We start from the raw sequence: 57671 nt of genomic DNA on the forward strand, positions 1-57671 counted from the left end.
CTGCGCTCCGTCGACCGGCCCGTCTACGACACCCTCATGGCCGACCAGCTCGACACCGCCCTCGAACAACAGGGCAAGGGCGACCTCGGATCCCTCCTCGCCGGCGCCGACACCTGGACCGTCGCCGGGTCGAAGGTCCGGTAGGCGATGCTGCGTCCGGTGCCGCGGCCCGCCGGGCTGTTCGACCAGGTGGTGGCCCGGCTGCGGCAGCAGATCACCTCGCAGGTCTGGCCGGTGGGCTCCCGTATTCCGACCGAGCCGGAACTGGTCCGGCAGCTCGGGGTGGCCCGCAACACCGTCCGAGAGGCCGTGCGGGCGCTCGCCCACAACGGACTCCTGGACATCCGCCACGGTTCCGGCACCTATGTGGTGGCGACCAGTGAGCTGGAGGGGGTGATGCGACGCCGCTTCGCCGCCGTCGGGGAACGTGATCTCGTCGACGTACGCGATGCCCTGGAGGTGGCGGCGGCGAGGCTGGCCGCGCTGCGCCGAACGGAGGAGGACCTGCGGCGCATGAACGGGCTGCTGGACGGCGGCCCCGCCTTTCACCGGGCCCTGGTGGCCGCCTCCCACAACGAGGCGCTGATCACGCTGCATTCGGACCTCACCGAGTTGCTGCCGTCCGGCGAGGACCGGGCCGGCTGCTCCTCGGCCGATCACGCCCGGCTGATCGCCGCCGTTCACGCCTCGGCTCCGCGGGCGGCCGCGACGGAGGCGGTGTCCCACGTCCCGGCGTGGCACGTGGGCACCTGATCGGTCAGAACGGCATCTCGAAGTGGACCGTGGCCACCCCCGGGCCGTGTTCGCCGGTGGTCCGGGCGTCGAAGATCTCCTTGGCCATGCCGCGCCAGAACGCCTCCGCGCCCTCGACGTCCACATTGGTGTGCAGATAGAGGCAGTCGTAGCCGGGGGTGCCGGCGACGAAGTCGCGGGCCGCGTTCACCAGGGTGCGCGCCAGGCCCCGGCGCCGGTGCTCCGGGCGGACGTAGACGCGGACGAGCTGGGCGGTGGTGCCGGACGGATAGCGTTCGGCCAGCCAGCGGGGGTGCGGCGGGTGGGCCGGTCCCCGGGAGTGGACGGCGGTGGTGGCGACCACCTCGCCGTCGTGGACGGCCACCAGCAGGGTGTGCCGGGGATCGTCGAGGTAGGTGCCCTTGAGGTCCGTCACATCACGGTGCCAGCGGGGCACATAGCCGTATCCGAACTCCTTGTAGAACGTGTCGAGCATGACGGCCCGGGCACCGTCGACGTCCGCCGGTGTCGCGGGACGCACGGTGTAACCGGCGGGCGTGTTCCGACTCATCGTGGGGTCCTCTCGTATCGGGGACCTCACAGTACCTGACAATGAAAATGATTACCGATATCGTGTCGACCGGTCGCGGCCCTGTCGTCAGGGCGGCGTCGTACGCGACGACACGAAAAGGGGAGCCGTGGCTCATCTGCTGGTGGTCGAGAGCTGGGTCGGTTCGATGAGCAGGCTGCTGCCACGGGCGATCCGGGAGGGCGGACACGAGTTCACGTTCCTCACCCGCGACCTGCATCACTACCTGCGGTCCGCGCCCGAGGGTGTGGCGCACCCGCTGCTCGGGGCACGCAATGTGATCACCGCCGACACCAATGACACCGAGGCCCTGCTGCCCCGGGTGCGGCGGCTGCACGAGGTGCTGGGCTTCGACGGCGTGCTCACGTCGTGCGACTACTACCTGCCCACGGTGGCGCGCACGGCCGCCGCGCTGGGGCTGCCAGGACCGGCTCCGGAGGCGGTCGGGCACGCCTGCCGCAAGGACGCCACCCGTCGGGTCCTGGCCGAGGCGGGAGTGGCCGGGCCCCGCTTCGCGGTCCACGAGGAGTGGGCCGAACTCGCCCGTGCGGCACGGGAGATCGGCTATCCGCTGGTGGCCAAGCCCGTCGACCTGTGCGCCGGCATGTTCGTGCGCCGGGTGGACGACGAGGAGCAGCTCGCCGCCGCCGTCGGGGCGCTGGCCGACTTCCCGGTCAACGCGCGCGGGCAGCGCCGGGTACCCGCCGTTCTGCTGGAGGAACTGCTGGACGGTCCGGAGGTGAGTGTCGAGACCGTGTCGCACGCGGGCGCGGTGCACGTGATCGGGGTGACGGACAAGAGCGTCGGCGGGGCACCCGCGTTCATCGAGACGGGCCACATGTTCCCGGCCGCGCTGTCGGCGGCGGACGCCGACGCCGCCGAGCAGACCGCGCTCGGCGCGCTCAAGGCCCTCGGGCTGACGGACGGCGTGGTGGCGCACACCGAGATCAAGCTGACGTCGGCCGGTCCGCGCGTGGTCGAGGTGAACCCTCGCCCCGCCGGGAACCGCATCACCGAACTGGTACGGCATGTCACCGGCATCGACCTCGCCGCCGCCTTCGTCGACGTGTCCCTGGGCCGCGCCCCCGACCTGCGGCGCACGGACACCGGGCTGCGCAGCGCCGCCGTCGGCTTTCTGGTGCCGGAGGCGACGGGCACGCTGGAGACGCTGGACGGTGAGCGGGTGCGGACCGCGCCGGACGTCCTCGAGGCGCAGTTCGCCGAGCCGGGACGGCAGGTGAGGGCGGCCGGCAGCAACAACGAGTACCTGGGCCATGTGATGGCGGCCGACCCGGCGGGGACCGGCGCCCGCGCCCGGGTCGAGGCCCTGCTCGGCGAGGTGCGGTCCGGGCTGGTGATCCGATGAGCCCCGCCGCCCCCGCGTCCGCCCGCACGGCGACGACGTACGACGAACTGCTCACCCTCGCCCGTGCCGGTGAACTCGGCCCGGATCCGGCCGGGTTGCGGATCTCCGTGGCCTTCACCACCCGGCAGGCCGTACGGCACGAGGGGCGCGGCACCGGGTACCGCAACGAGGTGCTCAGTCTGCGCCTCGCCGAGGCCGTCGGCAGTTGCGCGGTCGAGCCCGGCACGCTGCCCGACGGCGCGGTGGAGGACTGCGCCGGCGCGGACGTGGCCCGGCTGCTGGAGCATCCGACGCCGCCGGTGCGGGTCGCCGCGCTGGACGCGTATCTGATGCACGTCACCCCGCACACCCCCAAGAACGGGGCGCGGCCCCTCACGCTGCCGTCCGGGACGTCGCTGGAGAAGTCCCGGGTCCGGGCCGAGGCCGTCGCCGGGCTGCTCGTCCTGCCGCCCGGGGCGACGGTGCTCGTGGTCGGCGTGGTGAACTCCCTTCTCGAAGCGCTGCGTTCGCGCGGTCTGGGCTATGTCCCGTGCGATCTCAAGGGCGGGGTCACCGAATGGGGCGAGCCGGTCGTCACCGACGCCCTCGGCGCCGCCGGCCGGTGCGACGCGCTGCTCGTGTCCGGGATGACGCTGGGCAACGGCACCTTCGAGCCGCTGCGGGAGCACGCGCTGCGGCAGGGCAAGCAGCTGGTGATGTTCGCCCAGACCGGGAGCGCCGTACTCCCCCGCCTCCTGGGGCACGGGGTGAGCGCCGTGTGCGCGGAGCCGTACCCCTTCTTCTGGCTGGACGGCGGCCCCGGCACCCTGCACCGCTACCGCGTCGACTGTCCGGGAGGCACCCGGTGACCACCGCCGCCGTACGCTCCGCCGCCCGTCCGGAACTGCTCACCCTGCTCGGCCGTACCCCCGTGGTACGGATCACCGCCGGACTGCCGGGACCGCACCCCGGTTTCTGGGCCAAGCTCGAGGGACTCTCCGCGGGCGGGATGAAGGCGCGGGCCGCCGTGTCGATGCTGATGGGCGCCCGTGAGCGCGGCGAGCTGCGGCCCGGAGCCCCGGTGGTGGAGTCCACCTCGGGCACCCTCGGTATCGGGCTCGCCTTCGCCGGACAGGCGCTCGGGCATCCCGTCGTGCTGGTCGGTGACAGTGAACTGGAGCCGACGATGCGGCAGTTACTGCGCTCCTACGGGGTGCGGCTGGAGATCGTGGACCGGCCCGAGCCGCAGGGCGGCTGGCAGGCCGCCCGTCTGGCCCGGCTGCGCGATCTGCTGGCCGTACTGCCGGACGCGTACTGGCCGGACCAGTACAACAACCCGGACAACACAGCCGGTTACGCCTCCCTGGCCGCCGAGCTCGCCGCCCAGCTCGACCATGTGGACGTGCTGGTGTGCAGTGTGGGCACCGGCGGGCACAGTGCCGGTGTCATCGGACCACTGCGCAGGCACTGGCCCCGACTCCGCCTGATCGGCGTGGACTCCACCGGCTCCACCATCTTCGGCCAGCCCGCCCGGCCCCGGCTGATGCGCGGCCTCGGCAGCAGCATCCATCCGCGCAATGTCGCCTACGACGCCTTCGACGAGGTGCACTGGCTCGGTCCCGCCGAGGCCGTGGACAGCTGTCGCCGGCTGGCACGGGGCAGTTTCGTCAGCGGCGGCTGGAGCACCGGCGCGGTCGCCCGGGTCGCCGCCTGGGCGGCCCGCGTCCATCCGGGCGCGGTCGTCGCCACCGTCTTCCCCGACGGGCCGCACCGCTATCTCTCCACCGTCTACGACGACGACTTCACCACCGCCCACGGCGTCGACCCGGCCACCGCGGCCACCCGCCCGGTGCAGCTGCCGCACCCGTACGCGGCCGAGGCCACCGGCTGGGCCCGGTGCACGCGCGTCACCGATCCGCTCACCCGTCCGGAGGAGGGACGGTGAGGACCGGTCTGCGCACCGTGCGCCTCGAACTGACCGAGCCGCTGCGGATCTCCCGCTCGACGATGTCCGCCCGCGAGGCGGTGTGGCTGAGCGTCGAGCACGACGGCGTGACCGGTCACGGCGAGGCCGTCAGCAGCGTCTACTACGGCCTCGACGCCGCCGCTCTGGGCCGTCGTCTCACCGACGCGGGTGCGGACTTGGCCCGCTTCCCCGACCCGGAGGCCGCCCTGGACGCCCTGCGCACGGGCGAGCTGGCCGCCGGGGACACTCCCCCGGCGGTGACCGCCGCCGTGGACGCGGCTCTGCTGGATCTCGTCGGCAAGCGTGCGGACCGCCCCGTCCACCGGCTTCTGGGCGCCGCCGTCGCGCCGGTCGTGGCCACCGCGCGCACGATCGGCATCGTCTCCCCCGCCCACGCGGCGGCGCAGGCGCGCGGTCTCGCGGCGAGCGGATTCGAGATGCTCAAGGTGAAGGCGGGGGCGGCCGATCCCGAGGAGGACGTCGAGCGCGTACGGGCCGTCCGCGCCGCCGCGCCGGACGCCCGGCTGCTCCTGGACCCCAACGGCGCCTGGACCACGGCGCAGGCGACGTCACTGCTCCCCCGGTTCGCCGAGCTCGGCGTCGAGGCCGTCGAGCAGCCCCTCGCCCCGGGCGACCCGGAGGCCCTGGCGGCGCTGGCCGCACGCTCGCCGCTGCCGGTCGTCGCCGACGAGGACGCCGTGAGCCTGGACGACGTACGCCGGCTGGCCGGGCGGGTGCACGGCGTCAACGTCAAGCTCGCCAAGTGCGGCGGGGTGCACGCGGCCCTGCGCATCGCGGAGGCGGCCGCCGGCAGCGGCACGGAGCTGATGCTGGGCTGCCTGACCGCCAGCAGCCTGGGTCTCGCGCCGGCCGTGCATCTCGCCGACCGGGCCCGCTGGGCCGACCTGGACGGGCATCTGCTGCTCGCCCGCGACCCGTGGACCGGGATCGGCGGCCAGGACGGCCGCGTGAGGACGAGCCGACTGCCCGGACTGGGCGTCGTACCGCGGGAGGGCGACCGTGCGGACCTGGCATGAGATACGCCGCTTCCCGCCCGCCGTACAGCTGCTGCTGGTCAACCAGCTCGGCGTCAACACGGGCTTCTATCTCCTCGTCCCCTATCTCGCCACGCATCTCACGGAGAACCTGGGGATGTCGGCGGCCGTCGTCGGCGTCGTCCTCGGGGTCAGGAACCTCAGCCAGCAGGGCCTGTTCGTCATCGGCGGTTCCGCCTCCGACCGGCTCGGGGCGCGCGGCGTCATCATCGCCGGATGCGCCCTGCGCACCGCCGGGTTCGCGCTGTTCGCGCTCGGCGACGGCCTGGGCGTGCTGCTCGGGGCGTCCGTTCTCAGCGGGTTCGCGGGGGCGCTGTTCAATCCCGCCGTACGCGCCTATCTCGCGCGGGAGGCCGAGGACCGCAGGGTGGAGGCGTTCGCCCTGTTCAACGTGTTCGCCACCACGGGCTCGCTGATCGGGCCGCTGCTGGGCAGCGCGCTGCTGCTGGTGGACTTCCGTACGTCGGCGCTGACCGCCGCCGGGATCTTCGCGGTGCTGACCGTCGCACAGGCCCTGGTGCTGCCCGCCCGGAAGGCCGAGCCGAGCGCGGGCGGTGTCCTCGCCGACTGGCGGGAGGTGCTCGGCAACCGCGCGTTCCTGGCCTTCGCGCTCGCCATGTCCGGCCTGTTCACCCTGGAGAGCCAGCTGTATCTGCTGCTGCCGGACGGTGCGCGTCACGCCACCGGCTGGGACGGCGCCGCCGGACTCGTCTTCGTGGTCGGCGCGGTCACCGGTCTGCTGTTCCAGCTGCGCCTCACCCGCGCGCTCAGACAGCGGGGGGACAGGGCCCTTTGGACGGCGGTGGGGCTGGGCCTGATGGCGGCCGCCTTCCTGCCGCCCGCCCTGGTCGCCGGGGCGTCCGGCAGCCCGGACGGTGCGGCCGACGCGGTACTGCGGCTGCTGCCCGTGCTGGCGGGGGCCCTGCTGCTGCACCTCGGGGTGATGGTCGCCCAGCCGTTCGTGATGGACCTGGTCCCCGCCTTCGGCCGCCCCGGACTGACCGGCACCAGTTTCGGCGTCTTCTACATGATCTCGGGCGTCGTGGCGGCGGCCGGCAACGCCGGCGTCGGCTGGGCCATGGACACCGGGCGGGACGGCGGCGCCGCGTGGCTGCCGTGGGCGTGCTGTGCGCTGGCCGGGCTCGCCTCCGCACTCGGCGTCGTACGGCTGCGCCGCCTGGGCTCGCTGCCCGCACCGCCGCACTCCGCCGTCCCCACGGCCGTACGAGGAAGGACCCCGGCATGAGCGGCAACCTGCTCACCGACAACCCGGCGCTGTACGAGGCCCGGTTCCCCGACCCGGCCCGGCTGGCCGGGCGCTGGACGGAGGACTATCTGCGGCGGCACGGCGCGGGACGGCGCGTGCTGGACCTGGGCTGCGGCACCGGCCGTGACGCCGCGTGGCTGCACGACGCGGGCCGCGAGGTGACCGGCGCGGACCTCTCCCAGGCCATGCTCGCCCACGCCCGCGACCAGCACCCCGGACCCGGGTACGTCCGTGCCGATCTGCACGGATTCGACCTGGGGCAGGGGGTGTTCGACGCGGTGGTGTGCCTGGACAGCGCCCTGCTGTACTGCCACACCAACGACCAGCTCGACGGCTTCCTGTCGTCCTGCCGCCGTGCCCTGGTGCCGGGCGGGCTGCTCGTCGCGGAGATGCGCAACGGCGCGTACTTCCTCGGCCGTACCGACCTGCTCGACACGCCCCGGAGCAACGAGTTCGTCTGGCAGGGCACCGTCCACCGGTCCGTCACCACCCTCACGGTGGACCGTACGGAGCAACTTCTGCGCCGCAGGCGCGTGTGGACCACCGACGACGGGTCGTCGCCGCCCGTCGAGCAGCGGTCCGCGTGGCGGCTGCTGTTCCCGCAGGAGCTGCGCCATCTGCTGGCCGCGCACGGCCTCGAGGTCCTGGAACTCCACGACGGACCGGGGCCGCGCACCGAACCCCCATGGCACGAGGGCCTGCTCCCCGGCCGCACCACCGATGCCGACCGGCTGCACCTCGTGGCCCGTCTCGAATCCGAGGAATCCTGATGCACGACGATACGACCCGTTCCCTCTCCTTCTCCGCCCTGCGCCGGCGCGGCTTCCTCGCCGCGACCGGGGTGGGCGCGCTCACCCTGGCCGGCTGCGGCGGCTCCGGTTCCGGTTCCGACGACGGTGCCGGTGACGGTGCGCCGAAGAAGGGCGGGCGGCTGCGCGCCGCGTTCGCGGGCGGTGGCGCGAGCGAGACCCTCGATCCGCACCTCGCCAACCTGTTCGCCGACGCCGCCCGCGCCAAGGCCCTGTTCGACAAGCTCGCCGACTACGGCGCCGATCTGTCCGCCGTACCCCGCCTCGCCGCGAAGTGGGAGTCCAACACGGCGCTGGACCGCTGGCAGGTCACCCTGCGCGAGGCCGCCTTCCACGACGGCAGACCGGTCACCGCGAAGGACGTCCTCTACAGCTACCGCCGGATAGCCGACCCGAAGCAGGCGTTCCGCGCCAAGGCGTCCCTGGAGCCCATCGACCTCGACGCCAGCCGCGCCACCGGCGAACGCTCGGTCGAGTTCGTGCTCAAGCGGCCCACGGCCGAGTTCCCCAACATCCTGGCGGCGTTCGGCGCGTACATCGTGCCCGACGGCGCGACCGAGTTCGACAAGGCGCCGGTCGGTTCGGGGCCGTTCCGCTTCGTGTCGTTCGCGCCGGGCCGTTCCGCGGTGTTCCGCCGCTACGACGACCACTGGGAGGGCGCCCCGCACCTCGACGAGATCGAGTTCCTCGTGGCGAACGAGGAGTCGGCGCGGGTGAACGCGCTGCTCGGCGGGCAGATCGAGTACGCCCACGAGCTCAACCCCACCACCGCGCGCGCCCACGAGGACAAGGGGCAGATCGAGATCGTGCGGCTGCGGGGCAGTGCCATGCAGGCCTTCTGCATGAAGACCGACCGGCCGCCGTTCGACGACCCGCGGGTGCGCCAGGCGCTCTTCCTCATCGCCGACCGCCAGGAACTCGTCGACGGCGCGCTGTCCGGCGCGGGCGAGGTCGGCAACGACCTGTTCGGCAAGGGCTACCAGTACTACGCCGACGGCCTCCCCCAGCGCGAACAGGACCTCGGCAAGGCCCGCGCGCTGCTGAAGCAGGCCGGTGCCGAGGATCTGCGGGTCACCCTGGACACCTCCGCCGTCGCCGCCGGATTCACCGAGGCCGCCGGGATCTTCCGCGACCAGGCGAAGAAGGCCGGGGTCACGGTCGAGGTGCGGATGGGCAGCAAGGACTCCTACTGGAGCGACATCCTCGACCAGGGCACCCTGTGCTGCTACCGCTCGGGCGCCATGCCCATCGAGGCGCACATCTCCCAGCGGCTGCTCACCGACTCCTCCACCAACGCCACCCGGTGGCGGCACAAGGACTTCGACGCGCAGTACCAGCAGGCCCAGTCCACCCGCGACCCGGCCGAGCGCGCCGCCGTCTACGAGCGGATGCAGCGCCGGCTGTACTCCGAGGGCGGCTTCCTCGTCTGGGGGTTCGCGGACTGGATCATCGGAACCGGCCGTCAGGTCAAGGGGGTTGAGACCGACGCGCCCGCCAACACGCTCGACTGGGCGCGCTTCGACAAGGTGTGGCTCGCGTGAGCGGACCACGCTCCTTCGTCGCCCGGCGGCTGCTGCTCGGCGTCGCGCAGACCGTGGCCGTGGTGCTGCTGGTCTTCGCGCTCACCGAGGCGCTGCCGGGCGACGCCGCGGTCGCCCTCGCCGGGGACCAGCCCGACCCGGCCCGGATCGCGGCCATCCGGGAGGCGATGAAACTCGACCGGCCGGCCTGGGAACGGCTCGCCGACTGGACGGCCGGGCTGCTCCACGGCGACCTCGGCACCTCCCTGGTGTCCGGCCGTCCGGTGAGCCTGTACCTCGCCGACGCCTTCGGCCCCACCCTGCTGCTGGCGTCGCTGACCGTGCTGCTCCTGGTGCCGGCCGGGTTCGGGCTCGGGGTGCTGGCCGCCCGGCACGCGGGCCGGCCGGTGGACCGGCTGATCAGCTCCGTCACGCTCGCGGTGTACGCGGTCCCCGAGTTCGCCCTCGGGGTGCTGCTGGTGACGGTGTTCGCGCTGCGGCTCGGCTGGCTGCCGCCGACCGCCGTCGGCTACGGCACCGATCTGGCCGCCCATCCGGCCGCGCTGGTGCTGCCCGTGCTGGTGCTGCTGTCACGGCCGGTGTGCTCGCTGGTGCGGCTGGTGCGCGCCGGCATGATCGACGCGCTCGCCTCCCCGTACGTGGCGCAGGCCCGGCGGTACGGCGTGTCCGGCGCCCGGATCAGGTACACGCACGCGCTGCCCAACGCGCTGGCGCCCGCCGCCCAGCAACTCGCCCGGACCGTCGACTGGCTGCTGTGCGGGGTCGTCGTCGTGGAGGCCCTGTTCGTGATCCCGGGGCTCGGCACCGTACTGCTGGGCGCCGTGGCGGAACGCGATGTGCCGGTGGTGCAGGGGCTGGCGGTGGTGTTCGGTGTGGTGACCGTCGTACTGAACCTCGGTGCCGATCTGGTGGCGCACCGGCTGGCTCCGCGGGCGGGGGTGGCCGCGTGAGCCGGCTTCGTACGGGCCGCTTCGCCCTCGGTGTCACCGTCGTCGCCGTACCGCTGCTTCTCGCCCTCCTCGGGCCGGTGTTCGCGGGCGGACCGGGGCCGCGGGCCACGTCGTTCACACTGGGCGGGGGGCACTGGCTCGGCACCGACTTCGTAGGCCGGGACGTGTGGCGGCAGGTCCTGCACGGCGGGCGGCCGGTGGTGCTGACCGCGCTCGCCGCGACCGCCCTGGCCTATCTGGTGGCCCTCCCGGTCGGTCTCGTCAGTGCCCTCACCCGGCACCGCCGCCTGGAGGACCTGCTGATGCGGCCCCTGGACGTGCTGCTGGCCGTCCCGTCGCTGCTGCTGATCCTGCTGGCGGCCACGGTGTTCGAGCCGGACGCCGTCGGGCTGGCGCTGCTGGTCGCGCTGGCCCAGGTGCCGGACGCGGCGCGTCTGGTGCGGGCCGCGGCCGCGGAGGCCGCCGCCCGGCCCGCGGTGGAGGCGCTGCGCATGCAGGGCGAGACATGGTGGCGGATCGCCGTCGGCTATGTCGGCCGCTCCATGTTGCGCACCCTGGCCGCCGACGCCGGCACCCGGCTGACCGGCGTGCTCTACCTGGTCGCCACGGCCGCCTTCCTGGGTGTCGGTGTGGCGCCGGACGCCGCCGACTGGGCGGTCATGGTCGACCGCAACCGCACCGGACTGTTCGTGCAGCCGTGGGCGGTGGTCGTCCCCGCCGTGCTGATCGTCGCGCTGACGACGGGGACGAATCTGCTTTTCGACGCCGCGCTGGACAAGGGCGGCAGACGGACCGGGAAGGAAGCACGTCCGTGAACCACGAGCACACGGTGGCGGAGATCCGCGACCTGCGCGTGCGGGTCGACGGCCGGTTGATCGTCGACGGTGTGAACCTGCGGGTGCCGCCCGGCAGGGTCACGGCGCTGATCGGCGCGTCCGGCAGCGGCAAGACCACCACCGGGCTCGCCCTGCTCGGCGAGTACCCGGCGGGCGCCGAAGTCACCGGCGAGGTACGCGTGGAGGGCGGCGGCCCGGTCGGCTACGTCCCCCAGCATCCTGCGGCGGCGCTGAACCCGGCCCGCCGGGTGTCGGCGCTGCTGACGGACATCGCGCGGGCGCGGGTGCGTCATCTGCCTGTGCGCCGGCGCCGGTTGGCGGCGCGGGAACGCGTGCTGGAGGCCATGTCCGAGGCCCAGCTCCCCTCCGCCGCGGAGCTTCTGCGACGCTACCCGCACCAGCTCTCCGGCGGCCAGCAGCAACGCGTCGTCCTCGCCCAGGCGTTGCTGCTCGGCGCGCGGGTCGTCGTGGCGGACGAACCCACCACGGGCCAGGACGCGCTGACGAAGAGCCGTATCGTCGAGCAGCTCACGGCGGTCAGGGCGCGGGGCATCGCGGTGGTGCTGCTCAGCCACGACCTGGACGTGGTGCGGGCACTCGCCGACGAGGTGGTGGTACTGAGGGCGGGCCGGGTCGTCGAATCGGGCCCGGCCCAGCGGCTCCTGCTCGCCCCCCAGCATGCGTGGACCCGCGAACTACTGTCGGTTGAACCGGAGTTGCCCCTTGCTGAGGCACCGACCACCGAACAGCCCGTACTCCGCATCCGTGCCCTGACCGCCCGCCACCGGGACGGCTCACGCGCCGCCACCGTCGTACTGCGCACGCCCGAACTCGACCTGTTTCCGGGGCAGTCGCTCGCCGTCGTGGGCCGTTCCGGCAGCGGGAAGACCACCCTGGCCCGCTGCGTCGCCGGACTGCACCGGGACCACGACGGAGAGGTGCTGCTGGACGGCGCCCCGCTGCCGCGCAGTCTGCGCGACCGCGACCGCGGCCAACTGGCGGCCGTGCAGTACGTCTTCCAGGACGCGCACGCCGCCTTCGACGAACACCGTCCCGTCGTACACCAGGTCGCCCGCACCGCCGTACGGCTGCGCGGCACCGACGAGGACACGGCGCTCCGGGAGGCGCTGACCACGCTGGCCGGCCTCGGCCTCCCGGAGGAACTGGCCCGCCGGCACCCCGGCCGGCTCTCCGGCGGCGAACTCCAGCGCGCCGCCCTCGCCCGCGCGCTGCTCGCCCGCCCCCGCGTCCTCGTCTGCGACGAGATCACCTCGGGCCTCGACCCGGTCACCCGGCGGGGCATCCTCGACGTGCTCACCGGGCTGGTCCGCGGCCGCGACGGGCTGTCCCTGGTGCTCATCACCCACGACCTGGACACGGCGTCCCTGGCCCACCGCATCGCCGTACTCGACGCCGGCGAGCTCGTCGAACAGGGCCCGGCCCCACAGATCCTGACCACGCCGGCCCACCCCGTCACCGCGTCCCTGGTGGCGCGGACTCGGGCGGGCGGGACGACCGCGTGACACACACGAGCAGCTCTGTCACGAACCGGTCGAACGCTGTTCGGCCAGGGCTGAGTCGGCGGACCCCGGCCGACAGTTCCCTCTCGTCCTCTGTTCCTCGGTGCCGCACGGGTTGATCATGAGGTGATGACCACAACACCGTGGAGGTGCTGAATGACAGTCTCGATCCGGCCCGCCGCGCCTGAGGAAGCGAGCTCCTTATCTGATCTAGCGCTCCGCTCGAAGGCTCACTGGGGGTATGACGCGGAATTTCTTGAGTCATGTCGGGAGGAACTCACCCTCACGGATGCCGAACTGGACATTCGTCGCACGACTGTTGCCGAGCGAGACGGCAGCGTTGTGGGATTCACGACCTTGGAGGGTGAGCCGCCGCAGGGCGTCCTGGGCATGATGTTCGTCGACCCGGACGCGATCGGACAGGGCATCGGGCGTCTGTTGTTCAGCCATGCTGTGGAGACTGCGCGAGCGTCGGGATTCACCCGGTTCACCATTGACGCGGACCCGAACGCTGAGCCCTTTTACCAGGCCATGGGGGGCATCCTTGCCAGCCGGGTTCCCTCCGGGTCGATTCCTGGCCGCACCCTCGCCCAGTACCTGCTCGAGGTTTCGCGCTGATGGCAGCCTTCCGTCCCATCGGGCTGAGGTCCCCGGCGGGTGGGCCTGCGAGTCATGGGCGCGATGAGTGCCCAGGCCAGATGTGCTTCAGAGTGTTGCGGGAGACGCTCGGGCCTTGAACACCGTGGTCGCTCCTCTGGAGGCACCTGAGACACGTGGCCGCCCATCACGCTCACACCGCACGCGACCGAACCGGTACTTCGACGTACCCGGGCTCGCTGTACGGGTCGTGTACGGGCTTGTACTGGTCCGGTCGCGTGTCCTGGGACCGGCGAGCCGGGTTGGTAGGGACAACTCGCGGATCTGGGGATGTGGTGTCAATGGCGGCCCGCCAACAGAAGAAGCCGTGCAACGGCGGCGACGACAAGCCGGCGATCTGGGCCGGTTACGGCAAACTGGTCAGGCTCTTCCGGGACAGGGCGGGGCTCACACAGCAGGCACTGGCCGATGCCGTGCAGTACTCGTACGAGCAGGTCGCCTCCATCGAACAGGGCCGCCGCCCGGCGAAGGCGGCGTTCACGGAGGCGGCGGAGAGGGTGCTGGGGGCGGGTGGGGTGCTGGCCACGCTCCAGGACGAGGTGGAACGGGCGAAACTGCCGACCTTCTTTCAGGACTTCGCGCTCATCGAGACGGAGGCGGTCAGCCGGTTCTCCTACGACCCGTTGCTGGTTCCGGGGCTGCTTCAGACGGAGGCGTACGCGCGGGAGCTGTTCGCAGGGCACTGCCCGCAGCTCAGCGAGGAGACGGCCGAACAGCATGTGGAGGCGCGGCTCAACCGGCAGAAGCTGCTGACGCGGGTGCCAATGGCGGAGCTGAGCTTCGTCATCGGCGAGGCGGCACTGCGGAATCCGCTGGGGAGCGCGGACGTGATGCGTGAGCAACTTCAACACCTGCTCCAGCAAGGGAGGTTGCGCAACGTGGAGGTGCAGGTCATGCCCACGGTTCGGGGTTTCCATCCGGGGCTGAACGGGCCGATGGTCGTGCTGGAGACGCTGGAGCACAGGCAGGTGGGGTACTTCGAGTCACAGGGAGTCGGTCTGGTGATCTCCCATGCCGCAAAGGTAAGTTCGCTCGGGCTTCGGTATGGCAAGCTGCGGTCGCAGGCCCTCAACACCGAGGAGTCGGCGCGACTCATCGAGCGCATCGCAGGAGAGCTATGACCACCGCATACGCAGGCGTCACCACACAACTGTGCTGGCGGAAAAGCAGCTACAGCGGGTCCGACGGAGGGGATTGCGTCGAGGTCGCCCCGGCCTTCTCGACCGTCTACGTCCGGGACTCCAAGAATCGCGCCCTGCCCTCGATCACCGTGAGTGCGGAGCGGTGGACCGCGTTCGTCGGGTTCGCCGCCGGCCGGTAGGCGGCGGGCCGACGTCACCCCTTCCCGCCGGCGAGGCCGGCCACGGGAGCCGGCCTCCGCCAGGTCGTCGTGAGGGGATCAGTGGCCGACCGAGAACGTGGCGTCGGCTCGGTCCGTGGTGGTGGTGACCGGGTCGACGCGCAGGGCGTAGTCGGAGTGGCGGATGTAGCGGTCCGGGTAGTTGTGGGAGCGGAAGGAGGACCAGGAGCCGTCGGCCAGACCGGCCACCCGTTGGAAGGTGGCGTCCTGGGCGAACGCGCTGGTGCCGTCGTTCGGGTCGAGGCGGAGCGCGTAGTCCCAGTGCCGCAGATGGCGGGTGGGGAAGTTGACCGACTGGAACGAGACGCCGGAGGAGTCCGCCAGGCCGGGGACGAGCTTCCACTGGGAGTCGGTGTACGGGTCGAAGGGGTAGGTGTCGATCCGGGCGAGGTAGTTGGCGTGGCGGACGTAACGGTCGGGGAAGTTGTACGACTTCAGCCGGTTCCAGGCGGGGGCGCCCCAGCGGGCGAGCAGGTTGGTGTACTCGGCGGCGGTGATCGGGGCGATGGTGCAGTGCTTGGCGTTGACCGGGTGGGTGTAGAGCTTCTGGTCGACCGGGGTCCAGGTGCCGGCGGCGAGGTTGGTGGTCTGCCAGGCGTAGAAGACGCCGTTGGGCGTGTAGGTGTCGCCCCACAGGTACCAGGTGTTGGAGGTCAGGGACTTCACGAGCGTCGGCGCCTCCGTGCCGCCGTGCGCGACCGACGTGCTGAACGGTGTGAAGCTGCCCGGGTTCAGTGAGGTGGAACGGGCGCCGACCAGGCCGCCGGTGCTGCTGCTCTTGAAGTAGAGGTAGTTGACGCCGCCCACGCCGACGGCCATGTCGCCGTCGATGATGTCGTAGCCGGGGTCGAAGAACACCTGCGGTGCGGAGACCGTCGTGAAGTCGCTGGTGTAGTTGACCATCAGGACGCTGTGACCGCTGCTGTTCACCGAGGAGTAGATGATCCCGTACTGGCCCCGGCTCGCGTCCCAGAAGGCCTCCGGGGCCCAGCTGTGGGTGACCATGTCGTGCAGGTGGGGGCGGCGGTAGTTGGTGAAGGAGCGCAGGTCGGCGGAGTCCCAGACGTGGATCGTCTGGCTGTTGTAACCCCAGTCGGTGCCTTTGAGGTCGGTGGCGATGACGATGAAGCCGCCCTCGCGCTTGCGCAGGATGAACGGGTCGCGCAGTCCGCCGGCCCCGGCGGTGGGGGTGACGACGGGGTTGTTCTGGTTGAGCGGCGTCCAGTTGAGGGAGTCCGTGCTGACGGCCAGGTGGAGGCCGTAGTCGGTGCCGAGGCCGCTCGGCGACTCGGTGAAGTAGCCCATGACGTAGGCGGAGTCGGCGGCTCGGGCGGACCGGGCGCCGAGGGACAGATCGGCGGCCAGGGCCGCCGTCGTGGCGGCGGCGGCACCGAGGATCAGTCTGCGGGAGGGCATGGCCTGGCTGTGCGGGCGTGCGCTCATCGGCTCTCCAGGTGGGTGCGGGGCACATGACCGGTGTTCGATATTTCAAACGCAGTTCGATAAGCCGGTCAGAACCTAGAGCTGTTGACCGAGACCCGTCAACACCCTCGGCGTGCCCCGCCATGCGGTCTCTCAGCGCGGGGAGGCGTGGGCGAGCGCCCTGTCCAGGAGGGCGCGGAGCAGATCCGGGACCGGGGCGCCGTGGACGGTGTGCCGGTCGAGGAGCGGGCGGGCGGCGCGACGCCTCACCGCAGGGCGCGCCTCAGCGCGGGCATGAGGCGGAGTGCGCTGTCGCGGTTGATGCCGCGGCGTTGCTGGTCGGTGAAGGCGGGGTCGGTCTCGACGGCCGGCACCGTGTAGCCGGTGATGACGTCGGCCGAGGCGGCCGGCCAGTCGGTGCCGAAGAGGACCCGGTCGGCACCGGCGGTGGCCACCAGAGTGCCCGAGGGGGCCAGTGGGCCCGCCGTGTCGTAGAAGAAGCGGTGAAGATGGTCCCGTACCCGGGCGGCGTCGAGGGGCGGGGTGCAGAAGTCGCCGAAGGCCGCCATGCGGGTGGCGATCTGCGGGAGGAACCCGCCGGCGTGCGGCAGGACGACCGACAGGTGCGGGTGGCGGTCGAGCGTCCCGGTACGGATCAGGTTCACGGCGGCACGCGTGGTGTCCAGCAGGAAATCGCACATGAAGTTGGGAATCCCGGGGACGGTGGGCACGCCGGGTGGTCCGCCCGGGAGGTCGAGCGGGTGGGTGAAGAGGACGGCGGCGCGGTCGTCGAGTTCCGCGAGGAAGCGGTCGTACGCGGGGTCACCGAGATAGACCCCGTTGTAGTTGGCCTTCACGCTGACTCCCACCGCACCGAGGTCGTCGTAGGCACGTCGCAGAGCCCACGTGGTCACCTCGGGATGGTCCAGGACGGCGGGGGCGAGGACGGCGAAGCGGCCCGGGTGTGCGGCCATCAGGCCGGACATCGCCTCGAAGACGACCGTGAGGCCCTCCCTGGCCTGAGCCGCGGAGCGGTAGCGGTCCTGCATGGTCGGGTTGAGGACCGCGGTCGCGATTCCCACCCGGTCCATCAGCGCCAGGGTGGAGTCGAGATCCCAACGCGCCCACCACAGCAATTCCTCCCGCCGCACCAGGCCCTCGCGCTCGGCCCAGTCCACCCATGCCGGAGCGGTGAAGTGATGGTGGACGTCGATCCTTGCCCGGCGGCTGTCACCCCCGTTCCCCGAGCCCTGCGGCGGCTTCTTCTCCCCGGCCTGCGCGGTGGCCCCGCCCGCGGCGGAGACGGTGGCCGCCACCGCCCCACCGGCGACGAGCAGACTCCGGCGGCTCATGGCCCGTGTCGATTCCGGCATCCGTGTACCCCATCCGTAGCGCCTACAGCGTGCCGCACCACGATGGCCCCACGGCGCGCCCGCCATCGCCACGGCGTGCTCTGTTCGCGGCCGGTTCCCCCGGACGGACGCGGTCCGGTCCGTAGGGCCGGATCGGCCGGCTCGTGCCCGGCGCCGCGCCGAAGGGCCACCGGCTCGCCCCTGCCTGCGGGCCGACGATCACAACCACCGGACCGGACGGCGCCCTGTGGTGCACGGAGTGGGGCGGCGACCGTGTCGGCTCCGTCACCGCCGAGGGCGTGATCGAGGCCCGGCGAGGAGATCCGTGTCGCGCGGGGGGGGCGAGGTCCGCGGGCCTGAACTCATCGGTGAAGGACGGCGCGATGTCTGGAAGCCCCGGAGCGCCGGGCGGACTCCGCATGAACGTGAGCCAAGTCCGGAAGCCGGTAAGCGCTTTTCGGACAAACTGCGGGCGATCCGGGTGAGCAGAGACAACCCGGAGGGTGCCCATCCGCCTCTCATGGTCCGAACACCACGGCTCCGCAAGCCAGTTGGGGTCGTGCTGCTCGTCCACGTTCCATGACCCACTCGAAAGCCGGAAGCACGAGGACTGATGACCAAACTCCAAAAGGGCCGCCCCAGCCACCTGAACCGCCCCTACCTCGCCGTCGCCGCGGCCGTCGCCGTGGTCGCGGGTGTCGTCGCCGCCGCACCGGACGCGAAGTCCGAGGAGCCGACGCCGAAGCTCAGCCTGATCGCCGCCTCCACCTCCGTCACGCTCGACTCGTGGAAGGAGGATCCCGGGGTCTATCTCGACCTCGGGACCTACCTCACCTCCGAGAACGGCGCCCTGGAGCTCAAGGTGACCCGGAAGTCCTACAAGGACCCGGTCGTCGCCCAGCAGATCCTCCGGAACGGCAAGAAGACCCGGACCCGGACACTTCCCGCCGGGCTCGTGAACGACTTCGCCGGTCTGCCGGACTTCACGCAGATCACCCTCACCGACGAGGCCGGCTCGACGGTGCTGGAGAAGAGCGAGGCGTTCTGTCCCAACAACGCCTCCGGTCGGGTCCGGCCGGACGCCCCCGCCAACTCGAAGTATCCGGAGAGCTGTCCGACGAACCCCTTCACCCTCGGCTCGGTATGGGGCGTCGAGAACGGCTGGGCGTCCAACACCTACTCGGGGTTCTACACCGCCCCGGTCCAGCTGGCCGCCGGCACCTACACCGCCGAGATCAACGTGGCCGAGAAGTACCGTGATCTCTTCGGCATCGCCGACAAGCCGCAGACCGTCAAGGTGGTCGTCCGCGAGCGCAGCTGGGAGGACGAGGAGAGCGCCGGCGCCCGCGGTTCGGCGAAGACAACCGCGTCCGGGCACAGCGCCCACGCGGAGCACGACGCACACGCCGAGCACAGCGCGCACGCGCGGCACGGGGCCGGCGCGGACACCCCGGCCCCCGGTGCCGTGACGAGCGGTGCGGGACCCTCGTACAACGCCGGCCACGGACCCTACCCGTCGGCTCCGCCCGCGCTGCCGTGGGCGATGAAGCGGAAGGCCCTGGGGCGGCAGGCCCTCACCACCGCCGAGGCCGGTGACAGCCCCGGGCAGACCGACGGCTCGCGGCAGGCACCGGGTGCCCTGCCCAACGCGAAGCGGCCCGCGGGCAAGGCATCCGTGCCCGACGTACCGAAGCCCGACCTGCGCTCGCTGCCGGCGTACGGCATCACCGTCAGCGACGGCTACGAGGAGGTGCCCGGCAAGGACTACCTCGCCTTCAGCGCCAACGTGTGGAACGCGGGCCCGGCCAAGCTCGTCGTGGACGGCTTCCGCTCCCCGGGCAAGGAGGTGATGGACGCCTACCAGTACTTCTACGACACCGACGGCACCCAGGTCGGATACACCCCGACCGGCGGCCTGGAGTGGGACCCGCGTCCGGGCCACGAGCACTGGCACTTCCTGGACTTCGCCAGTTACCGGCTGCTGACGGCCGACCAGAAGGAGACGGTGCGCAGCGGCAAGGAGGCGTTCTGCCTGGCCAACACCGACGCCGTCGACTACACGGTGAAGAACGCCGACTGGCACCCGGGCAACACGGACCTGTCCACCGCGTGCGGCCAGGAGAACTCCATCTCCGTCCGCGAGGTGCTCGACGTCGGCTCCGGCGACACCTACACCCAGGACCTGCCCGGCCAGTCGTTCGACATCACGGACCTGCCGAACGGCACGTACTACATCCAGGTTCTCGCCAACCCGGAGAACCGGCTCAAGGAGACCGACCACAGCAACAACAGCGCGCTGCGGGAGGTCGTCCTGGGCGGCGAGAAGGGTGCCCGTACGGTGACGGTCCCCCCGCACCACCTGGTGGACGCCAACTGACCCACCCGTGACGGCCGGGGCGGCTCCGGAGACGAACCGGAGCCGCCCCGGCCCGCCACATCGCCCAGGGATCGCGTCGAGCACCCACTTCTCCGAGATCCTGGTCACGAACAAGCGGCTACAGCGACGACGTCGCGTCGCGGACGTGGGCGAGTGCGGTGTCGAGGAGGACGCGGAGCCGGGCCGGGGTCGGGGCGACGGCGGTGGCGAGGAGCGCCGCGCCGTCGGCGAGCGGCGCCAGTACGCAGTGGCCCCGTTCCGGGTCGCCGAGGAGGACGGGCGCCGGGAGCGGCACCGGCTCGGGGGCGACGAGGAGGAGCTGGCCGGTCGCCCGGTGGCCGCCCAGTACGGCGGGGCCGTCCCACGCCGGGGCCGGGGCACCGTAGACGGTGTGCTGGTCGAGGACCGGGCGGCCGTCGCGCCGTACGGTCAGACGGGTGGACAGGTGGCCCGGCGGTTCGGCGGTGCGGCCGAGGAGTTGCTCCTCGCGCAGCAGGAGGTGGGAGGTCGCGGTGAGTTCCACCCGGTAGGTCTGGTGCAGGGTGCTGCCCCGCGTGCTGATCAGCGGCCGGGGCAGCCAGTGCAGCGAGGCGTCCTCGCCGGCGGTGAGTCGTACGTCGTAGGTGGCGGGGTCGGTGGTGGAGCCGCGCAGGGCGATGGTGGCGGCGGCGGTGGTCACCTCCAGCCGGGTGCGCGCCCCCGCGGTGATGTCGAGGGCGAGCCGGTCTCCGCCGAGCGGTGCGCTCATCGCGCCGAGGACGCAGACCCGGGCCCGGTCCCCGCGCGGCCGCAGCCGGCGCAGATGGAACGGGCCGTCGCTGTGCAGGAGCGGGAGTGTGGTCGTACGGCCGTTGTGGACGGCCGTCAGCCGGGCGGTGGCGTGGAGGCCGGCGGGGTGGGCGCGGGCCGTCGGAAGATCCTTCGCGCGGGGCGTCGAGGATTCCCCGGCTGATACCTGGGCGGCGGCGGCCGTCACCGGGGGACTCCGGCGTGCCAGGCGGCGAGGCGTTCGGTGACCCAGTCGGTGACCGGGCGGATGCCGTCGGGCGCGGTCAGGCTGGTGAAGGCGTACGGCAGGTCCCCCCGCTGCCTGCGGGTGTCGGCCCTCATGGTGTCCAGGTCGGCTCCCACGTACGGTGCCAGGTCGGTCTTGTTGACCACGAGGAGATCGGCGGTGGTGATGCCGGGGCCGCCCTTGCGCGGGATGTCGTCGCCGCTGGCCACGTCGATGACGAAGACCTGGGTGTCGGCGAGTCCGCGGGAGAAGGTCGCGGTGAGGTTGTCTCCGCCGGACTCGATGAGGATCAGGTCGAGCGGGCCCAGGTCCTGTTCGAGCTGTTCGACCGCTTCGAGGTTGGCGGAGATGTCGTCACGGATGGCGGTGTGCGGGCAGGCTCCGGTCTCCACGGCGGTGATGCGCTCCGGTGGCAGTACGGCCTCGCGGCGCAGGAAGGCTGCGTCCTCCTGGGTGTAGATGTCGTTGGTGACCACGGCGATGGAGAGCCGGTCCCGCAGGGTGCGGCACAGCGCGGCCACGGTCGCGGTCTTGCCCGAGCCGACCGGTCCGCCGAAGCCGATCCGCAGGGCGCGGTGGCTGCCGTCCGGGCGCTCTGGGTCGGCACTGTGGGTGTAGCGGTGGGGCATGGTCAGGGGATGGTCCAGATGCACGGGGGCTCCAGGTCGGTGCGGTGGGGGCGGGTCAGGAGGCGAAGAGGCGGACGGGCCGGGCGGCGTGCTGCTCGCCGGTGATGTCCAGCAGCGGGGCGGACACGGCGGGCAGAACGGTGACGCCCTCGGCGGCCACGCGTTCCGCCGCTTCGGCCGCGGCGGCGGCGACGGCGTCGCAGTCGCCGGCGAGCCGGGCCAGGACCGAGGTGGCCTCGAAGGGATCGAGGCTCAGCAGGCGTACTGCCGCGGTCGCCGGGCCGCCGACGCTCTCGTAGGCAGCGGCGTGGGCGGCGTCGAGCGGGCTGAGTCCGGCGGCGCGGGCCGTGACGCCGAGGACGATCGGCTGGTGGGCGCCCTGGGGGCGATGGCGGGCGAGGTGGTCCAGTTCGGCACCGGGCCAGGTGACGCGGGCGGCGCGCATCAGCTGCCGGCCGAGGCTGCGGGCGATGCGGCGCAGGGCCGGCGCGGGGGTGCGGGTGTCGGCGGCTTCGTCGAGGGCGAGGGGATCGTGTCCGGTGGCGGCCGCGGCGGCGAGACCGGCGGCGGTCAGTCCTGCGGTGTGCAGCCGCCCGCGGCAGAACGCCTCCAGGCCGGCGGTGTCGTGCACGCATCCGGAGGCGACGGCCGCCTCCATTCCGCCGGAGTGGGCGTGCCCGCCGGCCGGGAAGCGGCCGTCGGCCAGCAGGAGCAGGGCGGTGCGGCTCATGGCCCGCCTTTCGCATGAGGGCCGGGGCCGGCCGGGGTTCAGAACAGGAAGTACCGCTGGGCCATGGGGAGTTCCGTCGCGTAGTTCCGTGCGACCTGCTGTCCGTCGATGGCGGCGCGGACGTCGGAGGTGGTGGCGCCGCCGATGGTGACGTCGAAGGTGTCGGGGTCGATGTCGATCTCCGGCAGCCCGTTGTTGTGGATCATGTCGGCCTTGGTGACGCCCCGGGTGGACCGGATCGCGCGCAGCGGCTTGAGCAACCCGGCCTCGGACAGTTCGCCGTCGAGGGCGGCCTCGGCGACGAAGTTGAAGGAGTTCGCCGCCGGGGCGCGGCCCTGGAAACCCCAGACAGGGCGCGGCAGATAGGGCTGCGGGGTGGGGATGGAGGCGTTGGCGTCGCCGATCTGCGCGTAGGCGATCTGGCCGCCCTTGATGACCATGTGGGGTTTCACGCCGAAGAACTTCGGCTCCCACAGGACCAGGTCGGCGAGTTTGCCGTCCTCGACGGAACCGACCTGGTGGTCGATGCCGTGGGTGAGGGCGGGGTTGATGGTGTACTTGGCGATGTAGCGCCGGGCCCGGAAGTTGTCCGCGTCGGCGTCGTCCTCGCGCAGGTGTCCGTAGCGGGACTTCATGACGTGCGCGGTCTGCCAGGTCCGCAGGATCATCTCGCCGATGCGGCCCATGGCCTGGGCGTCGGAGGACATCATCGAGATGGCGCCCATGTCGTGCAGCAGGTCCTCGGCGGCCATGGTGGACGGCCGGATCCGGGATTCGGCGAACGCCATGTCCGCCTCGACCTCCGGATTGAGGTGGTGGCACACGATCATCATGTCGACGTGTTCCTTCACGGTGTTGACCGTGAAGGGCCGTGTGGGATTGGTCGACGCGGGCAGCACGTTCGGCTTGCCCGCGAGGCTGATCATGTCGGGGGCGTGACCGCCGCCGGCGCCCTCGATGTGGAAGATGTGCAGGCCGCGGTACTTGGCGTCCTTGGTCCTGCGGTTCTCCTTGGTCGCGGCGAAGGTGTGCTGCACGAAGCCGGACTCGTTGAGGGAGTCGGCGTGCAGGGCGACCTGGACTCCGGTCTCCTCGCACACCGTCAGGGCCGCGTCGATCACTGCCGGGGTCGCGCCCCAGTCCTCGTGGATCTTGAAACCGAGGGCACCGGCCGCGACCTGGTCGTGCAGTGCCTTCTCGGAGACGGTGCTGCCCTTGGCGAGCAGGCCGATGTTGACCGGGAAGGCGTCCAGCGCCTCGAACGTCCGCTGGAGATGCCACTTTCCGGGCGTCACGGTGGTGGCCGTACTGCCCTCGGCGGGACCGGTGCCGCCGCCGATCAGCGTTGTCACACCCGAGGCGAGGGCCTCGTGGATCTGGCCCGGACCCAGGAAGTGCACGTGCGTGTCGACGCCGCCGGCGGTCAGGACGCGTCCATGGCCGGAGATCACCTCCGTCTCGGGTCCCACGACGAAGGCCGACGCGCGCGGGTCGTCGTTGTCGGGCGGCGTCATGGTCTCCGGGTTGTACGCCTTGCCGATCGCCTGGATCCGGCCGTCGCGCAGTCCGACGTCGGCCTTGACGACACCCCAGTGGTCCAGGATCAACGCCCCGGTGATCACCGTGTCCACCGGCTTGCGCGGGTCGTCGCGCGGGATGTGCGACTGCCCCATGGACTCGCGGATCACCTTGCCGCCGCCGAAGACCATCTCGTCGCCGCTGCGGCCAGGCCCGCCGCACCAGTCGGCGTCGATCCGCAGCCGGAGGTTGGTGTCGGCGAGCCGGATCCGGTCCCCGGTGGTCGGCCCGTACAGCTCGGCGTACTGGATGCGCGACAGCGGGTCCCAGGGCTCGTCGCGTTCAGCCGTGTCGGACGTCAAGGTGCTTCTCCTCTTCGCTCTTGTCGGCCTGGAGCCCCCGGACGATCCGCTCCCCGGCGATCGGCACCAGCATCACGGTGCGCGCGTCGCCGGGCTCGAACCGTTCGGAGGTGCCGGAGGCGATGTGCAGGCGCATCCCGTGGGCGTCCGCGCGGGCGAAGTCCAGGCCCTCGTTGACCTCGGCGAAGTGGAAGTGGGAGCCCACCTGGACCGGGCGGTCCGCGGGGTTGGACACCTCCAACGGCACAGGTGTGGCGCTCTCGTTGAACGCGATCCGGTATTCGTCCTCGTCCGGCAGCAGCTCCTGCTTCCCCGGATGGACGTGTACCTCGGTGTCCGCCGCGTCGAACGGATCGTGGATGGTCACCAGCTTCGTCCCGTCCGGGAACGTGGCCTCCACCTGGACGTTGGTGATCATCTCCGGTACGCCGTCCATGACTTCGTCACGTCGCAGCACACGGCGTCCCGACTCCATCACCGAGTCGACCGTCTCCCCCGCCCGGGCCTCCTCGTACACATGCGCCGTCAACAGCGCCATGACCTCGGGGTAGTTCAACGGCAGCCCACGCTCACGCCGCCGCCGTGCGACATCCGCCGCCACATGGACCAGCAGCCGCTCCTGCTCATGCGGAGTCAGATGCATACGGGTCCCCCTCTCCTGTTCCACCACGTCACGATCACTTACACCACGTGACGATTTCCCATAATCGTTCACAGCACGTGACGATCCTGGGGGGCTGGAGACCCCGCCGCGCGGAGAACGGCGTCGTCGTCCCTGAAGGAATGAACCGGAAGCACGGGTCGCGCGGGGCGCGGCCACGCGCGCAACGCCCGCTGCTCGCGCACGACGGCGCGCCCCCGCGAGGAAGCCGCCGTCGGAGGCGGGGATGACGCTGCGCGAGGAAGATCGACGGGTTGTCGCCGGTTCACAGCGGGGGACGGGGCATGGTGGCGGTTCCTACCCGGGGGGCTGGGACGCCGAGGCCCGGTGTGCGTTCAGGCCGCTGTCGCGGGTGGCGGCGGAGGAACGGGACGCGGCCGGGGAGCCGTACGCGGTGCTGCACCGGGTCGCCGGGCGGGAGGTTCCGGCCGAGATTCATCTCATCGCCTGGCGCGACCACTTCGTCGGGCAGTGGGTCCACGACGAACTCGGGCGTCGGACGCTGGAGGTCGACCTCCGGCTCTTTGAGGACGACCGGCTGTTCCTGCGGCGGTACTCCTCACCGGAGCAGCGGGATCTGGCCCCGGACGCCTGGCGGCTCACGGTGGAGCTGCTGCCCGACGGCAGAGGCGGGAAGATCCTGCAGGAGCGCGGCGAGGGCGGTGGGTCGTCGCACACCCCGGCCGATGTGCCGGAGGAGCGCCGGTGGCACGACCGGTCCGGGTTCGGTGTCCGGGCGGCCGACGACCTCTTCCGGCCGGGCGTCCCCTTCCCCGTGGAGCCCTGGGAGAAGACGAGGACGGCCGCACCACGGCACATCGCCACGGTGCGGATCCCGGCAGGGCGTCTCGCCATCTCCGATCCCATGGACGAGAAGCCCCGGGAACTCACCGAGCGCATACCCCCCGGCGAGTACGCGCTGGAGGCGGCCGTGATCGTCGGCGAGGGCTCGTACGGCGACGAGCGCGACCCGGTGACCGAGGAGCTCGCCGTACGCCTGCGGGTCCGGGACGAGCCCGCCGTCACCTGGGAGCTGGCGCTCGGTGAGGACGAGGACCCCCGTCTGCTGCTCGACGGCCACGCCTACGGGTTCGGCACCGACGGCGCGGCCGGCGCCGTCGCGGACGCGGCGGCCTGGGAGACCCTGTCCGGCAAGGTCAGACGCTCCTGCTCGGAGCAGGGCGGCGACGCGTGCGGGTCGCTCGGCGAGGGCCATCTGCACGCGGCCGACGACACGACCGGCAGCGATCTGGTGTCGTTCCGCACCGGGGGCGACGGCACCTGGCCGGTGTGGTTCGGTCGCTCCGCGACCGGTGACCTCGTCTCGGTCGTGGTGATCACGTCGTACCTCCGACCGGGTTCCGGAACGCCGATCGGAGCGGACCTCCCGGCGCTGCGGCCGGGAGATGCGCTCCGATCGTTGGTCGGACGGGGCCGGTTACTCGCCCGCGGCCGCCTTCTTCTTGCGGAGGAAGAACATCGCCGCGCCGCCCGCGGCCAGCAGGGCCACCGCGATGCCCGCGATCACCGGGGTGGCGTTGGAGCTGCCGGTGTTGGCGAGGTCGCCCTCGCCGCCGGTGGCCTCGTCGGAGGAGCCGCCGGCCGGGCTCGGGGCCGAGGACGGGGTGTCACCGTCGGTGCCCGGCGTCTCCGTGCCCGGGGTGCCCTGGGTCTTGCAGTCCAGGACGCCCTCGAAGCGCTCCGAGAAGCCGTTCGGGCCCTTGACGGTGATGTCGTACTTGGCGTCCTCGTCGACCGGGACGGTCACGGTCTTGGACTCGCCGGCCCCGATCGTGTGCTCGGTGCCCGCGAGTTCGAAGGTGAACGGGGAGTCGCCCTGGTTGCTCGCCGTGACGTCGACGCCGTCCTTGGCGCAGTTCTTCTCGGCCGTGACCGACGGGATCGCGCCCTTGGTGGCCCAGTTCGCGGTCGCCTCGGCGGTGACCGTGGACTCGCTGGAGCCGGCCAGGATCTGCGTCTGGCTCTTGCTGGGGCTGGCGAACGCGCGGCCGACCGGGATCTCGGTGGTGGCCTGGACCGTCAGCGCGGCCGAACCGTCGGCCGTGCCCTCGGGCACGTCGAAGTACAGCTCGGTGCCGTCGCTGGCGGACGTGACGGCGTTGCCGCTCTTGTCGGTCACCTTGACGCCGGCACCGGCCGCGTCGGCGGAGGCGGCGACGGAGACCTGACCGGCGTCGGTGTGCACGGTCACCGGGCCGAGCTTGCCGCCGGCCTTGCCGGAGACCGCGTTGGGCTCCAGCGTGAGGGAGGTCTTCGGCTCCTTCAGGTTCTGCGCCTCGGCCTCGAGCCAGTCGGCGAGCTTCTCGGCCTGCGCGTCGCGGGCCTCGACCTTCGCGCCGTCCGAGAAGCGCCAGATGGCCACCTGGGTGCCGGCCGCCGCGGTCTTGGCGGTCAGGCCCTCGGCACCCGACTTCTGGCCCAGCGCGGCCAGGTCGCCGATCTGGGGGTACGAGTTCTCGAGGATCCAGAGGATCTTGCCGGCGTTCTCGTTGGCGCCGAGCGAGGTACCGGCCCAGGGGGTCTCCAGGTACTTCGCCTTGTTCTGGGTCGGGTTGTGGATGTCGATGCAGTACGTCTGCAGACGGCCGCTGCCCTCGACGTTCATCTCGAACAGTCCGGCGGCGATGTTCTGGGTCTTGCCGCCGCCGAGGTCGAGCCGGGCCGAGTCGTACGTCTTCAGCCCGTCGAGCGTGGCGACCGCACCTCCCTGGTGGTGCGTGTCCCCCTCGTCGGCGGCGGCGTTGCCCGCCCCGGCGAGAAGGCCCATGGTGAGCAGTCCGGCCGTGGCCGCCCCTGCGGCCATACGCCGCCCTGTGGTGCGCCGCCCGGTCGTGGCGGACGCGGAATGAAGAGCAAACACAGATTTCCCCTCCGGCGGGACCCGCAACGGGACACACGAGATGTGTTCACACGAGATGCGTGGTGAAAGAGTCACGCCAGTTGTCTCAAGTGCTGGACCAGCACACGGGGATCCTATGGATGGAACGGTTCCGGATCTTCGTTCCGGACGCCGCACGGCCATTCCGAATCGGAAACGTTACTTCGCGCGACCGGAGTGTCCTCATCCATCCAATCTTCACAACCCGACCAGCAAGTCCGCACACCTACTGACGAGTTGGGGTCGGCGGGCGACATACCCCGGAATGGGCCCTCGCCGCCGGCGCCGTGGTCCGCTGCCGCGGCCGGCGGCGGCCCGTCGCCGGTGGATCTCCGCGCTCCCGTCCGCGTTCACGGTTTCGGTCAACCTCGGGCGGGCGTCCGCCGCCGGCCCGCCCGCCCGGCCTCGGCCGTACGCCCGCCATGGCCTCGATCGGCCGGGCCGGCGTCCCACTGACCCCCCTTGTTTCCGGCAGTTGTCCGGCGTTCTGGAAAGTAGACACAAATTCCACACACCCTCTCTTCATACCGGCCCCGATGGTCTAGATTGACCTTGCTTCAGCCGTTCGGACACAAGGTGACCAGTGATGACCCTGGGTGCGGGGAGCATCCGTTATTTCTGGTGCCACCGGGGTGGGCCGTCCGACCGGTGCTGAAAGGGCCGACAAGGCTTGTGCGGGAGGCGGGGGCCTCTCGCGGGGGAGAACAGAGCGGCGCGGGGGGCGGGGGCCTCCCGGGTGGAGAAACGGTGTCAGGGGAACACGTCGAACCACTGGGAACCTGGGGGGTTCTGTGCGGCAAGGGGGATTACTCAGCCCGTTTCCGTCGGAGCGGGGGCGTCTGGCGGGCAGTTCGGTCCGTCAGCCGGCGGCCGACTGGGAACATCGGTACCGCCGGACCGTGATCACCGGCGACGCCGTCACCACGGCCGTCGTGGTGGCGTCGATCGGCAACTTCTTCGGGGCGCGGGACGCGGCCAACTGGCATGAGAAATGGGGGATTCTGGCCTTCGGCACCTGGCTGCTGGTGCTGGGGGCGCTGGCGGTGGGCAGGGCCTGGTCCCCTGCCGTACTCGGCCAGGGAGCCGAGGAGTTCCGCCGGCTCGGGCGCGCGCTGTTCGCGGCGACCGTCGTCCTGGCACTCGGGGGGATAGCGCTCACCTCGCGCAACATCAAACTCTGGATCTTCGTCGCGGTCCCCGCGATCGCGATCGTCGCGATGACGGCCCGGTATCTGCTGCGCCTGTGGCTGCACCGGCAGCGCAAGGAGGGCCGGTGCCTGAGGCCGGTCCTCGCCGCGGGCAGCCCGGACACCGTGCACGATCTGATCGCCCGCACCCGTAAGTTCCCGCACCTCGGCTGGCGGGTGGACGGGGTGTGCACCCCGGACGGTCTGGCGCCCGACGGCAATCACGTGGACGGGGTGCCGGTCATCGGCCAACTCGCCGACGTGGCGGGCCGCGTGCGCCGGGACGGGTACCGGGTCGTCGCGGTCACCCCGGACCCGCACTGGTCACCGCACCGGCTGCGGCGGCTGGCCTGGAACCTCGAGGGCAGCGACGCGGAGATGGTCGTCGCCCCCGTGCTGATGGAGGTGGCCGGACCCCGGCTGCACATCGACGCGGTGCTGGGGATCCCGCTGCTGCGGGTCAGCATGCCGGTCTTCACCGGGGGCCGCCGGGTCGTCAAAGGGGTCGTCGACCGGCTGGGCGCGGCGGTGCTGCTGCTGCTGTTCTCGCCGCTGATGCTGTGCGTCGGGCTGCTCGTGACGGCCACCAGCCGGGGCGGGCCCTTCTACAGCCAGCGCCGAGTCGGCAAGGACGGCCGCGAGTTCACCATCCTCAAGTTCCGCACCATGGTCGCCGGCGCCGACCGGGCCCGTGCCGGACTGGCCCAGCTCAACGAGGGCGCCGGCCTGTTGTTCAAACTCCGCCGGGATCCGCGGGTGACACGGGTCGGGGCGGTGCTGCGCCGGTACTCGATCGACGAACTCCCGCAGCTGTTCAACGTACTCACCGGATCGATGTCGCTCGTCGGCCCGCGGCCTCCGCTGCCGGAGGAGTCGGCGGCGTACGGCCCCGACATCCGGCGGCGGTTGCTGGTCAAGCCGGGCCTCACCGGCCTGTGGCAGATCAGCGGGCGCAGCGATCTGTCGTGGGAGGAGGCGGTACGGCTGGACCTGCGGTACGTGGAGGACTGGTCGCTCGCCCTGGACACGGTGATCTTGTGGAAGACGCTGCGTGCGGTGCTCTACGGGCAGGGGGCCTACTGATGGACGGCGCGCGGACCGCAGGCCGAAGGGGCCTGCCCTGGGGGAGGAACGGGTCATGAGAGTCAGCGTGTTCGGGCTCGGCTACGTGGGCTGCGTGTCGGCCGCGTGCCTGGCCAGCATGGGGCACGAGGTCGTCGGGGTGGACGTCAACCAGGTGAAGGTCGACCTGGTCAACGACGGCAAGGCCCCGGTGGTCGAGGAGCGGATCGGTGAGCTCATCGCCGACGTCGTACGGAGCGGGGCGTTACGCGCCACCGACGACGTACGCGAGGCGATCATGGCCAGCGAGGTGTCGCTGATCTGCGTGGGCACGCCGTCGGAGCCCAACGGCAGCCTGTGCACGACGTATCTGGAACGGGTCACCGAGCAGATCGGTGCCGCGCTGGCCGAGCGGGGCGGACGGCACACGGTGGTGTTCCGCAGCACCATGCTCCCGGGCACCTGTCTGAACCTGCTGCTGCCGATCCTGGAGAAGTACGTCGGCGGTACGGCCGGGGTGGACGTCGGGGTGGCGGTCAACCCGGAGTTCCTGCGCGAGGGCACCAGCGTGCGGGACTTCTTCGACCCGCCCAAGACCGTCATCGGCGAACTCGACCCGTCGAGCGGCGATGTGGTGGCGCGGCTGTACGAGGGTCTGCCCGGCGAGGTGTTCCGGGTGCCGGTGCCGACGGCCGAGGCGATCAAGTACGCGGACAACGCCTTCCACGGCCTCAAGATCGGTTTCGCGAACGAGCTGGGCGCGGTGTGCCAGGCGCTCGGTGTGGACTCGCACCAGGTGATGGACGTGTTCCTGGCCGACCGCAAGCTGAACATCAGCCCCGCCTATCTGCGGCCCGGTTTCGCCTTCGGCGGCTCCTGCCTGCCCAAGGACCTGCGCAGCCTGGTGCACGCGGCGCAGCGGGCCGATGTGTCGGTGCCCATCCTCTCCCACGTACTGCCGTCCAACTCCGCGCATCTGGAGCGCGCGGTGGAGCTGGTCGAACGCACCGGGAAGCGCCGGGTGGGCCTGTTCGGGCTGTCCTTCAAGCCCGGCACCGACGACCTGCGGGAGAGCCCGCTCGTCGAGCTGGCGGAGCGGCTCTTCGGCAAGGGGTACGACCTGCGGATCTTCGACGCCCATGTGAGCCTCTCCCGGCTGCTGGGCGCCAACCGCGAGTACATCGAGACCCGGCTGCCGCATCTCGCGCAGCTCCTCGCCGACTCCGTGGACGAGGTGCTGGAGCACTCCGAGGTGTGCCTGGTCGGGACCAGGGACCCGGCCGTGCTGTCGGCGCTGCCCCATGGCGGCGGCCCGGTGATCGTCGATCTCGTCCACCTCCCCGACGCCGAGACGCGCCGGGCCGAACCGGGGTACATGGGCCTTGCCTGGTGACACGTCGTTCAACGACACGAACAGCGGTGGTGGCCGCGGCCGTCGCGCGCTGATCCTGGTGGAGAACCTGTCGGTGCCGTTCGACCGGCGGGTGTGGCAGGAGTGCGCCACTCTGCGCGACGCCGGCTGGGAGGTGCACGTCATCTGCCCCCGGGGAACCAAGCGGGACACGGAGCCGGAGGCGGTGATCGACGGGATACGCATCCACCGCTACCCGTTGCGCGCCGCCACCGGAGGGCCCGCCGGGTATCCCCGGGAGTACGGATCGGCGCTGTGGCACACCGTCCGGCTGGCCCGGAAGGTCGGCCCGGTCGACGTGGTCCACGCCTGCAACCCGCCCGACCTGCTGTTCCTGCCCGCCCGGTGGCTGAAGCGGCGCGGGGCGCGGTTCGTCTTCGACCAGCACGACCTGGTGCCGGAGCTGTACCTGTCCCGGTTCGACCGCGGCAAGGACCTGCTCTACCGGGCCGTGTGCGCGCTGGAGCGGGCGACCTACCGGGCCGCCGACGTCGTACTCGCCACGAACGAGAGCTACAAGGACGTCGCGGTGCGCCGGGGCGGGCGGCGGCCCGAGGACGTGTTCGTGGTGCGCAGCGCGCCCGACACCGAGCGGTTCCACCCGGTGCCGCCCGAGCCGGAGTTGAAGGGCGGCAAGCCCCATCTGTTGTGCTATCTGGGCGTGATGGGGCCGCAGGACGGGGTCGACTACGCCCTGCGGGCGCTGGCGAAGCTGCGCGACGAGATGGGGCGGACCGACTGGCACGCCGTGTTCGTCGGCGGCGGCGACACCTTCGACGCGATGGTGGAGCTGTCCCGGCGGCTCGGGCTCGACGGGCAGGTGCGGTTCACCGGGCGCGTACCGGACGCCGACCTGGTGCGCTATCTGTCCACCGCGGACGTGTGCCTCTCCCCCGACCCGCGCAATCCGCTCAACGACGTGTCCACCATGAACAAGGTCCTGGAGTACATGGTGATGGGCCGGCCGATCGTGTCGTTCGAGCTGAAGGAGGCGCGGGTCTCCGCCGGTGACGCCGCCCTCTACGCGCCCGCGAACGACGAGAGCGCGTTCGCGAAGCTCATCGCACGGCTGCTGGACGACCCGGACCAGCGGGCGCGGATGGGCGAGATCGGCCGGGAGCGGATCAACGGGGCGCTCGCCTGGCGGAATTCGCAGGCGGCGCTGCTCGCCGCGTACGACGCCGCCTGCCGTGACCGGGCCCCGGTGGCGGCGGACGGCCCGAACAGGGCAGGGAAGAGGCTGCGCCGTTGAGCGAGGACACCATACGTCTGGTCACGATCGGCAGGATCGTCCGCCGGCGCCGGCGGCTTCTCGTCGTCCTCACCGTGGTGGGGGCGCTCGTCGGCTACGGCGTCTCCGCTCTGTTCCCGCCGCGCTACACCACGTCGGCCTCGGTGCTGCTGCCGGGCGCGTGGGAGGAACGTGAGCTGCTGACCCGGACGCAGATCGCGACCAGTTCGGTGGTGGTCGACCGCGCGGCCGCCGCACTCGGCTGGGCCGGTGTGGACGGCGAGGAACTGAAGGACCGGGTGAGCGCCAAGGCCGCCGACGGCAACATCATCGAGGTCTCGGGCACGGCGGAGACACCGGGGCGGGCGCAGCAGCTCGCCGATCAGGTGGTCCAGGAGTTCGTCGCGTTCAGCGCGCGGCTCGCGGACGACACCACCGCCCCGGAGGCGTCGGCGCGGCCGGAGGAGCTGCGGCAGCTGGTGACACGGACCAGCCGCCGTATCACCGAACTGGCGGACGCGGCCGATCCCGGGAGCACCGTGGAGAGCGTGCAGACCCGTACCGAGCTCGCGGAGCTGCGTACCGCCCTGCAGGAGGCCGTCACCGCGCTGAACGAGTCCGGTCCGGCCGGCACCAAGGCGAACATGGTGGTCATGGGTCCGGCCGCCCGGCCGTCCGGTGAGGCGCCGCCCACGCGGGTCCAGCTGGTCGTCGGCGGGGCGCTGCTGTTCCTGCTGGTCTCGGTCATCGGCCATCTCACCGCCGCGCGGATGAGCCGCCGGCTGCGGGGCGAGCCGGAGATCGCCTCGGCGCTGGGCTCGGCGCTGCTGGGCTCCGTCGATGTGCCGGCGGACGGGCACGCGCTCGGGCCGCGGGATCGTGGCCGGTGGGCCGGGGTCCGCCGGCTGCTGGGTGCCGACGTCCGCTGGGACCTGCCCGCTCCGCCGGTCTCCGCCGACGAGGCCGGCCGGCGGCTGCGTACCCGGCGGGTGCTCGCCCGTCTCCGGGGCCGGCTGCCCGCTCCCCGGCGGCTGCTCGTCGTCGTCCCGGACGGCGACGGCATCGCCCGTCTGGCCGCAGGACAGCTCGCCGCCGAGGCCGGCGGCGATCCGCTGCTGCGGGTGGTGGAGGTGCCGGTGTCCCGGCCGATGGTGCCGGACTCCGGCGAGGAGTCCGGTGCCCTCGTCGTGATCGGCGCCGGCCACTGGACCGCCGGGGAACTCGCCGGCATCGCGGAGGCGTGCGCCGACGCGGGCCACGAGGTCGTCGGGGTCGTCCTCGCCGCCCCGGTCCGGGACCGGGCGCGTACGGCGCGGTCCGCCGGCCGTCCCCGGGACGCCGCCGCCCCCGCGCTGGCGGGGAGTCACGACGCGCCGGGAGGTACAGGGTGACGACACGTACGAGTACGGAGTCACCGGCCGCCGCTCCGCTGCTGGATCTGCATGTGCTGGTGGTGGCGGTGCGCAGACGGCGCCGTCTGTGGTGCTCCGCGGCGCTGCTCGGGCTGCTCGCCGGCGGTGCGGTGGCGGTGCTGCTGCCGAAGCCGCCGACCGCGGTGACGAAGGTGCTGGTCGCGCACCAGCAGGACCAGCCGAACGATCCCGGCACGCTGATCCGTACCGACGCGGCGCTGCTGCACACCACGCGGATCGCCGATCAGGCGCTGCGGTCCCTGAAGTCCCCGGAGAAGCCCGAGGACTTCATGGAGCACTACGAGGGGGCCGGGCTGACCAACAACCTGCTGGAGATCACCGCGACGGGCGACAGCGACGCCCAGGCGTTGGCCCGTGCCGAGGCGGTGGCCAAGGCGTTCGTCGCGGACCATGTGCGGCGGATCCGGGAGGCCGCGGACGCCGAGGCCAAGACCCTGCTGGCCCAGCGGGACCGGCTGCGGGACGAACTCGCGGAGGTCAACGAGGAGATCGGGGACGGAGAGCCGAGCAGCGATCCGAAGGCGGCGGCGGACCTGGAGTCGCTCTTCGCCCGCCGGGCGGAACTCACCTCGCAGATCACCGCCTTCGGGGACCGGGCCGGGGAGGCGCGCATCGGTACGCCGCAACTCGTGGCCGGCACGCAGATCGTGGACGCCCCGCATGTCGTACGGCAGTCGCTGCCCAGGACGCTGGCCACCGACGCCGCGATCGGGCTCGTCCTCGGGCTCGTCCTCGGGCTGGCGGTGGCGGCGGTCGGCGCGGTGGTGGCGGACCGCCCGGTGCTGCGCCGGGACATCGCGGCGCACCTCGGCGCCTCGGTCCTAGCCGAGCTGCCCCGCCGGCCGGGCGGGCCGTTGCGGCGCCGACGGTTTCGGGGGGCCCGGTCGCGGCTCGCCCTGTCGCTGGCCCGTACCGTGCGCGGCTCCGCCGAGCCGGTGTCGCTGCTGGAGCTGGGGTGTGCGCGCGGCGCGAGCCGGATCGCCCTGGATGTCGCCAGGGAGGTGAAGGCGCACGAACCCGTGGTCCTCGTCGACGGGCTGCCCCGCCCGCACCTGACCCGGCGCCGTCCGAAGCCGGGGGACCCCGAGGTGGCCGGCGCCGCGGACGAGGCGGGGCCGGAGATCCGCATCGGCGTCGGCTCGGTGGCGCCCGGCACGGCGTGGACCGACCTCCCGTTCCTCGGCACCCGGACCGTGCTCGTCGTACGGGCCGGGCACGCGGGCACGGCGTGGCTGCACACCGTGGCCCGGCAGCTCGCGGACCAGCGCATAACGGTGATCGGCGTGGTGCTGATCGACCCCGATCCGCGGGACCGGACCGACGGCACGCTGTGGGACGGGCCGCGCACCGCGCGGCGCGACCGCGGCACTCCGCCGCCGGTCCGGCAGATGGGGCCGGAACGGCCGCGGGCGGAACGGCTGCCGACACCGGCCGGCCGGGTCCCGGACAGTGAGCAGGAGGCACGGTAGACATGTGCGGCATAGCAGGCACCTACCGGTGGCCGGACGGGAAGGCCGTGACCGACCGGCTCACCGAAGTCCTCGCGCACCGGGGCCCGGACGGGGCGGGCCGGTACAGCCACGCCGCCGGTGACGCCGAGGTGCACCTCGGGCACCGTCGGCTGGCCATCATCGACCCGTCCGAGACGGGCGCCCAGCCGATGGCGTCGGGCGGTCTCGTGCTCACCTACAACGGCGAGCTGTACAACGCGCCGGAGCTGCGGGCCGAGTTGGCGGCGGCCGGGGTGCGCTTCCGCGGCACGTCCGACACGGAGGTGCTGCTCGAGGCCTGGCGGCGCTGGGGCACGGACTGTCTGCCCCGGCTGCGCGGCATGTTCGCGTTCGGGGTATTCGACGAGCGGACCGGTGAACTGGTGCTCGTACGCGACCAGTTGGGCATCAAGCCGCTGTTCGTGCTGCGGCGCGGCGAGGGTCTGGTGTTCGCGTCCGAACTCAAGGCGCTCGCCGCCGTGACCGGCGGGAAGCTGGAGGTGGACCACACGGCGCTGGTGGCGTCGCTGCTGTACTACTGGGTGCCGGACTCGCGGTGCGCGTTCCGTGAGGCGGAGAAGCTGCCGCCGGGGAGCTGGCTGCGGTGCCGGCCCGACGGCCGGGTGGAGCGCGGCCGGTTCTGGAACCTGAGGGACGTCGCCGCCGAGGCGCGGGAGGGGGCCCGTGGCGGGGGGCTGCCCGATCTCGCCGCCGTCGTCGAGGAGTCGACCCGGCGTCATCTGCTCTCCGACGTGCCCGTGGCGACGTTCCTCTCGGGCGGCCTCGACTCCAGCTATCTGACCGCGCTGGCGGCCCGCGAGCGGCCCGGGATCTCCGCCTACACGATCGGGTTCCGCGCCGAGGACGCGAAGTTCGAGGCGATGCCGGACGATCTGCGCTACGCCCGGCAGGTGGCGCAGCGGTACGGCGCCGATCTGCACGAGATCGAGATCGCCCCGGACGTGCTCGATCTGCTGCCGCGGATGACGTACCACCTGGACGAGCCGATCGGCGACCCCGCCGCGATCAACACGTTCCTGATCTGTTCGGCCGCCCGGGAGGCCGGGGTCAAGGTGATGCTGTCGGGGATGGGCGCGGACGAGCTGTTCGCGGGCTACCGCAAACACCTGGCCAATGTGCTGGCGCTGCGCTACCAGCGGGTGCCGCGGCCCCTGCGGCGCGGGGTGTCGGCGCTCGTGGACCGGCTGCCGGTCGCCTCGGCGGCCCGGGGGTACCGGTCGGTGCGGTTCGCGAAGCGGTTCCTCTCCTTCGCCGAACTGCCGGAGGAGACCGCGTTCCGGCGCAGCTACACCATGTACGACCGGGGTGAACTGCTCGGCCTGATCGACCCGGACCTGGCGGGCACGGTCGACGACGTGCTGACCGAGCACGCGGACGTCTACGAGGACAACGCGCTCGACGACTTCGTCAACCGTATGTGCCTGGGCGACGCCCGGATGTTCCTGCCGGGCCTGAACCTCGCCTACACGGACCGCTCCAGCATGGCCGCGTCGACCGAGGTACGGGTGCCGTACGTGGACGTCGAGGTGGTCAGGGCGGCGTTCGCCTTCCCCGGCGACCGCAAGATCGCCGGGCGGCAGGGCAAGGCCGTGCTCAAGGAGGCGGCGGCGTCCGTGCTGCCCCGGGAGATCGTCTACCGGCCCAAGGGCCTGTTCAGCGCCCCGCTGCGGGCCTGGATGAGCCGGGATCTGGCACCGCTGGTGCGTGAGGTGGTCAACGACGGCGAGCTGGTGCGGTCCGGGTTCCTGCGCCGTGACGCGCTGCGGCGGATGGTCGCCGAGGACGCGGCCGGGCAGCAGGACTTCTCCAAGCATCTGTGGCATGTCCTGACCCTCGAGTACTGGTACCGCGGCGCGACCTCCGGGCCCGGCCGGGCTCCCTGACGGCGTGGAGAAGCGGCGTAGGCAACGGCGTAGAGAACCGGCGTAGAGACGAAGAGGACTTCGGTGAAACAGGTCGTACAGAACTACAAGAGCGGTGAGCTGGCCCTGCTCGACGTGCCGGTGCCGGGGTGCAAGCCGGGCGGTGTGCTGGTGCGCAGCGCGTACTCGCTGATCTCCACCGGCACCGAGCTGATGAAGGTGTCCGAGGCGGGCATGTCGATGGTGGGCAAGGCGCGTTCCCGCCCCGACCAGGTGGCCAAGGTGGTGCAGAGCGTGGCCGTCAACGGGGTGCCCGCCACCTATCGCAAGGTGATGGGCAAGCTGGACTCCTATACGCCGCTGGGCTATTCGCTGTGCGGGGTGGTGGAGCGGGTCGGTGCCGGGGTCGACGACGTGAAGGTGGGCGACCTCGTGGCCTGCGCGGGCAACGAGCACGCGCTGCACGCCGAGTTGAACTGGGTGCCGAAGAACCTCTACGTCCCCGTGCCGGACGGTCTGGCGCCTGGGCACGCGGCGTTCGGCACCGTCGGCTCGATCGCGCTGCAGGGCGTCCGCCAGGGCGAGTCCCGGCTCGGCGAGGTGGCCCTGGTGATCGGCCTGGGGCTGATCGGGCAGCTGGTGGTGCAGCTGCTGGCCGCCTCGGGGGTCCGGGTGGTCGGGGCCGACCCCGACCCGGCGCGCTGCGAGCTCGCCGAACGCATGGGCGCGGATGCCTGCGGCGACCCGGCGTCGTCGGCCGTGGAGAGCGCCGTCGCCGAACTCACCGACGGCCACGGCGTGGACCAGGTGTATCTGGCCGCCGGCGGCGGCAGCAACCAGCCCGTCGAGCTGGCCGCCAGGCTGAGCCGCGACCGCGGCCGGGTGATCGACATCGGCAAGTGCAGCCTCGACCTGCCCTGGAACGCCTACTACGAGAAGGAACTCGACGTCCGCTTCTCCCGCAGCTACGGCCCGGGGCGCTACGACCCGGAGTACGAACTCGAGGGGCGGGACTACCCGATCGGCTACGTCCGCTGGACCGAGCGCCGCAACCTCGCGTGCTTCCTGGACCTCGTCGCCCGCGGCCGGGTCGACGTGGAGCCCCTGGTCTCCCACACGGCCGACTTCGCCGACGCGGTGGAGACGTATCAGAGCCTCAAGGACGGCGGCCTGAAGGCGGTGGCGGTGCTGTTCCGGTACCCCGGCGGCCCGGAGACCGAGGCCGGGGCCCCCGAGGTGACCGTGCCGCCGGTGCGGGTCGGGCGGAGTCCGGCGAGGGCCGTGCGGACGCCGGTACGCCTCGCGTTCGTCGGCGCGGGCAACTACGCGACCTCGATGCTGCTGCCGCACCTGGCCCAGCGCGACGGAGTCGAACTGTCCGCGGTCGTCACCACGACGGCCCTGTCGGCGGCCAACGCCCAGCGGAAGTTCGGCTTCCGTGAGGCGACCACCGATCTCGACGCCGTGCTCGGTGACGCGTCCGTCGACGCGGTGTTCGTGGTCACCCGGCACAGCTCGCACGCCGAACTGACCCGCAGGGCGCTGCTGGCCGGAAAGGCCGTCTTCGTGGAGAAGCCGCTGGCGCTCACCGAGGACGAACTCGCCGGTGTGCTCGCGGCGGTGGAGGAGTCCGGCAACGACCGGCTGCAGGTGGGCTTCAACCGCCGCTTCGCGCCGCTGCTGCGGGAGGCCGGTGAGCGGTTCGGTGCCCGGGGCGGGCCGGGGCACCTGCGCTATCTGGTCAACGCCGGCCGGCTCGACCACGGCAGCTGGTATCTGCGGCAGGGCACCGAGGGCTCCCGGTTCGCCGGTGAGGGCGGGCACTTCATCGACACGGCGGGCTGGCTGCTCGGCGCCGACCCCGAGTCGGTGTACGCGGTGACCACACCCGGCGGCGAGGACCTCCAGGTCGTGCTGCGCTACCCGGACGGATCGACCGCCACCGTCGGCTATGTCACCACCGGCCCGTCCGGATTCCCCAAGGAGACCCTGGACCTGGTCGCGGACGGCCGCGCGCTGCGGCTCGACGACTTCGTGCGCGCCTCCGTGTACGACGGCCGCAAGCGGTGGGTCAGTTCGCGGCTGCCCAAGGCGCGGGACAAGGGCCAGTCCGCCGAACTGGCCGCGTTCGTCAGGGCGGTGCGGACCGGCGGCCCGATGCCGGTGCCGCTGAAGTCGCTGGTCGCCACCACGGCGGCCACCCTCGCCGTACCGGCCGCCCTGGCCGCGGGGGCGCCGGTGACGCTGGCGGGGCCGCGATGACCACGAGCACGACCTGGTACCTGCGGCGGCTGTCCCGGATGGGGCCGCGGGAGATCGGCGGCCGGGTGGGCGACACGCTGCGCCGGCGGCGGTGGCGGTCGGTGGCGCCGCCGGCCGGCCCGGAGACGCCCGGCGCCCGGTTCACCGCCGTGCTGCCCGCCGAAGCGGTCGCCGCGGTGCCGCCGGACGCCGCGAAGCGGCTGGTCGCCGAGGCGGACCGGCTGATGGGCGGGCACGGCGGGTTCTTCGGGGTGGACCGTGACGACCTGGCCCATCCGGACTGGGCCTACGACCCGAAGACCGGGCGGCGGGCCCCGTCGGGCTACGCCTTCGACGTGCCGTACCGGGACGAGGAGGCGGTCGGGGACGTCAAGCAGATCTGGGAGCCGTCCCGGCACCAGTTCCTCACCGTCCTCGCCGCCGCGTACGCGGTCACCGGGAACGAGCGGTACGCGGAGCGGGTGGACGGGCTGCTGCGGTCGTGGTGGGCGGCCAACCCGCCGCTGCGCGGGGTGCACTGGACGAGCGGTATCGAGCTGGGGATCCGGCTGCTGTCCTGGGTGTGGATCCGCCGGCTGCTCGACGGCTGGCCGGGCGCGGCCGCACTGTTCGAGGACAACCCGGTGGCGACGGCGCAGATCTGGCACCACCAGCGCTGGCTGGCCGCCTTCCCCAGCCGGGGTTCGTCGGCGAACAACCATGTGATCGCCGAAGCCGCCGGACAGCTGGCCGCGTCCTGCGCCTTCGGCTGGTTCCCGGAGTCGGCGCGCTGGCGGTCCGAGGCGTCGCGCTCGCTGGAGCGGCAGTTGCGGCACAACACCTTCCGTTCCGGACTCAACCGTGAACTGGCCACCGAATACCACGGACTGGTGCTGGAACTCGGTCTGGCCGCGGTGGCCGAGGCGGATGCCGCCGGGGTGCCGGTACCCGCGTCGGTACGGCTGGTGCTGCTGCGGATGACCGACGCGCTCGCCGCCGTCGTGGACGACGCGTTGCGGCCGCCGCGCCAGGGGGACGCGGACGACGGCCACGGTCTGGTCGTGGACGGCGCGGGCACCGGCCGCTGGGGTTCGCTGCTCGCCACCGGCGACGCGGTCTTCGGTCGGCTCGACTGGTGGCCGGAGGTGACCGGCACCGATGTGCGCACCCCGCTGCTGGCCGCGCTGCTCCGGCCGTACCCGAGAAGCGGTACCGCCCGCCCGGCGAGCAGGCCGGGGCACTTCGCCGACGCGGGGATGACGATCCTGCGTGGTCCCGGCGGGATCTGGTGCCGCTGCGACGGCGGTCCGCACGGGTTCCTGTCGATCGCCGCGCACGCCCACGCGGACGCGCTGTCCGTGGAGGTACGGCACGACGGGGTCGAGGTGCTCGCCGACCCGGGGACGTACTGCTATCACGGACAGCCCGAGTGGCGGCGGTACTTCCGCTCCACCCTCGGCCACAACACCCTGCAGCTCGACGGCACCGACCAGTCCGTCTCCGGCGGCCCGTTCCTGTGGACCCGGCACGCGCGCAGCCGCGTCCTGACCGCGGACACCACCCGCTGGTGCGCTGAACACGACGGCTACCGGCCCTCGGTACACCGCCGCAAGGTAGAACTCGTCGCCGGCACACGTGAGCTGAAGGTGGTCGACGAGGTGCGTGGCGCACGCCGGGAGGTGCGGCTGGCGTTCCACCTCGGGCCGGCGGTCACGGCGGAACTGACGGACGACCGGGCGGTGCTCACCTGGACCCGGGACGGCGAGGACCGCTCGGCCGTGCTCGAACTGCCCGCGCAGCTGTCCTGGCGGGCGCACCGCGGCGAGAGCGGGCCGCCGCTGGGCTGGTACTCGCCGGGCTTCGGCCGCAAGGAACCCGCCACCACGCTGATCGGCACCGGATTCACCGACGGCGCAAGGGAGTTCGTCACCGTACTCGGATTCCGGGGCTAGGGGAGGAGGACACGTGGGGAGCAGATGGCGGGCGTTACCGCTGGCGCTGGCGCTGCTGGCGGCGGCCGGCTGTGACAGCGGTACGCCGGACGACGCCCGGCCGAAGCCGACCGCGGCGCCGACCGCGGCGCCCACCTCCGCGCCGGCCGCGTCCGTGGCCCGGGTGTGCGCCAAGCCCCCGGCCGGGCCGGCGAAGGCTCCGGCGGGCGCGGTGAAGGTCGACCCCGCGGTCCCCGGCGACCTTGCCGCCAAGACGAAGAGCAGCCCCGCGCACACCACGTTCTGGCTCGCACCGGGCACGCACCGGCTCGACCCCGACCCGTACGCCCAGGTCGCCCCCAAGGAGGGGAACAGCTACATCGGCGCGCCGGGCGCGGTGCTCGACGGCCGTACGACCAACCGGTACGCGTTCGGGGGCGACGCCCGCGATGTCACCATCAGCCATCTGACCGTGCGGCGTTTCGTCGCGCCGCGCAACGAGGGCGTGGTCAACCACGACTCGGCCGACGGCTGGAAGGTCGAGCACGCGACGATCCGTGACAACTCCGGCGCCGGGCTGATGGCGGGCGCCCGCCAGGAGGTCCGCGCCAGCTGTCTGCGCGACAACGGCCAGTACGGCATGAACGCGTACAAGGCCGGTGACTCCATCGCGGATCTGGTCGTCGAGGGCAACGAGATCACGGGCAACAACACCGGCGACTGGGAGCGGCGGGAGCAGGGCTGCGGCTGCACCGGCGGCATCAAGTTCTGGGCCGTGGACGGCGCCGACATCCGCGGCAACTGGGTGCACGACAACCGCGGAACGGGCCTGTGGGCGGACACCAACAACAACGACTTCCTCATCGAGGACAACGTGCTGGAGGCCAACGACGGTGCCGCGCTGATCTACGAGACCAGCTACAACGCGATCATCCGGAAGAACACCGTCCGGGGCAACAACGTGGTCGAGGGCCGCAAGTACGCCGACCGGGGCGACACCTTCCCGTTCGCGACGGTCTATCTGTCCGAGTCCGGCGGTGAACCGCGCGTCCCGGCCCGCACCGACAGGATCGAGGTGTACCGGAACCTGCTGGAGAACAACTGGTCCGGGATCACCCTGTGGGAGAACGCCGACCGGTTCTGCAACAGCCCGGCCAACACCTCCTCCGGTGACTGCACCCTCCTGGTGGAGGACACCGGCCGCTGCGCCCAGCCGGGTATCGCCTCCGAGCCGCTCTACTCCGACTGCCGGTGGCGGACCCAGCGGGTGGACATCCACGACAACCGCTTCGTGCTGGACAAGTCGGTCCTCGACTGCACGTCGACGTGCGACCGCATGGCGGTGCTGGCCAACTACGGCACCTACCCGGACTGGTCGCCGTACCAGGGCGAGCGGGTCGCCGAGGCGATCACGCTGGAGCAGCACAACCGCTGGCACGACAACGTCTACGTCGGACCGTGGCAGTTCGTCGTCCACGACCCCAGCCAGGTGGTCGACTCCACACAGTGGCGGGGCGCGCCGTACCGGCAGGACGCGGGCAGCACCTTCCGCGCGCGGGGCGGTGACTGAGATGAACGAGGAGCGCACGCCGAAGACCGTCGGGACGGTGTGGGGACTGCTGATCCTCAACACCCTCGGCTCCACCGGGGCGGAGACCATCGTCCCGCTCCCCCGCTCCCTCATCCAGATGGTCACCATGGGCGCGCTGGTCGCCGCGTTCGTGCTGGCGCTCGCGGTCAATCTGCGGCTGCGCGTGCGGCCGAACGCCTACCTGTTCCTGCTCACCCTGCTGCTGGTGCCGAGCCTCCTCTCCAGCGCGGACCTGGGGTCCGGGTTCGGCGCGCTGTTCCGCTGCGCCCGGCTGGCGCTGTTCATCGGGACGCTGTGGCTGCTCAGCCGCTGGTGGGACGGCGGTCTGACGTTCGTACGGCATCACATCCGGATGTACTTCGCGGTCCTCGCGTCGGTCGCCGCAGGCGCGGTGATCTCGCCGGGCGCCGCCCTGCCCGACCTGTACGGCGGGCGGCTGGTCGGCGCGCTGTGGCCGCTCACCCCGCCGCAGATCGGACAGTACGCGGCGGTGATCATCGGGCTGACCGTGCTGCTCGTGCTCGGCGGCCGGACCGACAGGAGGAGCGCGGCGCTGGTCGTCGTACCGTCGCTGATCCTGCTCGCGCTGACCCACACCCGGACGGCCACGCTCGGCATGCTCGCCGGGCTGCTGCTGGCGATCGGCTCACTCGTGCTGACCAGTTCCGCCGCCCGCCGGTTCTTCGCCTGGACGGTGCTGTGCGCGGCCGTGGCCGCGGTGGGGTTCAGCTCGTGGCTGCAGTCGTGGTTCCTGCGCGGGCAGAGCCAGGAGAACTTCGCCAGTCTCACCGGCCGGCAGAAGGTGTGGGACGCGCTGCTGGCGGCGCCCAGGTCGACCTCGGAGTACCTGTTCGGCGCGGGCCTGGGCGACAAGTCGTACGGCGGGCTGCCGATCGACAACTCCTGGCTGGCCGTCTTCCAGGAGCAGGGCATGACCGGTGTCGTCCTGGTGGCCGCGTTCATCGCCGTACTGGGCGCCGTGGCGCTGCTGCGGCCGCCGTCACTGGCGCGGGCCTGCGCGCTCTTCCTGATCGGCTACTGCGCGCTCGCGTCGTACACCGAGGCCGGGCTGGGCGACGCGTCGCCGTATCTGCTGCATCTGGCGCTGGCCGCCTCGCTGCTCGCGGCACCGGCCGCGGACACCTCCCCGGCGCCACAGGCGCCCCGACGACGTGTTCCGGGCTGGGCCCGGCGAACGGAGGTGACGTGAGCATGCGTGTCCTGGTGGTGCACAACCACTACGGCTCGGCGCAGCCGAGCGGGGAGAACAAGGTCGTCGGCCAGGAGGTGGAGCTGCTGCGCGGCGCGGGTCACGAGGTCGGGGTGTTCGAGCGGCGCAGCGACGACATCGCCGGCCGGTCGCTGCCGGGGAAGGCCGCGGTGCCGCTCCTGGTGCCGTGGAATCCGGGGGTCCGCAGGGAGCTGGCGGCGCGGCTGCGCGCCGAGCGGCCGGACGTGGTGCACGTCCACAACGTGTTCCCGCTGCTGTCGCCGTCGGTCCTCGCGGCCTGCGCGGACGCGGGGGTGCCGGCCGTCGCGACGCTGCACAACTACACGCAGGTCTGTCCGCCCGGCACGCTGCAGCGGGACGGCCGTCCGTGCACGGAGTGCGTGGGGTCCGCCCCGCTGCCCGCCGTACGGCACGGCTGCTACCGGAACTCCCGGCTGGCGACGGTGCCGCTCGCGGTGAGTCTGGCGGCCAACCGGCGGCGCTGGTGGACCGGGGTGGAGCGGTTCTTCTGCATCTCGGCGGCGCAGCGTGACGTCCTGGTGGGGGCCGGCATGCCGGCCGGGCGGATGGCGGTGAAGCACAACTTCGTGCCCGACACCGACGCCCGCCGCGCGGGCCCCGGCGAGCATGTGCTGTATCTCGGCCGGCTCGCGGAGGCCAAGGGCGTACGGCTGCTCATGGCCGCCTGGGACGAGATCGCGGCCGGCGGTGGTGCGGGGGTGCCGCTGGTGATCGCCGGCACGGGGCCGCTGGAGGCGGAGGTGTCCGCGTGGGCGGCGGGCCGCGGCGACGTGCGGTACGTCGGCCTGTACGACCCGGAGCAGTGCCGGCGGGCGCTCGCGCGGGCGGTCGCCGTGGTGGCGCCCTCGACCTGGCTGGAGGCGTTCGGGCTGGTGGTCGTGGAGGCGATGGCCGCCGGGGTGCCGGCCGTCGCCGCCGGTCACGGCGCCTTCACCGAACTCGTCGAGGACGAGAGGACGGGGCTGCTGCACCGGCCGGGCGACGCGGCCTCGCTCGCGTCCTGTCTGCGCCGGATCACGGCCGAAGGGGGGCGCAACGCGGAGATGGGCCGGGCGGCCCGGCTCCGTTACGAACAGGGCTTCAGCCCGGCCGTCGGGCTGGAGCGCCTGGTGGAGGGGTACCGCACCGCGATCGCGGGGCGGTCGGCACTGGCTCGCGGCGGGGACACGCGCGCGGGCAGGGGGGATGGGAACAGCAGATGACACGATGCCGACTCTGCGGCTCGGAGGCGATGGCGAGCGTCGTCGACCTCGGGGCGACACCGCCGTGCGAGAGTTTCCTCGCCGCGGAGCAACTGGACCGGCCGGAGCCCGCGTACCCGCTGCATCTGCGGGTCTGCACCGAGTGCTGGCTCGCGCAGATCCCGCCGCTGATCACACCCGAGGACACGTTCAGCGAGTACGCGTACTTCTCCTCGTACTCGAAGTCCTGGGTGGAGCACGCGGGGACGTTCGTCGAGGATGCCGTGGGACGGCTGGGGCTCGGCGCGGACTCGTTCGTGGTCGAGGTCGCGAGCAACGACGGCTACCTGCTGCGGCATGTGGTGGACCGGGGCATCCGCTGCCTGGGCGTCGAACCCTCGGTGAACGTGGGTGCGGCGGCGCGGGACGCGGGTGTGCCCACGGTGACGGAGTTCCTGAGTCCCAAGACCGGTGCGGCCGTCCGCGCCGGACACGGCCCGGCGGACCTGGTCGTGGCCAACAACGTGTACGCGCACATCCCCGACGTGGTCGGCTTCACCCGGGGCCTGCGCGCCCTGGTCGCCGACGACGGCTGGGTCTCCATCGAGGTGCAGCATCTGCTCACCCTGATCGAGGAGAACCAGTACGACACGATCTACCACGAGCACTTCCAGTACTACACGGTCGCGTCCGCGGCACGGGCCCTGGCGAGCGGCGGACTCACGCTCGTGGACGTGGAGTTGCTGCCGACGCACGGCGGCTCCATCCGGCTGTGGTCGCGGCCGGCCGAGGTGGCCGGGGAGCCGTCCCGGCGGGTGGCCGAGGTGCTGGACCGCGAGAAGGCGGCCGGACTGCAGGAGCTGACCGGGTACGCCGAGTTCTCCGCCCGGGTGGCCAAGGTGCGCCGGGATCTGCTGCGGTTCCTCATCGACGCGGCCGAGCGCGGGGAGACGGTCGTCGGCTACGGCGCTCCCGGCAAGGGCAACACCCTGCTCAACCACTGCGGCATCCGCCCCGACCTGCTGCCGTACACGGTGGACCGCAATCCGTACAAGCACGGCAGGTTCACCCCCGGCACCCGTATCCCGGTGCTGCCGCCGGAGCGGATCGCCGCCGACCGGCCCGACTACGTCCTCGTCCTCCCGTGGAACCTGCGCGAGGAGCTGAGCGAGCAGTTGTCCTTCGTGCACGAGTGGGGCGGCCGGCTGGTCTTCCCCATCCCGGAACTGAGCATTGTCGAGGTCGAGCGATGAAGGTCGTACTGTTCTGCGGCGGTTACGGGATGCGGATGCGCAGCGGCGCCGCCGACGACGTGCCGAAGCCGATGGCGATGGTGGGGCCGCGCCCGCTGATCTGGCACGTGATGCGCTACTACGCGCACTACGGGCACCGGGAGTTCATCCTGTGCCTCGGCTACGGGGCCCACCACATCAAGGACTTCTTCCTCCACTACGAGGAGACGACGTCCAACGACTTCGTCCTGCGCGGCGGACGCACGGAGTTGCTGTCCACCGACATCTCGGACTGGACGATCACGTTCGCGCAGACCGGTATCGAGTCGCCCATCGGGGAGCGGCTGCGCCGGGTCCGGCACCATCTGGACGGCGACGAGATGTTCCTCGCGAACTACGCCGACGTGCTCACCGACGCCCCGCTGCCGGAGATGATCGAGAGGTTCGCCCGGCGGGACGCGGGCGCGTCGATGATGGTGGTGCCGCCGCAGTCGTCGTTCCACTGCGTGGAGCTGGGCGAGGACGGGCTGGTGGACGGCATCACGGCGGTGAGCGACATGCCGCTGTGGGAGAACGGCGGCTACTTCGTGCTCCGCCAGGAGGTGTTCGACCACATCCCCGAGGGCGGCGATCTGGTCGCCGACGGCTGCGGCGGGCTGGCCAAGCAGGGGCGGCTGGTGGCGCACCGCCACCGCGGCTTCTGGAGGCCGACCGACACCGTGAAGGAGCGGGCCGCGCTCGACGCCGCCTACGCCCGCGGGGAGCGCCCGTGGGCCGTGTGGGAGCGGGCCGGGGCGGGGGTGGGCGTGTGATCCGGCTCGGTACGGGCAGCCTGGAGCGGATCGTGGCGGTGGGCGCGCACTGCGACGACATCGCCATCGGTGCCGGCGGCACCCTGCTCACGCTGTGCCTCGCCCGGCCGGGCGTCCGCGTCGACGCGCTGGTGCTCTCCGGCGGCGGCGGTGAGCGGGAGGAGGAGGAACGGGCGGCGCTCGCCGCGTTCTGCCCGGGCGCCGATCTGCGGCTGACCGTGCTCAAACTTCCGGACGGGCGGCTGCCCGTGCACTGGGAGGAGGCCAAGGCCGCGGTGGAGGAACTGCGCGGGCGGACCGAGCCGGACGTGATCCTTGCCCCGCGCACCGACGACGCGCACCAGGACCACCGCGGCCTGGCGCGGCTGATACCCACGGCGTTCCGCGACCATCTCGTCCTCGGCTACGAGATCGTCAAGTGGGACGGCGATCTCGGCCGGATGGTGGCCTACCAGCCGCTGACACCGCGGACCGCCGAGCGGAAGGTGCGGTTGCTGCAGGAGCACTACGCCTCACAGCGGCACCGGCCCTGGTACGACCGGGAGGCCTTCCTGGGGCTCGCCCGGATCCGCGGTATCGAATGCCAGGCGCGCTACGCCGAGGCGTTCGCCGTCACCAAACTCACTCTCGACCTGGGGGATTGAACCTTGCGCGTACTGCTCACCGGACACCAGGGCTACCTCGGCACCGTGATGGCACCCGTCCTCACGGCGGCCGGACACGAGGTCGTCGGCCTGGACGCCGGCCTGTTCGCCGACTGTGTCCTCGGCCCGGCGCCCGCGGACCCGCCGGGGCCGCGGGTGGACCTGCGGGACGTCACCGCCGAGCATGTGGCCGGGGTGGACGCCGTGATCCATCTGGCCGCGCTCTCCAACGACCCGCTGGGCTCGCTCGCCCCGGAGCTCACCTACGACATCAACCACCACGCGTCGGTACGGCTGGCCCGGCTGGCCCGTGACGCCGGCGTGCAGCGCTTCCTGTACGCGTCGACCTGCTCGGTGTACGGCGCCGCCGGCGGCGACGAGCTGGTGACCGAGGAGGCCCCGCTGCGGCCGGTGACGCCGTACGCGGAGTCCAAGGTGCGGGTGGAGGACGATCTGCACGCGCTCTGCGACGGCGACTTCAGCCCGGTGTACATGCGCAACGCCACCGCCTTCGGCCACTCCCCCCGACTGCGTGCCGACATCGTGCTCAACAACCTCGTCGGGCATGCCCTGTTGTCCGGCGAGGTGCTCGTGCTCTCCGACGGCACCCCGTGGCGTCCGCTGGTGCACGCCGCCGACATCGCGCGCGCCTTCGCCGCCGCGCTGGTCGCGCCCCGGGAGGCGGTGCACGACCGGGCGTTCAACATCGGCAGTGAGGTCAACAACGTCACCGTCGCCGAGATCGCCGAGCAGGTCGCCGAGGCGGTGTCCGGCGCCAAGGTCGTGATCACCGGGGAGACCGGTGCCGACCCGCGCTCCTACCGGGTGGACTTCTCCCGGTTCCGGGCCGCGATACCCGGCTTCGACTGCGAGTGGACGGTGAAGCAGGGCGCGCTCGAACTCGCCGACGCCTACCGGCGGCACGGGCTGACCCGGGAGGACTTCGAGCAGCGCTTCACCCGGCTCGCCGTGCTGCGCGCGGCGTCCGACGCCGGCACCGTCGACGACACCCTGCGGTGGCGCCGATGACCCAGCCCGGCGAGGAGATGTACGCGCTGGTGGAGCGGATGTACCCGCTGTGCCGGAGCATCACGGGCGACGGTGTGCGCGCCACCCTGGGCATCGTCGACGAGTACATCCCCCTGCGCATGCACGAGGTGCCGACCGGGACACGGGTCCTCGACTGGACGGTGCCGCAGGAGTGGAACATCCGGGACGCGTACATCGCGGACGCCGGCGGCCGCCGGGTCGTCGACTTCCGCGCGTCCAGCCTGCATGTGCTCGGCTACAGCGTGCCGGTGTCGGCGACCATGCCGCTGGCCGAGCTGCGCGCACACCTGCACACCCTGCCGGAGCATCCGTCCTGGGTGCCGTACCGCACCAGTTACTACGAGCCGAAGTGGGGCTTCTGCCTGGCCCAGGAGACCCTGGACGCGCTCCCGGACGGCGACTACGAGGTGCGTGTCGACTCCACGCTCGCCGACGGTCATCTCACCTACGGCGAGCATGTCGTCCCCGGCCGGGTTCCCGACGAGGTGCTCGTCTCCTGCCATGTCTGCCATCCGTCGCTGGCCAACGACAACCTGGCCGGCATCGCGGTCGCGGTCTTCCTGGCCCGCGCGCTCGCGGAGCAACGGCCGTACTACACCTACCGGTTCGTCTTCGCCCCGGGCACGATCGGGGCGATCACCTGGCTGGCCCGCAACAGGGAACGGGTGGAACGGGTCAGGCACGGGCTCGTACTGGCCTGCGCGGGCGACCCGGGACAGCTGACGTACAAGCGCAGCCGGCGTGGCGACGCGGAGATCGACCGGGTGCTGCGGCACGTCCTGACCGCCTCCGAACGGCCGCACCGCATCACCGAGTTCACTCCGTACGGCTACGACGAGCGGCAGTACTGCTCCCCCGGGTTCGACCTCGGCGTGGGCTCACTCACCCGGACCCCGTACGCGGGCTACCCCGAGTACCACACCTCGGCGGACAACCTGGACTTCGTCTCCCCGGAGGCGATGGCCGACACGCTCGCCGTCTGCCGTGAGGCGTTCGCCGTGCTCGACCGCAACCGGCGGTACGTCAACCTCAGCCCGTACGGCGAACCGCAGCTGGGCAGAAGGGGGTTGTACGACTCGCTCGGCGGACGCAGCGACGCCAAGCAGGCCCAGCTGGCCATGCTCTGGGTGCTCAGCCTCTCCGACGGCGAGCACGGTCTGCTGGACGTCGCGGAGCGGTCGGGGCTGCCGTTCGACACGATCGCCGACGCGGCCGACGCGTTGCACGGCGCCGGGCTGATCAAGGCGTGACGGCGATGACCGCCGAGGGGGAGGAGACGACGACACCGCCGGGGCCCGCCCGGCGGGGCGTCGTCGGGCGGCTGTCCTGGGGGCTGGCCGACCAGGCGGCCTCCAGCCTGTCCAACTTCGTGGTCGGCGTCTATGTGGCCCGCTCACTGGGACTGACCGCGTTCGGCGTGTTCAGTCTGGCCTGGGTGACGTACGGCGTGGTGCTCAACGTCTCCCGCGGGCTGGCCACCGACCCTCTCGTGGTGCGCTTCAGCGGCGTGCCGGAAGCGGTCTGGCGCGGGGCCGTGGCCCGGTCGTCGGGCACCGCGCTGCTCGTCGGCACGGGCATCGGCACGGTGTCGCTGGCCGCCGGGCTGGCCATCGGCGGCCAGGTGGGGGCCGCCTTCGCCGGTCTGGGCGTCGTACTGCCGGGGCTGCTGCTGCAGGACGCCTGGCGGTACGCGTTCTTCGCCGCCGGCGTCGGCCGGAAGGCGTTCGTCAACGACGTCGTGTGGGGTGTCGCACTCGTCCCGGCCATGGTGGTCGCGGCCCGCGTGGGCACCGTGACCGCGTTCCTGCTCGCCTGGGGCGGGTCCGCCGCGGTGGCGGGAGCGTACGGCTGGTTGCAGTCCGGCATCCGGCCCCGGCCGGGCGGGGCACGCGACTGGCACCGCGACCACCGCGACCTCGGCTACCGGTATCTGGCCGAGAACGTCGGTGTCAGCGGCGCCGGCCAGATACGGGCGTACGGGCTCGGCGTGATCGTCGGCGTCGGCGCGGTCGGGGTGATCCGGGGCGCGGAGCTGCTGCTCGGCCCGTTCCTCGCCATCCTGATGGGCCTGTCGCTGGTCACCGTCGCGGAGGCGGCGCGGGTGCTGCGGCAGGCTCCGCACCGGCTCGGACCGTTCTGTTTCCTGCTCGGCGGCGGACAGGCCGTCGCCGCGCTGCTGTGGGGCGCGGTACTGCTGCTGGTGCCGGACCGGTTCGGCGAGCTCGTCCTCGGTGACGTCTGGAGCTCCGCCGCCGAGCTCATCGTGCCGGTCACGCTCGGCGTCGCGGCCGCCGGCCTCGGCACCGGCGCGGCGTCCGGGCTGCGCGCGCTCGCGGCGGCCCGGCGCAGCCTGCGCTCCCAGCTGTTCGCCTCCGCCTGCTATGTCACCGGCGGGCTCGGCGGCGCGGTCGCCGGCGGCGTGGTCGGCTCGGCCTGGGGTGCCGCCGCCGCGTCCGTGTGCGGCTCCGCCGTGTGGTGGCTGCAGTTGCGGGCCGCTTTGCGTGAGCGCCAAGACCATTCCGTTCCCGAAGTGAGGAATCCATGACCCCCCACCCCCGGCTGAGCATCGGCCTGCCCGTCTACAACGGCGAGGAGTATCTGGCCGAATCGCTCGACGCCCTGCTGGGCCAGACCTACGAGGACTTCGAACTGGTCATCTCCGACAACGCCTCGACCGACGGGACCCAGGACATCTGCCGCCGCTACGCGGCGAAGGACTCGCGTATCCGCTATGTCCGGCTGACCCGGAACATCGGTGCCGCGCCGAACCACAACTTCGTGTTCACCGAGTGCCGGGGCGAGTTGTTCAAATGGGCCTCGCACGACGACCTGTACGCCCGTGATCTGCTGCGGCGCTGTGTGGAGGCGCTCGACGAGCGCCCCGACGTGATCCTCGCGCACTCCGGTCAGGCGGTCATCGACGGCGAGGGCAAGGTGAAGGTGCCGTACGAGTACAAGCTCGCCACCGACTCGCCGCACGCGCCGGAGCGCTTCCGCAGTCTGCTGTTCGAGCCCGGGGGCGACGACTTCTACGGGGTGATGCGGGCCGACGTGCTGCGCCGGGTCAAGCCGCACGACAGCTACCACCACGCCGACCGCACCTTCGTCGCCGAGATCACCCTGCACGGCCCCTTCCACCAGGTGCCGGAGCTGCTGTACTTCCGCCGCGACCATCCCACCCGCGCCGAGCGGGCGAACCCCTCCAAGCGGTCCAGGTGCGTCAATCTGGACCCACGCAGGGCGGGACCGCTGCATCCGACACCCCGGCTGCTCGCCGAATACGTCCTGGGGTTCATGTCGGCGGTGCGGCGGGCGCCGCTGTCCGCGGCCGACCGGCGTGCCTGCTACCGGCACCTCGCCTCGTGGATGACCAGCAGGGTCCGTCCGGGCGCCGGCGAGCGGGTCGAGGACCGCGCCCCGGTCGACCCGGCCCGGCTCACCGTCTCCGTCGACGCCCTCGTCGCCGGCCGTGAAGGGAGGCAGGCATGAGGTCTGCGCAGGAGAAGCCGTTACGGGTCGGTGTGTTCGGTCTGCTCGGCTCCGGGAACAGCGGCAACGACGGCTCGCTGGAGGCCGTGCTCGACCACCTCCGCGCCGCGCACCCGGAGGCGGTCGTGGACTCGATGTGCGGCGGGCCCGAGGTGGTCGCCACCCGGTACGGAATCCACACGACGCGGCTGAACTGGTACCGCGGGGAGTACCGGACCGCGTCCCGGGTGGGCGCGATGGCGGGCAAGGCGCTGGGCAAACTCGTCGACGTCGTCCGCACCGCCGCCTGGGTGCGCCGGCACGACGCGGTGATCGTGCCGGGCACGGGGGTCCTGGAGACCACGCTGCCGCTGCGGCCGTGGGGGTTCCCGTACTCGCTGGTCCTGCTGTGCGCGACGGGGCGGCTGTTCGGCACCAAGGTGGCGCTGGTCAGCGTCGGCGCCGGGCCGATCGGCAACCGGCCGACCCGGTTCCTGACCCGCTGGTCGACCCGGCTGGCCGCGTACCGGTCCTACCGGGACGCCCACTCGCGGGACGCGATGCGGGCGATGGGCGTGGACACCTCGCGGGACGGGATCTACGCGGACCTCGTGTTCGCGCTGCCCGCCCCGGCGACGAACGAGGCCGCGGGCACGTCGGGCCCGGTGTGCGTCGGTGTCATGGACTTCCACGGGAACAACGACGAGCGTGACCGGGCGGAGGAGATCCACCACCGCTATCTGGAGGGGACGACCCGGTTCGTCCGGGCGCTGGCCGAGGACGGCCGGCCCGTGCGGCTGCTCACCGGGGACGAGCTCGACCGGCCGGTGGCCGCCGCGATCGCCGACGCGGTGGGCTCGCCGCTGGTCACCGTGGCCGAGGCGGCGTCCCTGGCCGATCTGATGAAGGAGACGGCGTGCGCCGACGCCGTGGTGGCGACCCGGTACCACAATCTGGTCTGCGCGCTGAAGGTCGGCGTTCCGACGCTCGCCCTCAGCTATTCGGCGAAGAGTGACGCGCTCATGGCCGACATGGGACTGGGCGACTTCTGCCACCCAGCACGCGAGGCCGACGCGGAACGGCTGCTGGAGCGGTTCCGTGAACTGGAGCGCAGGTCACCCGAGTTACGCCGGACACTCACCGAGCGCAATCTGGCCGCCGCCCGGCGCGTCGAGCGCCAGTTCACCGACATGGACGCCGTTCTCTTCGGCACCGGCACCCCCGCACGGCAGGAGACTCCATGAAAGTGACCGAAGTCCCGGAGGTCGCGGGCGCGTTCCTGTTCGAGCCGACGCCGTACACCGACGAACGCGGCTTCTTCTGCCGCACGTTCGACGCCGACGTGGTCCGCTCGGTGGGCCTCGACCCGCACGCGTTCGTCCAGGACAGCGTCTCCCGCTCGGTACGGGGCGTGCTGCGCGGCATGCATCTGCGCTCCGGCACGGGTGAGGCCAAGCTGGTGCGCTGCTCGTACGGGAGGATCTTCGACGTGGTCGTGGATCTGCGGCCGGACTCGCCGACGTATCTGGGCCGGGCCTTCTTCGAGTTGTCCGGCGAGACGCAGGCGACGCTGTACATCCCGGCGGGCTGCGCGCACGGCTTCCAGGCGCTCACCGACACCGCCGACACGTCGTACCGGATCGACCGCCCGCACGACCCGGCACAGGACGTGACGATCGCCTTCGACGACCCCGGACTCGCCATCCCCTGGCCGCTGCCGGCCGTATCGATGTCCCAGCGGGACCGTGAGGCGCCGAGCCTGGCCGACGTCCTGAAGAACAGGGAGAGTTGAGCACACCGTGGAGACCCCGGACACCCCGGACGCCGTCGGCTTCTCGCTGCCCCGCTCGCGGGAGGCGAACGAGCGGCTGAACGCCCTGATCCCCGGCGGCGCGCACACCTACGCCAAGGGCGACGACCAGTATCCCGAGCATCTCGCCCCGGTCATCAGCCACGGCCGCGGCGCCCATGTGTGGGACGTCGACGGCAACCGTTACGTCGAATACGGCTCCGGTCTGCGCTCGGTCAGCCTCGGTCACGCCCACCCGCGCGTGACCGAGGCCGTGCGGCGCGAACTGGACCGCGGCAGCAACTTCGTCCGCCCGTCCCTCGTGGAGGTCGAGGCGGCGGAACGTTTCCTGGCCACGGTGCCGACCGCCGAGATGGTGAAGTTCGCGAAGAACGGCTCCGACGCCACGACGGCCGCGGTACGCCTGGCCCGCGCGGCCACCGGGCGCCCGCGGGTGGCCCTCTGCGCCGACCACCCGTTCTTCTCCGTCGACGACTGGTTCATCGGCACCACGCCGATGTCCGCCGGAATCCCGGCGCGGACCACCGAGTTGACCGTGTCGTTCCCGTACGGCGACCTGCCCGCCACCGAGGAACTGCTCACCCGGTACGGGGACGAGATCGCCTGCGTCATCCTCGAACCCGCCACCCACACCGAACCGCCGCCCGGCTACCTCGCCGGACTGCGCGAACTCGCCGACCGGCACGGCTGCGTGCTGGTCTTCGACGAGATGATCACCGGTTTCCGCTGGTCCGAGGCGGGCGCCCAGGGCCTGTACGGCGTCGTCCCGGACCTCTCCACCTTCGGCAAGGCGCTGGGCAACGGCTTCGCCGTCTCCGCGCTGGCGGGGCGCCGGGACCTGATGGAGCAGGGCGGACTGCGCCACTCCGGTGACCGGGTGTTCCTGCTGTCCACGACCCACGGCGCGGAGACGCACGCGCTGGCGGCGGCGATGGCCGTGCAGACCACGTATGCGCGGGAGGGCGTCACCACCCACCTGCACACGCTGGGCGCGAAGTTGGCGGCCGGTGTCCGGGAGGCCGCGGCCGGCATGGGCGTGGCCGACCATGTCGTCGTCCGGGGCCGGGACAGCAACCTGGTCTACGCCACCCTGGACGAGCGGGGGCGGCCCTCACAGGAGTACCGGACCCTGTTCCTGCGGCAGCTGCTGGCGGGCGGGGTGCTGGCACCGTCGTTCGTGGTGAGCGCCGCGCTCGACGACGCCGACATCGATCACACCGTCGAGGCGGTCGCCGGGGCGTGCGCGGTGTACCGGAAGGCACTGGACGCCGGCGACCCCACGCCCTGGCTGGGCGGACGCCCGGTGAAACCGGTGTTCCGCAGCCGGGCGTGACCGTACGTCAGAGGTGTTTCCGGCCGACCGCGTCGATGGTCCACGCGGTCGCCGGAACCACCGCGAGGGCGGTGCACCAGCCGCCGAGGGCGTCGGTCGGATAGTGCGAGCCCATGGCGACCTGCGCCCACCCCATGGCGGCCCCGGCGACGAGGGCCACGCCGAGTACCAGTGCCGGCCCCGCCGTTCTGCCGAGGCCGAGCCGGCCGGCCACGAGCAGCGCCACCGTGACGGCGAACGCGGTGAGGAAGGCGGTGTGCCCGCTCGGGTAGGACAGGTTCTCGTCACCGTGGATGGTGCGCCCCACCAACGGCTTCAGCAACGTCGTCGTTCCCGCGGCCGCTCCGGGCCCGGCCACGACGAACACGGCCGCGCGCGGCCACCGCATCAGCAGACACACCGTCGCACCGCCCACGGCCAGCAGCGCCGCTCCCCCGGGGTCCCCCAAGAAGTCGACGACCTGGGCGACTTGCCACCCCGCCCCGTACACCGCCGTCCCGACCCGCGCATCCACGCCACCGGGCTCCCCGTCCCCGGCGTACAGGACCGCGAACACCCCGGTCACCAGCGCGGCGAGCCCGGCGATCACGGCGAGCCGCCGGCGCAGCGGCGGTGGCAGGACGGGGGACCTCGTCCGTCCGGGGCGGGTGGGAGGGGTCAGTTCATCCAGCATGAATCCATCATCGCCGCCGCGCCCGGCGGACACGCCGCCCCGCGGACAACTCACGGGGCGGCGAGAGGGATCGTGCGGTCAGCGCCGCAGGGTGAGGACTCCCGGGCGCCACGGCAGCGCGTTGTAGTCGCCGCCCGCAGCCGGGTCCTTGCCCTGGTAGAGGAGCTGCAGATTGCAGGGGTCGATGGTCATGGTCTGGTCGGGGTTGTCGCGGACCAGGTCACCGTGGCTGATGTCGTTGGTCCAGGTGGCGCCGCTGTTGACCTTGCCCGCGAAGGGGTTGCCCTCACTGGCGGCCTGCGGGGTCCACGACCCGTTCAGGCTGGACGCGGTGAAGGAGCGGAAGTAGCGCCCGTTCCCGCCCATCGCCTCGACCAGCATGAGGTACTGGTTCTGGCCCTTGACCTTGTAGACCTGCACCCCCTCGAACAGGTTGGCCTTGGTGTCGCTCATGATCGTGGTGTACGAGGAGCCGAAGTTGCCCGGGAAGTTCCCGATCGGCATGCTCGCCCGGTAGATCCTGCCGTTGTCACCGGCGAAGAACAGGTACATGTTCTGGCCGTCGGCGATCAGTGTCTGGTCGATCGGGCCGGTGTCGGATTCGCTGCGGGGGATGCTGCCGGTGAACAGCTGCTGCGGCGCGGACCAGCCGTTGGCGTTGGTGGGGTCGCTCGAGGTGCGGTACATGAAGGCCGCCGAACCCCACTGGTACGCCAGCACCCACACGTTCTTGGGCGCGAAGTAGAACAGTGTGGGCGCCACCGCGCCCTGGCTCATCGCGTTCTGGCCGGCCGACGCCATGTCGGACCAGTTGGTGAAGGGGCTGAACACCATCGAGCCGTACGACGTTCCGTTCGAGGTCGACCCGTAGACCAAATTCCTGCCGTTGTACTTCACCGCGCTGAAGTCCTTCAGCGCGACCCATCCGCTCCTCGGCTGCGCCAGGACGCCCGTCGAGGACCAGCGGTACGTCGACGGAAGGGAGCAGGTGCCGTCCGGCGGCGTCCCGGTCAGTCCGGTCCACTTCTGGTTGCTGCCTCCGTTGCACGTCCAGAGCTGCACCGCCGTGCCGTTGGCGGTGCCGTGGTCCTTCACGTCCAGGCACAGCCCGGACTCCACGCCGACGACCGTGCCGTCCGAGTTCACCCGCCACTGCTGGTTCGC

General features: G+C 72.2%; 47 protein-coding genes and 2 pseudogenes (1 of these 49 running past the window's edge). 38 read left to right on the forward strand and 11 right to left on the reverse strand.

What is annotated here, in order from left to right; genetic code table 11:
- Positions 1-144: pseudogene (locus IF28_RS38855) on the forward strand (2-oxoacid:ferredoxin oxidoreductase subunit beta); the annotation flags it as partial.
- Between the two features lie 3 nt (positions 145-147).
- Positions 148-753, forward strand: a complete 606-nt coding sequence (locus IF28_RS0127515) for a FadR/GntR family transcriptional regulator (RefSeq protein WP_030225493.1) — start codon at positions 148-150, stop codon at positions 751-753.
- Between the two features lie 4 nt (positions 754-757).
- Here IF28_RS0127515 and IF28_RS0127520 read toward each other — a convergent pair whose 3' ends face one another.
- Positions 758-1303: a GNAT family N-acetyltransferase gene (locus IF28_RS0127520; protein WP_030225495.1), complete on the reverse strand. Its 546-nt coding sequence runs from the start codon at positions 1301-1303 to the stop codon at positions 758-760.
- 127 nt (positions 1304-1430) lie between these two features.
- On the opposite strand from IF28_RS0127520, the gene IF28_RS0127525 reads away from it, so the two are divergent.
- From IF28_RS0127525 to IF28_RS0127585, 13 genes are all read left to right on the forward strand, one after another.
- Positions 1431-2687 carry an ATP-grasp domain-containing protein gene (locus tag IF28_RS0127525; RefSeq protein WP_030225498.1) on the forward strand — a complete coding sequence of 419 codons (1257 nt, stop codon included), beginning with the start codon at positions 1431-1433 and terminating at the stop codon, positions 2685-2687.
- Positions 2684-3535, forward strand: a complete 852-nt coding sequence (locus IF28_RS0127530; RefSeq protein WP_030225500.1) for a hypothetical protein — start codon at positions 2684-2686, stop codon at positions 3533-3535. The genes IF28_RS0127525 and IF28_RS0127530 overlap by 4 nt, the downstream gene beginning before the upstream one ends.
- Positions 3532-4611 (forward strand): PLP-dependent cysteine synthase family protein, encoded by a 1080-nt coding sequence (locus IF28_RS0127535; RefSeq protein WP_030225501.1) that lies wholly within the window; start codon positions 3532-3534, stop codon positions 4609-4611. Before IF28_RS0127530 ends, IF28_RS0127535 begins: the two co-directional genes overlap by 4 nt.
- Positions 4608-5669, forward strand: coding sequence for a dipeptide epimerase (locus tag IF28_RS0127540; RefSeq protein WP_030225504.1), 1062 nt, complete (start codon positions 4608-4610; stop codon positions 5667-5669). The genes IF28_RS0127535 and IF28_RS0127540 overlap by 4 nt, the downstream gene beginning before the upstream one ends.
- On the forward strand, positions 5653-6933 hold the full coding sequence (locus tag IF28_RS0127545; RefSeq protein WP_037894143.1) for an MFS transporter: 1281 nt from the start codon (positions 5653-5655) through the stop codon (positions 6931-6933). The genes IF28_RS0127540 and IF28_RS0127545 overlap by 17 nt, the downstream gene beginning before the upstream one ends.
- Positions 6930-7724 carry a class I SAM-dependent methyltransferase gene (locus IF28_RS0127550; RefSeq protein ID WP_030225510.1) on the forward strand — a complete coding sequence of 265 codons (795 nt, stop codon included), beginning with the start codon at positions 6930-6932 and terminating at the stop codon, positions 7722-7724. The genes IF28_RS0127545 and IF28_RS0127550 overlap by 4 nt, the downstream gene beginning before the upstream one ends.
- A complete protein-coding gene (locus tag IF28_RS0127555) occupies positions 7724-9304 on the forward strand; it encodes an ABC transporter substrate-binding protein (RefSeq protein WP_030225513.1) in 1581 nt (526 codons plus the stop codon). The genes IF28_RS0127550 and IF28_RS0127555 overlap by 1 nt, the downstream gene beginning before the upstream one ends.
- A complete protein-coding gene (locus IF28_RS0127560; protein ID WP_030225518.1) occupies positions 9301-10254 on the forward strand; it encodes an ABC transporter permease in 954 nt (317 codons plus the stop codon). The genes IF28_RS0127555 and IF28_RS0127560 overlap by 4 nt, the downstream gene beginning before the upstream one ends.
- Positions 10251-11069 (forward strand): ABC transporter permease subunit, encoded by an 819-nt coding sequence (locus IF28_RS0127565; RefSeq protein WP_037894145.1) that lies wholly within the window; start codon positions 10251-10253, stop codon positions 11067-11069. The genes IF28_RS0127560 and IF28_RS0127565 overlap by 4 nt, the downstream gene beginning before the upstream one ends.
- Positions 11066-12613, forward strand: a complete 1548-nt coding sequence (locus tag IF28_RS0127570) for an ABC transporter ATP-binding protein (protein ID WP_030225526.1) — start codon at positions 11066-11068, stop codon at positions 12611-12613. The genes IF28_RS0127565 and IF28_RS0127570 overlap by 4 nt, the downstream gene beginning before the upstream one ends.
- Before the next feature lie 153 nt (positions 12614-12766).
- Positions 12767-13228: a GNAT family N-acetyltransferase gene (locus tag IF28_RS0127575; protein WP_030225530.1), complete on the forward strand. Its 462-nt coding sequence runs from the start codon at positions 12767-12769 to the stop codon at positions 13226-13228.
- A gap of 320 nt (positions 13229-13548) precedes the next feature.
- Positions 13549-14388: a helix-turn-helix domain-containing protein gene (locus IF28_RS0127580; RefSeq protein ID WP_037894160.1), complete on the forward strand. Its 840-nt coding sequence runs from the start codon at positions 13549-13551 to the stop codon at positions 14386-14388.
- Positions 14385-14588: a DUF397 domain-containing protein gene (locus IF28_RS0127585; RefSeq protein WP_030225535.1), complete on the forward strand. Its 204-nt coding sequence runs from the start codon at positions 14385-14387 to the stop codon at positions 14586-14588. The genes IF28_RS0127580 and IF28_RS0127585 overlap by 4 nt, the downstream gene beginning before the upstream one ends.
- Before the next feature lie 78 nt (positions 14589-14666).
- Here IF28_RS0127585 and IF28_RS0127590 read toward each other — a convergent pair whose 3' ends face one another.
- Both IF28_RS0127590 and IF28_RS0127600 read right to left on the reverse strand, forming a co-directional pair.
- A complete protein-coding gene (locus IF28_RS0127590; protein ID WP_030225537.1) occupies positions 14667-16070 on the reverse strand; it encodes a glycoside hydrolase family 43 protein in 1404 nt (467 codons plus the stop codon).
- 245 nt (positions 16071-16315) lie between these two features.
- On the reverse strand, positions 16316-17401 hold the full coding sequence (locus IF28_RS0127600; protein ID WP_234325357.1) for an amidohydrolase family protein: 1086 nt from the start codon (positions 17399-17401) through the stop codon (positions 16316-16318).
- 613 nt (positions 17402-18014) lie between these two features.
- Between IF28_RS0127600 and IF28_RS0127605 the strand changes: the two genes are divergently transcribed.
- Positions 18015-19778, forward strand: a complete 1764-nt coding sequence (locus tag IF28_RS0127605) for a lysyl oxidase family protein (RefSeq protein ID WP_030225541.1) — start codon at positions 18015-18017, stop codon at positions 19776-19778.
- Positions 19779-19896: 118 nt separating this feature from the next.
- On the opposite strand, the gene IF28_RS0127610 is transcribed toward IF28_RS0127605, so the two are convergent.
- Genes IF28_RS0127610 through IF28_RS0127630 form a run of 5 tightly spaced genes read right to left on the reverse strand, consistent with a single transcriptional unit; the run spans position 19897 to position 24675 of the window.
- Positions 19897-20754: an urease accessory protein UreD gene (locus IF28_RS0127610; protein ID WP_078621465.1), complete on the reverse strand. Its 858-nt coding sequence runs from the start codon at positions 20752-20754 to the stop codon at positions 19897-19899.
- Complete coding sequence (gene ureG / locus IF28_RS0127615; protein ID WP_030225544.1) at positions 20751-21446, reverse strand: urease accessory protein UreG; 696 nt, start codon at positions 21444-21446, stop codon at positions 20751-20753. Before ureG ends, IF28_RS0127610 begins: the two co-directional genes overlap by 4 nt.
- Before the next feature lie 31 nt (positions 21447-21477).
- On the reverse strand, positions 21478-22152 hold the full coding sequence (locus IF28_RS0127620; RefSeq protein WP_030225545.1) for an urease accessory protein UreF: 675 nt from the start codon (positions 22150-22152) through the stop codon (positions 21478-21480).
- A gap of 38 nt (positions 22153-22190) precedes the next feature.
- Positions 22191-24032, reverse strand: a complete 1842-nt coding sequence (locus IF28_RS0127625; RefSeq protein WP_051713907.1) for an urease subunit alpha — start codon at positions 24030-24032, stop codon at positions 22191-22193.
- Complete coding sequence (locus IF28_RS0127630; protein ID WP_030225547.1) at positions 24013-24675, reverse strand: urease subunit gamma; 663 nt, start codon at positions 24673-24675, stop codon at positions 24013-24015. Before IF28_RS0127630 ends, IF28_RS0127625 begins: the two co-directional genes overlap by 20 nt.
- An 883-nt stretch (positions 24676-25558) precedes the next feature.
- On the opposite strand from IF28_RS0127630, the pseudogene IF28_RS39980 reads away from it, so the two are divergent.
- Positions 25559-25969: pseudogene (locus IF28_RS39980) on the forward strand (DUF4241 domain-containing protein); the annotation flags it as partial.
- A 162-nt stretch (positions 25970-26131) separates the two neighbouring features.
- Here IF28_RS39980 and IF28_RS0127645 read toward each other — a convergent pair.
- Entirely contained in the window at positions 26132-27517 is a 1386-nt protein-coding gene (locus tag IF28_RS0127645; RefSeq protein ID WP_030225552.1) for a Cys-Gln thioester bond-forming surface protein, read from the reverse strand.
- Between the two features lie 866 nt (positions 27518-28383).
- Here IF28_RS0127645 and IF28_RS0127650 point away from each other — a divergent pair.
- From IF28_RS0127650 to IF28_RS0127750, 21 genes are all read left to right on the forward strand, one after another.
- Positions 28384-29862, forward strand: coding sequence for a sugar transferase (locus IF28_RS0127650; RefSeq protein ID WP_030225555.1), 1479 nt, complete (start codon positions 28384-28386; stop codon positions 29860-29862).
- A 55-nt stretch (positions 29863-29917) separates the two neighbouring features.
- Positions 29918-31234, forward strand: a complete 1317-nt coding sequence (locus IF28_RS0127655) for a nucleotide sugar dehydrogenase (RefSeq protein ID WP_030225558.1) — start codon at positions 29918-29920, stop codon at positions 31232-31234.
- Positions 31224-32504, forward strand: a complete 1281-nt coding sequence (locus IF28_RS0127660) for a glycosyltransferase family 4 protein (protein WP_030225561.1) — start codon at positions 31224-31226, stop codon at positions 32502-32504. The genes IF28_RS0127655 and IF28_RS0127660 overlap by 11 nt, the downstream gene beginning before the upstream one ends.
- A complete protein-coding gene (locus tag IF28_RS0127665) occupies positions 32501-33874 on the forward strand; it encodes a Wzz/FepE/Etk N-terminal domain-containing protein (RefSeq protein WP_030225563.1) in 1374 nt (457 codons plus the stop codon). The genes IF28_RS0127660 and IF28_RS0127665 overlap by 4 nt, the downstream gene beginning before the upstream one ends.
- On the forward strand, positions 33871-35385 hold the full coding sequence (locus IF28_RS0127670; RefSeq protein WP_030225567.1) for a Wzz/FepE/Etk N-terminal domain-containing protein: 1515 nt from the start codon (positions 33871-33873) through the stop codon (positions 35383-35385). Before IF28_RS0127665 ends, IF28_RS0127670 begins: the two co-directional genes overlap by 4 nt.
- Positions 35386-35387: 2 nt before the next feature.
- A complete protein-coding gene (gene asnB / locus IF28_RS39515) occupies positions 35388-37310 on the forward strand; it encodes an asparagine synthase (glutamine-hydrolyzing) (protein WP_030225569.1) in 1923 nt (640 codons plus the stop codon).
- Between the two features lie 63 nt (positions 37311-37373).
- Positions 37374-39551 carry a bi-domain-containing oxidoreductase gene (locus IF28_RS0127680; RefSeq protein WP_030225572.1) on the forward strand — a complete coding sequence of 726 codons (2178 nt, stop codon included), beginning with the start codon at positions 37374-37376 and terminating at the stop codon, positions 39549-39551.
- Positions 39548-41482, forward strand: coding sequence for a heparinase II/III family protein (locus IF28_RS0127685; protein ID WP_030225575.1), 1935 nt, complete (start codon positions 39548-39550; stop codon positions 41480-41482). The genes IF28_RS0127680 and IF28_RS0127685 overlap by 4 nt, the downstream gene beginning before the upstream one ends.
- 13 nt (positions 41483-41495) lie before the next feature.
- Positions 41496-43031, forward strand: coding sequence for a right-handed parallel beta-helix repeat-containing protein (locus tag IF28_RS0127690; RefSeq protein WP_030225577.1), 1536 nt, complete (start codon positions 41496-41498; stop codon positions 43029-43031).
- Between the two features lies 1 nt (position 43032).
- The gene (locus IF28_RS0127695) at positions 43033-44262 is read left to right on the forward strand and encodes a membrane protein (protein WP_030225580.1); all 1230 of its coding nucleotides are present in this window, start codon (positions 43033-43035) and stop codon (positions 44260-44262) included.
- Positions 44263-44264: 2 nt separating this feature from the next.
- Positions 44265-45506, forward strand: a complete 1242-nt coding sequence (locus IF28_RS0127700; protein WP_030225582.1) for a glycosyltransferase — start codon at positions 44265-44267, stop codon at positions 45504-45506.
- Positions 45503-46738, forward strand: a complete 1236-nt coding sequence (locus IF28_RS0127705; protein WP_030225584.1) for a class I SAM-dependent methyltransferase — start codon at positions 45503-45505, stop codon at positions 46736-46738. The genes IF28_RS0127700 and IF28_RS0127705 overlap by 4 nt, the downstream gene beginning before the upstream one ends.
- Positions 46735-47529 (forward strand): glucose-1-phosphate cytidylyltransferase, encoded by a 795-nt coding sequence (locus IF28_RS0127710; protein WP_030225585.1) that lies wholly within the window; start codon positions 46735-46737, stop codon positions 47527-47529. Before IF28_RS0127705 ends, IF28_RS0127710 begins: the two co-directional genes overlap by 4 nt.
- Positions 47526-48173, forward strand: coding sequence for a PIG-L deacetylase family protein (locus IF28_RS0127715; RefSeq protein ID WP_030225587.1), 648 nt, complete (start codon positions 47526-47528; stop codon positions 48171-48173). Before IF28_RS0127710 ends, IF28_RS0127715 begins: the two co-directional genes overlap by 4 nt.
- Before the next feature lie 3 nt (positions 48174-48176).
- Positions 48177-49202 carry an NAD-dependent epimerase/dehydratase family protein gene (locus tag IF28_RS0127720; RefSeq protein ID WP_030225589.1) on the forward strand — a complete coding sequence of 342 codons (1026 nt, stop codon included), beginning with the start codon at positions 48177-48179 and terminating at the stop codon, positions 49200-49202.
- Positions 49190-50473, forward strand: coding sequence for a DUF4910 domain-containing protein (locus IF28_RS0127725; protein ID WP_030225591.1), 1284 nt, complete (start codon positions 49190-49192; stop codon positions 50471-50473). The genes IF28_RS0127720 and IF28_RS0127725 overlap by 13 nt, the downstream gene beginning before the upstream one ends.
- Before the next feature lie 5 nt (positions 50474-50478).
- Positions 50479-51768 (forward strand): membrane protein, encoded by a 1290-nt coding sequence (locus tag IF28_RS0127730; protein WP_030225593.1) that lies wholly within the window; start codon positions 50479-50481, stop codon positions 51766-51768.
- Positions 51765-52712, forward strand: a complete 948-nt coding sequence (locus IF28_RS0127735; RefSeq protein ID WP_030225595.1) for a glycosyltransferase family 2 protein — start codon at positions 51765-51767, stop codon at positions 52710-52712. Before IF28_RS0127730 ends, IF28_RS0127735 begins: the two co-directional genes overlap by 4 nt.
- Positions 52709-53935: a polysaccharide pyruvyl transferase family protein gene (locus IF28_RS0127740; protein ID WP_030225598.1), complete on the forward strand. Its 1227-nt coding sequence runs from the start codon at positions 52709-52711 to the stop codon at positions 53933-53935. Before IF28_RS0127735 ends, IF28_RS0127740 begins: the two co-directional genes overlap by 4 nt.
- Positions 53932-54483, forward strand: coding sequence for a dTDP-4-dehydrorhamnose 3,5-epimerase family protein (locus tag IF28_RS0127745; RefSeq protein ID WP_030225601.1), 552 nt, complete (start codon positions 53932-53934; stop codon positions 54481-54483). Before IF28_RS0127740 ends, IF28_RS0127745 begins: the two co-directional genes overlap by 4 nt.
- Positions 54484-54490: 7 nt before the next feature.
- A complete protein-coding gene (locus IF28_RS0127750) occupies positions 54491-55834 on the forward strand; it encodes a glutamate-1-semialdehyde 2,1-aminomutase (protein WP_030225605.1) in 1344 nt (447 codons plus the stop codon).
- A 7-nt stretch (positions 55835-55841) separates the two neighbouring features.
- On the opposite strand, the gene IF28_RS0127755 is transcribed toward IF28_RS0127750, so the two are convergent.
- Together IF28_RS0127755 and IF28_RS0127760 are read right to left on the reverse strand one after the other, a co-directional pair.
- Positions 55842-56507 (reverse strand): phosphatase PAP2 family protein, encoded by a 666-nt coding sequence (locus IF28_RS0127755; protein WP_030225606.1) that lies wholly within the window; start codon positions 56505-56507, stop codon positions 55842-55844.
- Positions 56508-56585: 78 nt separating this feature from the next.
- Positions 56586-57671 carry the 3' portion of a non-reducing end alpha-L-arabinofuranosidase family hydrolase gene (locus IF28_RS0127760; RefSeq protein WP_030225608.1) on the reverse strand. 342 nt of this gene lie beyond the right edge of the window, so the window shows 1086 of its 1428 coding nt (coding positions 343-1428); the start codon falls outside the window, past its right edge; its stop codon occupies positions 56586-56588.

This window comes from Streptomyces sp. NRRL WC-3626, assembly GCF_000718785.1.
GTDB lineage: Bacteria > Actinomycetota > Actinomycetes > Streptomycetales > Streptomycetaceae > Streptomyces > Streptomyces edwardsiae.

Excerpts from the sequence above, each read along its gene's own strand:
- IF28_RS0127515 (WP_030225493.1), top strand. The coding sequence starts at position 148 with ATGCTGCGTCCGGTGCCGCGGCCCGCCGGGCTGTTCGACCAGGTGGTG.
- IF28_RS0127520 (WP_030225495.1), bottom strand. The coding sequence starts at position 1,303 with ATGAGTCGGAACACGCCCGCCGGTTACACCGTGCGTCCCGCGACACCG.
- IF28_RS0127530 (WP_030225500.1), top strand. The coding sequence starts at position 2,684 with ATGAGCCCCGCCGCCCCCGCGTCCGCCCGCACGGCGACGACGTACGAC.
- IF28_RS0127550 (WP_030225510.1), top strand. The coding sequence starts at position 6,930 with ATGAGCGGCAACCTGCTCACCGACAACCCGGCGCTGTACGAGGCCCGG.
- IF28_RS0127555 (WP_030225513.1), top strand. The coding sequence starts at position 7,724 with ATGCACGACGATACGACCCGTTCCCTCTCCTTCTCCGCCCTGCGCCGG.
- IF28_RS0127575 (WP_030225530.1), top strand. The coding sequence starts at position 12,767 with ATGACAGTCTCGATCCGGCCCGCCGCGCCTGAGGAAGCGAGCTCCTTA.
- IF28_RS0127580 (WP_037894160.1), top strand. The coding sequence starts at position 13,549 with ATGGCGGCCCGCCAACAGAAGAAGCCGTGCAACGGCGGCGACGACAAG.
- IF28_RS0127585 (WP_030225535.1), top strand. The coding sequence starts at position 14,385 with ATGACCACCGCATACGCAGGCGTCACCACACAACTGTGCTGGCGGAAA.
- IF28_RS0127590 (WP_030225537.1), bottom strand. The coding sequence starts at position 16,070 with ATGAGCGCACGCCCGCACAGCCAGGCCATGCCCTCCCGCAGACTGATC.
- IF28_RS0127600 (WP_234325357.1), bottom strand. The coding sequence starts at position 17,401 with ATGAGCCGCCGGAGTCTGCTCGTCGCCGGTGGGGCGGTGGCGGCCACC.
- IF28_RS0127605 (WP_030225541.1), top strand. The coding sequence starts at position 18,015 with ATGACCAAACTCCAAAAGGGCCGCCCCAGCCACCTGAACCGCCCCTAC.
- IF28_RS0127620 (WP_030225545.1), bottom strand. The coding sequence starts at position 22,152 with ATGAGCCGCACCGCCCTGCTCCTGCTGGCCGACGGCCGCTTCCCGGCC.
- IF28_RS0127630 (WP_030225547.1), bottom strand. The coding sequence starts at position 24,675 with ATGCATCTGACTCCGCATGAGCAGGAGCGGCTGCTGGTCCATGTGGCG.
- IF28_RS0127645 (WP_030225552.1), bottom strand. The coding sequence starts at position 27,517 with ATGGCCGCAGGGGCGGCCACGGCCGGACTGCTCACCATGGGCCTTCTC.
- IF28_RS0127655 (WP_030225558.1), top strand. The coding sequence starts at position 29,918 with ATGAGAGTCAGCGTGTTCGGGCTCGGCTACGTGGGCTGCGTGTCGGCC.
- asnB (WP_030225569.1), top strand. The coding sequence starts at position 35,388 with ATGTGCGGCATAGCAGGCACCTACCGGTGGCCGGACGGGAAGGCCGTG.
- IF28_RS0127685 (WP_030225575.1), top strand. The coding sequence starts at position 39,548 with ATGACCACGAGCACGACCTGGTACCTGCGGCGGCTGTCCCGGATGGGG.
- IF28_RS0127695 (WP_030225580.1), top strand. The coding sequence starts at position 43,033 with ATGAACGAGGAGCGCACGCCGAAGACCGTCGGGACGGTGTGGGGACTG.
- IF28_RS0127700 (WP_030225582.1), top strand. The coding sequence starts at position 44,265 with ATGCGTGTCCTGGTGGTGCACAACCACTACGGCTCGGCGCAGCCGAGC.
- IF28_RS0127705 (WP_030225584.1), top strand. The coding sequence starts at position 45,503 with ATGACACGATGCCGACTCTGCGGCTCGGAGGCGATGGCGAGCGTCGTC.
- IF28_RS0127710 (WP_030225585.1), top strand. The coding sequence starts at position 46,735 with ATGAAGGTCGTACTGTTCTGCGGCGGTTACGGGATGCGGATGCGCAGC.
- IF28_RS0127730 (WP_030225593.1), top strand. The coding sequence starts at position 50,479 with ATGACCGCCGAGGGGGAGGAGACGACGACACCGCCGGGGCCCGCCCGG.
- IF28_RS0127735 (WP_030225595.1), top strand. The coding sequence starts at position 51,765 with ATGACCCCCCACCCCCGGCTGAGCATCGGCCTGCCCGTCTACAACGGC.
- IF28_RS0127740 (WP_030225598.1), top strand. The coding sequence starts at position 52,709 with ATGAGGTCTGCGCAGGAGAAGCCGTTACGGGTCGGTGTGTTCGGTCTG.
- IF28_RS0127745 (WP_030225601.1), top strand. The coding sequence starts at position 53,932 with ATGAAAGTGACCGAAGTCCCGGAGGTCGCGGGCGCGTTCCTGTTCGAG.
- IF28_RS0127755 (WP_030225606.1), bottom strand. The coding sequence starts at position 56,507 with ATGCTGGATGAACTGACCCCTCCCACCCGCCCCGGACGGACGAGGTCC.